51 protein-coding genes, 1 tRNA gene and 1 pseudogene are annotated in these 55,734 nt (G+C 72.2%); 19 read left to right on the top strand and 34 right to left on the bottom strand.

Annotated elements, in window-relative coordinates; genetic code table 11:
- Positions 1-250: 250 nt before the first annotated feature.
- Entirely contained in the window at positions 251-1,243 is a 993-nt protein-coding gene (locus ACZ4E1_RS32970) for an acyl-CoA desaturase (RefSeq protein ID WP_467546440.1), read from the top strand.
- A gap of 23 nt (positions 1,244-1,266) precedes the next feature.
- Positions 1,267-1,947, top strand: a complete 681-nt coding sequence (locus ACZ4E1_RS32965; RefSeq protein ID WP_467546438.1) for a TetR/AcrR family transcriptional regulator — start codon at positions 1,267-1,269, stop codon at positions 1,945-1,947.
- Between the two features lie 250 nt (positions 1,948-2,197).
- On the opposite strand, the gene ACZ4E1_RS32960 is transcribed toward ACZ4E1_RS32965, so the two are convergent.
- Positions 2,198-2,569: a VOC family protein gene (locus ACZ4E1_RS32960; RefSeq protein WP_467546436.1), complete on the bottom strand. Its 372-nt coding sequence runs from the start codon at positions 2,567-2,569 to the stop codon at positions 2,198-2,200.
- Positions 2,566-3,366: a trans-aconitate 2-methyltransferase gene (locus ACZ4E1_RS32955; protein WP_467546434.1), complete on the bottom strand. Its 801-nt coding sequence runs from the start codon at positions 3,364-3,366 to the stop codon at positions 2,566-2,568. Before ACZ4E1_RS32955 ends, ACZ4E1_RS32960 begins: the two co-directional genes overlap by 4 nt.
- Before the next feature lie 87 nt (positions 3,367-3,453).
- Between ACZ4E1_RS32955 and ACZ4E1_RS32950 the strand changes: the two genes are divergently transcribed.
- A complete protein-coding gene (locus ACZ4E1_RS32950; RefSeq protein WP_188338445.1) occupies positions 3,454-3,951 on the top strand; it encodes a MarR family winged helix-turn-helix transcriptional regulator in 498 nt (165 codons plus the stop codon).
- 16 nt (positions 3,952-3,967) lie between these two features.
- Here ACZ4E1_RS32950 and ACZ4E1_RS32945 read toward each other — a convergent pair whose 3' ends face one another.
- Together ACZ4E1_RS32945 and ACZ4E1_RS32940 are read right to left on the bottom strand one after the other, a co-directional pair.
- Positions 3,968-4,432, bottom strand: coding sequence for a hypothetical protein (locus ACZ4E1_RS32945; protein ID WP_467546432.1), 465 nt, complete (start codon positions 4,430-4,432; stop codon positions 3,968-3,970).
- Positions 4,433-4,641: 209 nt separating this feature from the next.
- Positions 4,642-5,391, bottom strand: coding sequence for a LuxR C-terminal-related transcriptional regulator (locus tag ACZ4E1_RS32940; RefSeq protein WP_384618773.1), 750 nt, complete (start codon positions 5,389-5,391; stop codon positions 4,642-4,644).
- Between the two features lie 252 nt (positions 5,392-5,643).
- Between ACZ4E1_RS32940 and ACZ4E1_RS32935 the strand changes: the two genes are divergently transcribed.
- Positions 5,644-6,099: a GNAT family N-acetyltransferase gene (locus ACZ4E1_RS32935; protein WP_467546430.1), complete on the top strand. Its 456-nt coding sequence runs from the start codon at positions 5,644-5,646 to the stop codon at positions 6,097-6,099.
- Here ACZ4E1_RS32935 and galK read toward each other — a convergent pair.
- Genes galK through galT form a run of 3 tightly spaced genes read right to left on the bottom strand, consistent with a single transcriptional unit; the run spans position 6,092 to position 9,323 of the window.
- Positions 6,092-7,261, bottom strand: a complete 1,170-nt coding sequence (gene galK, locus ACZ4E1_RS32930; protein WP_467546428.1) for a galactokinase — start codon at positions 7,259-7,261, stop codon at positions 6,092-6,094. The two genes, ACZ4E1_RS32935 and galK, sit on opposite strands and share 8 nt — an antisense overlap.
- A 5-nt stretch (positions 7,262-7,266) precedes the next feature.
- Positions 7,267-8,259, bottom strand: coding sequence for a UDP-glucose 4-epimerase GalE (gene galE / locus ACZ4E1_RS32925; RefSeq protein ID WP_467546426.1), 993 nt, complete (start codon positions 8,257-8,259; stop codon positions 7,267-7,269).
- The gene (gene galT, locus ACZ4E1_RS32920; protein WP_467546424.1) at positions 8,259-9,323 is read right to left on the bottom strand and encodes a galactose-1-phosphate uridylyltransferase; all 1,065 of its coding nucleotides are present in this window, start codon (positions 9,321-9,323) and stop codon (positions 8,259-8,261) included. Before galT ends, galE begins: the two co-directional genes overlap by 1 nt.
- 209 nt (positions 9,324-9,532) lie before the next feature.
- On the opposite strand from galT, the gene ACZ4E1_RS32915 reads away from it, so the two are divergent.
- Both ACZ4E1_RS32915 and ACZ4E1_RS32910 read left to right on the top strand, forming a co-directional pair.
- A complete protein-coding gene (locus ACZ4E1_RS32915) occupies positions 9,533-11,227 on the top strand; it encodes a sodium:solute symporter family protein (RefSeq protein WP_467546422.1) in 1,695 nt (564 codons plus the stop codon).
- A gap of 17 nt (positions 11,228-11,244) precedes the next feature.
- Positions 11,245-11,523: a hypothetical protein gene (locus ACZ4E1_RS32910; RefSeq protein WP_188338438.1), complete on the top strand. Its 279-nt coding sequence runs from the start codon at positions 11,245-11,247 to the stop codon at positions 11,521-11,523.
- 164 nt (positions 11,524-11,687) lie between these two features.
- On the opposite strand, the gene ACZ4E1_RS32905 is transcribed toward ACZ4E1_RS32910, so the two are convergent.
- The 11 genes from ACZ4E1_RS32905 to rsmI all read right to left on the bottom strand — a co-directional run bounded on the left by ACZ4E1_RS32905 (position 11,688) and on the right by rsmI (position 25,707).
- A complete protein-coding gene (locus ACZ4E1_RS32905) occupies positions 11,688-12,410 on the bottom strand; it encodes a helix-turn-helix transcriptional regulator (RefSeq protein WP_467546420.1) in 723 nt (240 codons plus the stop codon).
- A gap of 267 nt (positions 12,411-12,677) precedes the next feature.
- Positions 12,678-14,588, bottom strand: coding sequence for an outer membrane protein assembly factor BamB family protein (locus tag ACZ4E1_RS32900; protein ID WP_467546418.1), 1,911 nt, complete (start codon positions 14,586-14,588; stop codon positions 12,678-12,680).
- Positions 14,589-14,643: 55 nt separating this feature from the next.
- Positions 14,644-16,434 carry a PQQ-binding-like beta-propeller repeat protein gene (locus ACZ4E1_RS32895; RefSeq protein WP_467546416.1) on the bottom strand — a complete coding sequence of 597 codons (1,791 nt, stop codon included), beginning with the start codon at positions 16,432-16,434 and terminating at the stop codon, positions 14,644-14,646.
- A gap of 235 nt (positions 16,435-16,669) precedes the next feature.
- On the bottom strand, positions 16,670-18,484 hold the full coding sequence (locus tag ACZ4E1_RS32890; RefSeq protein ID WP_467546414.1) for an ABC-F family ATP-binding cassette domain-containing protein: 1,815 nt from the start codon (positions 18,482-18,484) through the stop codon (positions 16,670-16,672).
- A gap of 174 nt (positions 18,485-18,658) precedes the next feature.
- Positions 18,659-18,892 (bottom strand): hypothetical protein, encoded by a 234-nt coding sequence (locus tag ACZ4E1_RS32885; protein ID WP_467546412.1) that lies wholly within the window; start codon positions 18,890-18,892, stop codon positions 18,659-18,661.
- 47 nt (positions 18,893-18,939) lie between these two features.
- Positions 18,940-19,842 carry a 4-(cytidine 5'-diphospho)-2-C-methyl-D-erythritol kinase gene (locus ACZ4E1_RS32880; RefSeq protein WP_467546410.1) on the bottom strand — a complete coding sequence of 301 codons (903 nt, stop codon included), beginning with the start codon at positions 19,840-19,842 and terminating at the stop codon, positions 18,940-18,942.
- On the bottom strand, positions 19,839-20,711 hold the full coding sequence (gene rsmA, locus ACZ4E1_RS32875; protein WP_467546408.1) for a 16S rRNA (adenine(1518)-N(6)/adenine(1519)-N(6))-dimethyltransferase RsmA: 873 nt from the start codon (positions 20,709-20,711) through the stop codon (positions 19,839-19,841). The genes ACZ4E1_RS32880 and rsmA overlap by 4 nt, the downstream gene beginning before the upstream one ends.
- A gap of 931 nt (positions 20,712-21,642) precedes the next feature.
- Positions 21,643-23,034 (bottom strand): ubiquitin-like domain-containing protein, encoded by a 1,392-nt coding sequence (locus ACZ4E1_RS32870; protein WP_467546406.1) that lies wholly within the window; start codon positions 23,032-23,034, stop codon positions 21,643-21,645.
- A gap of 140 nt (positions 23,035-23,174) precedes the next feature.
- Positions 23,175-24,053 (bottom strand): TatD family hydrolase, encoded by an 879-nt coding sequence (locus ACZ4E1_RS32865; protein WP_467546404.1) that lies wholly within the window; start codon positions 24,051-24,053, stop codon positions 23,175-23,177.
- A 92-nt stretch (positions 24,054-24,145) separates the two neighbouring features.
- Positions 24,146-24,634 (bottom strand): hypothetical protein, encoded by a 489-nt coding sequence (locus ACZ4E1_RS32860; protein WP_467546402.1) that lies wholly within the window; start codon positions 24,632-24,634, stop codon positions 24,146-24,148.
- A 197-nt stretch (positions 24,635-24,831) separates the two neighbouring features.
- Positions 24,832-25,707, bottom strand: a complete 876-nt coding sequence (rsmI, locus tag ACZ4E1_RS32855) for a 16S rRNA (cytidine(1402)-2'-O)-methyltransferase (RefSeq protein WP_188338428.1) — start codon at positions 25,705-25,707, stop codon at positions 24,832-24,834.
- A 62-nt stretch (positions 25,708-25,769) separates the two neighbouring features.
- Between rsmI and ACZ4E1_RS32850 the strand changes: the two genes are divergently transcribed.
- The 5 genes from ACZ4E1_RS32850 to ACZ4E1_RS32830 all read left to right on the top strand — a co-directional run bounded on the left by ACZ4E1_RS32850 (position 25,770) and on the right by ACZ4E1_RS32830 (position 32,576).
- Entirely contained in the window at positions 25,770-27,515 is a 1,746-nt protein-coding gene (locus tag ACZ4E1_RS32850; protein ID WP_467546400.1) for a dolichyl-phosphate-mannose--protein mannosyltransferase, read from the top strand.
- A gap of 150 nt (positions 27,516-27,665) precedes the next feature.
- Positions 27,666-29,303, top strand: coding sequence for a penicillin-binding transpeptidase domain-containing protein (locus ACZ4E1_RS32845; protein WP_467546398.1), 1,638 nt, complete (start codon positions 27,666-27,668; stop codon positions 29,301-29,303).
- A 129-nt stretch (positions 29,304-29,432) separates the two neighbouring features.
- Positions 29,433-31,130, top strand: a complete 1,698-nt coding sequence (locus ACZ4E1_RS32840; protein ID WP_467546396.1) for a penicillin-binding transpeptidase domain-containing protein — start codon at positions 29,433-29,435, stop codon at positions 31,128-31,130.
- Between the two features lie 67 nt (positions 31,131-31,197).
- Positions 31,198-31,728 carry a YbaK/EbsC family protein gene (locus tag ACZ4E1_RS32835; RefSeq protein ID WP_467546394.1) on the top strand — a complete coding sequence of 177 codons (531 nt, stop codon included), beginning with the start codon at positions 31,198-31,200 and terminating at the stop codon, positions 31,726-31,728.
- Positions 31,725-32,576 carry an EamA family transporter gene (locus tag ACZ4E1_RS32830; protein WP_467546392.1) on the top strand — a complete coding sequence of 284 codons (852 nt, stop codon included), beginning with the start codon at positions 31,725-31,727 and terminating at the stop codon, positions 32,574-32,576. The genes ACZ4E1_RS32835 and ACZ4E1_RS32830 overlap by 4 nt, the downstream gene beginning before the upstream one ends.
- A 7-nt stretch (positions 32,577-32,583) precedes the next feature.
- On the opposite strand, the gene ACZ4E1_RS32825 is transcribed toward ACZ4E1_RS32830, so the two are convergent.
- Positions 32,584-32,961: a VOC family protein gene (locus ACZ4E1_RS32825; protein WP_467546390.1), complete on the bottom strand. Its 378-nt coding sequence runs from the start codon at positions 32,959-32,961 to the stop codon at positions 32,584-32,586.
- Between the two features lie 363 nt (positions 32,962-33,324).
- Here ACZ4E1_RS32825 and ACZ4E1_RS32820 point away from each other — a divergent pair, with 363 nt between their 5' ends.
- Positions 33,325-33,909 (top strand): hypothetical protein, encoded by a 585-nt coding sequence (locus tag ACZ4E1_RS32820; RefSeq protein WP_467546388.1) that lies wholly within the window; start codon positions 33,325-33,327, stop codon positions 33,907-33,909.
- Here ACZ4E1_RS32820 and ACZ4E1_RS32815 read toward each other — a convergent pair.
- The 4 genes from ACZ4E1_RS32815 to ACZ4E1_RS32800 form a co-directional block, all read right to left on the bottom strand.
- On the bottom strand, positions 33,855-35,015 hold the full coding sequence (locus ACZ4E1_RS32815) for a serine hydrolase domain-containing protein (RefSeq protein WP_467546386.1): 1,161 nt from the start codon (positions 35,013-35,015) through the stop codon (positions 33,855-33,857). The genes ACZ4E1_RS32820 and ACZ4E1_RS32815 overlap by 55 nt on opposite strands.
- 89 nt (positions 35,016-35,104) lie before the next feature.
- Positions 35,105-35,875 carry an energy-coupling factor ABC transporter ATP-binding protein gene (locus ACZ4E1_RS32810; protein ID WP_467546384.1) on the bottom strand — a complete coding sequence of 257 codons (771 nt, stop codon included), beginning with the start codon at positions 35,873-35,875 and terminating at the stop codon, positions 35,105-35,107.
- A complete protein-coding gene (cbiQ, locus tag ACZ4E1_RS32805) occupies positions 35,863-36,624 on the bottom strand; it encodes a cobalt ECF transporter T component CbiQ (protein ID WP_467546382.1) in 762 nt (253 codons plus the stop codon). Before cbiQ ends, ACZ4E1_RS32810 begins: the two co-directional genes overlap by 13 nt.
- Before the next feature lies 1 nt (position 36,625).
- Positions 36,626-37,687: an energy-coupling factor ABC transporter permease gene (locus ACZ4E1_RS32800; RefSeq protein ID WP_467546380.1), complete on the bottom strand. Its 1,062-nt coding sequence runs from the start codon at positions 37,685-37,687 to the stop codon at positions 36,626-36,628.
- 156 nt (positions 37,688-37,843) lie between these two features.
- On the opposite strand from ACZ4E1_RS32800, the gene ACZ4E1_RS32795 reads away from it, so the two are divergent.
- Positions 37,844-38,206, top strand: coding sequence for an SsgA family sporulation/cell division regulator (locus ACZ4E1_RS32795; RefSeq protein ID WP_467546379.1), 363 nt, complete (start codon positions 37,844-37,846; stop codon positions 38,204-38,206).
- Positions 38,207-38,225: 19 nt separating this feature from the next.
- On the opposite strand, the gene ACZ4E1_RS32790 is transcribed toward ACZ4E1_RS32795, so the two are convergent.
- Positions 38,226-40,445 (bottom strand): MMPL family transporter, encoded by a 2,220-nt coding sequence (locus ACZ4E1_RS32790; protein WP_467546377.1) that lies wholly within the window; start codon positions 40,443-40,445, stop codon positions 38,226-38,228.
- Positions 40,446-40,557: 112 nt separating this feature from the next.
- On the bottom strand, positions 40,558-41,142 hold the full coding sequence (locus ACZ4E1_RS32785; protein WP_467546375.1) for a TetR/AcrR family transcriptional regulator: 585 nt from the start codon (positions 41,140-41,142) through the stop codon (positions 40,558-40,560).
- 291 nt (positions 41,143-41,433) lie between these two features.
- Here ACZ4E1_RS32785 and ACZ4E1_RS32780 point away from each other — a divergent pair, with 291 nt between their 5' ends.
- A complete protein-coding gene (locus ACZ4E1_RS32780) occupies positions 41,434-44,706 on the top strand; it encodes a S41 family peptidase (RefSeq protein ID WP_467546373.1) in 3,273 nt (1,090 codons plus the stop codon).
- Between the two features lie 12 nt (positions 44,707-44,718).
- Here the strand turns inward: ACZ4E1_RS32780 and ACZ4E1_RS32775 are convergent, their stop codons facing one another.
- Positions 44,719-45,342: a MerR family transcriptional regulator gene (locus tag ACZ4E1_RS32775; RefSeq protein ID WP_467546586.1), complete on the bottom strand. Its 624-nt coding sequence runs from the start codon at positions 45,340-45,342 to the stop codon at positions 44,719-44,721.
- A 186-nt stretch (positions 45,343-45,528) separates the two neighbouring features.
- On the opposite strand from ACZ4E1_RS32775, the gene ACZ4E1_RS32770 reads away from it, so the two are divergent.
- The 4 genes from ACZ4E1_RS32770 (at position 45,529) to ACZ4E1_RS32755 (ending at position 49,227) form a co-directional block, all read left to right on the top strand.
- Entirely contained in the window at positions 45,529-47,100 is a 1,572-nt protein-coding gene (locus ACZ4E1_RS32770; protein WP_467546371.1) for a flavin-containing monooxygenase, read from the top strand.
- Positions 47,097-48,065 (top strand): alpha/beta fold hydrolase, encoded by a 969-nt coding sequence (locus ACZ4E1_RS32765; RefSeq protein ID WP_467546369.1) that lies wholly within the window; start codon positions 47,097-47,099, stop codon positions 48,063-48,065. Before ACZ4E1_RS32770 ends, ACZ4E1_RS32765 begins: the two co-directional genes overlap by 4 nt.
- The gene (locus ACZ4E1_RS32760) at positions 48,062-48,937 is read left to right on the top strand and encodes an SDR family oxidoreductase (protein WP_467546367.1); all 876 of its coding nucleotides are present in this window, start codon (positions 48,062-48,064) and stop codon (positions 48,935-48,937) included. Before ACZ4E1_RS32765 ends, ACZ4E1_RS32760 begins: the two co-directional genes overlap by 4 nt.
- A 92-nt stretch (positions 48,938-49,029) precedes the next feature.
- Positions 49,030-49,227: a hypothetical protein gene (locus ACZ4E1_RS32755; protein ID WP_467546365.1), complete on the top strand. Its 198-nt coding sequence runs from the start codon at positions 49,030-49,032 to the stop codon at positions 49,225-49,227.
- Positions 49,228-49,315: 88 nt separating this feature from the next.
- On the opposite strand, the gene ACZ4E1_RS32750 is transcribed toward ACZ4E1_RS32755, so the two are convergent.
- The gene (locus ACZ4E1_RS32750) at positions 49,316-50,140 is read right to left on the bottom strand and encodes an exodeoxyribonuclease III (RefSeq protein ID WP_467546363.1); all 825 of its coding nucleotides are present in this window, start codon (positions 50,138-50,140) and stop codon (positions 49,316-49,318) included.
- A gap of 48 nt (positions 50,141-50,188) precedes the next feature.
- Here ACZ4E1_RS32750 and ACZ4E1_RS32745 point away from each other — a divergent pair, with 48 nt between their 5' ends.
- Complete coding sequence (locus ACZ4E1_RS32745) at positions 50,189-50,695, top strand: GNAT family N-acetyltransferase (protein WP_467546361.1); 507 nt, start codon at positions 50,189-50,191, stop codon at positions 50,693-50,695.
- Positions 50,696-50,787: 92 nt separating this feature from the next.
- On the opposite strand, the gene ACZ4E1_RS32740 is transcribed toward ACZ4E1_RS32745, so the two are convergent.
- From ACZ4E1_RS32740 to ACZ4E1_RS32710, 7 genes and pseudogenes are all read right to left on the bottom strand, one after another.
- A tRNA-Ala gene (locus ACZ4E1_RS32740) sits at positions 50,788-50,861 on the bottom strand.
- 91 nt (positions 50,862-50,952) lie between these two features.
- A complete protein-coding gene (gene sepX, locus ACZ4E1_RS32735) occupies positions 50,953-52,116 on the bottom strand; it encodes a divisome protein SepX/GlpR (RefSeq protein WP_467546359.1) in 1,164 nt (387 codons plus the stop codon).
- A gap of 172 nt (positions 52,117-52,288) precedes the next feature.
- The gene (locus ACZ4E1_RS32730; RefSeq protein WP_467546357.1) at positions 52,289-52,936 is read right to left on the bottom strand and encodes a GNAT family N-acetyltransferase; all 648 of its coding nucleotides are present in this window, start codon (positions 52,934-52,936) and stop codon (positions 52,289-52,291) included.
- A gap of 17 nt (positions 52,937-52,953) precedes the next feature.
- Positions 52,954-53,505, bottom strand: coding sequence for a MogA/MoaB family molybdenum cofactor biosynthesis protein (locus ACZ4E1_RS32725; protein ID WP_467546355.1), 552 nt, complete (start codon positions 53,503-53,505; stop codon positions 52,954-52,956).
- Positions 53,502-53,981, bottom strand: coding sequence for a cyclic pyranopterin monophosphate synthase MoaC (gene moaC / locus ACZ4E1_RS32720; RefSeq protein ID WP_467546353.1), 480 nt, complete (start codon positions 53,979-53,981; stop codon positions 53,502-53,504). Before moaC ends, ACZ4E1_RS32725 begins: the two co-directional genes overlap by 4 nt.
- A 99-nt stretch (positions 53,982-54,080) precedes the next feature.
- Positions 54,081-55,430 carry a molybdotransferase-like divisome protein Glp gene (gene glp, locus ACZ4E1_RS32715; protein WP_467546351.1) on the bottom strand — a complete coding sequence of 450 codons (1,350 nt, stop codon included), beginning with the start codon at positions 55,428-55,430 and terminating at the stop codon, positions 54,081-54,083.
- Between the two features lie 4 nt (positions 55,431-55,434).
- Positions 55,435-55,734, bottom strand: a pseudogene (locus tag ACZ4E1_RS32710) (UTP--glucose-1-phosphate uridylyltransferase); the annotation flags it as partial.

The raw sequence follows: 55,734 nt of genomic DNA, 5'->3' as shown, positions 1-55,734 counted from the left end.
CCGGGTGGAGATTCAGAGCGGACCGCGCTGTCCGACCGTTTCCAAGGATATGTGCCTGCCTGGGCGGCACGGCCCGGGGCCTGCGGGTCGTGCCTCGCGACACGGCCTTGCCGCCGGACACCGCGCTGCCATACTTACGACGCCGTAGGTTACGGAACCGTAGGCAAGCATGTCCGCGGATCTCCGTGGATCTCCTGACCCGTCTCAGGCCCGTTCAACCCTCCCTACCCTCGACCCACAGGGGACTCCCATGGCCACACGCTCCGATGTGATGGAAGACGCACCGCGGGGACCGTCCGGCGCGTCGTCCGCCACGACACCCTCGGCGACCCTGGGCGGCGAGCAGAAACGCTCGCTCGAACAGATCACGCTGCTCCTCTTCATCATCGTGCCCTTCCTCGCCGTCCTCGCGGCCGTGCCGCTGGCCTGGGGCTGGGGCGTGAGCTGGCTCGATCTGAGCCTGCTCGTCTTCTTCTACTACCTGGGCTGCCACGGCATCACGATCGGCTTCCACCGCTACTTCACGCACGGCTCCTTCAAGGCGAAGCGCCCGCTGCGCATCGCGCTGGCGGTCGCGGGTTCGATGGCGGTGGAGGGCCCGCTGGTCCGCTGGGTCGCCGATCACCGCAAGCACCACAAGTTCTCCGACGCGGACGGCGACCCGCATTCGCCGTGGCGCTACGGGGACACGGTCCCGGCGCTGATGAAGGGCCTGTGGTGGGCGCACATCGGCTGGATGTTCGACGAGGAGCAGACCTCGCAGGAGAAGTACGCGCCCGATCTGATCAAGGATCCGGCCATCCGGGCGGTCTCCCGGCAGTTCGTGCTGTGGACGCTGCTGTCACTGAGCCTGCCGGCGCTGATCGGCGGTCTGGTGACGATGTCCTGGTGGGGCGCGTTCACCGGGTTCTTCTGGGGCTCGCTGGTCCGGGTGGCGCTGCTGCACCACGTGACCTGGTCGATCAACTCGATCTGCCACGCGGTCGGCAAGCGCCCCTTCAAGTCCCGTGACCGCTCGGGCAACGTGTGGTGGCTGGCCGTCCTGTCCTGCGGCGAGTCCTGGCACAACCTGCACCACGCGGACCCGACCTCGGCCCGGCACGGGGTGATGCGCGGGCAGATCGACTCCTCCGCGCGGCTGATCCGCTGGTTCGAGCAGCTGGGCTGGGCGAGCGACGTGCGCTGGCCGTCGAAGGAGCGCATCGCCGCCCGCCGCAAGCCGCAGGCGGCCGACGCGGCGTGACCGGAGACAGGCATGATGGGGTGGTGGCGACCGACTCCAGCACCCCGAGCAATGCGAGCAGCGACCGGCCCGAGAAGCCGCGGCGGGCGCGCCGGACGCGGATGACGGGGGCCGAGCGGCGTCAGCAACTCCTAGAGATCGGGCGGACGGTGTTCGCGGCCAAGGGGTTCGAGGGCACGTCGGTGGAGGAGATCGCGGCGAAGGCCGGGGTGTCCAAGCCGGTGGTGTACGAGCACTTCGGCGGCAAGGAGGGGCTGTACGCGGTGGTCGTGGACCGCGAGATGCGTCAGCTTCTGGACATGGTGACGAGTTCGCTGACGGCCGGCCACCCGCGCGAGCTGTGCGAGCAGGCCGCCTTCGCCCTCCTCGACTACATCGAGGAGTACACGGACGGTTTCCGCATCCTGGTCCGTGACTCCCCCATCCCGCAGTCCACGGGTTCGTTCGCGTCCCTGATCTCCGACATCGCCACGCAGGTCGAGGACATCCTGGGCCGCGAGTTCAAGACCCGCGGCTTCGACCCGAAGCTCGCGCCGCTGTACGCGCAGGCGCTGGTCGGGATGGTCGCGCTGACGGGGCAGTGGTGGCTGGACGCCCGCAAGCCGGGGAAGGCCGAGGTGGCCGCGCACCTGGTCAATCTGGCCTGGCACGGATTGGACGGCCTGGAGCCGAAGCCGCGCCTGATAGGGCACCGGAAGAGTTGATCTCGGGGTTGTCCAGGTGCGGGTGGGCGCGTTTTCGTGTGCCGGGTGCCCTTGCCGGGCGGGTGCGGGTGGGTGGGGGCTGGTCGCGCAGTTCCCCGCGCCCCTGAAATGCAGACCCTTCGGGTCGCATTTCCCCGATCAAGGTGCGGGGTGCCTTTCATCTGGGGAAGGCGCGGCGAAGCCGCGTGCCTTCCAGGGGCGCGGGGAACTGCGCGAGAAGCCCCACCGGGCCGCACCCGCCGACGCGACCTCAGCTCGGCAGACGCGACGGCTCCAGGAACTCCAGCCGGTTCCCGACAGGGTCAAGGGCATAGAACCGCCGGTGCCCAGGAAGCCCCGCGTCCCACGTGACGTCGACCCCGGCCCCGGCCAGCCGCTCCCCGAACTCCTCGATCCCCCGCACCAGAATCCCCGGATGCGCCTTCCGCGCGGGCCGGAAATCCTCCTCGATCCCGAGATGCAGCTGCACGGCCCCGGCCGAGAACCAGCACCCGCCCCGCGCGGCGAGCGCCCGCGGCTTGGGAATCTCGGTCATCCCGAGGACCTCCCCGTAGAAGCCCCGCAACAACTCCTCGCTCCCCGCGGGCGCGGCGAGCTGTACATGGTCCAGCCCCGCGATCACGCCTTCACCGCCACGACGAAGACCCGCCGGAACGGGAAGACCGTGCCGTGCTCCGACCCCGGGTAGGCCGAACGGAGCAGCCCCGCGTACTCCTCCACGAAGGCGTCCCGCGCCGCGGGATCGTCGGCGAGAGCGGTGAGCACGGGCCGCAGCCCGGTGCCCTTGACCCAGTCGAGCACCGGGTCGCCCCCCTCCAGCAGGTGCAGATACGTGGTCTCCCAGGCGTCGACCGCGCAGCCGAGCCCGGTGAGCCGCTCCAGGTACGCGGCCGGCGTGTGCACCGCGTCCGCGTGCCGCAGGACGTCGCCGAGCCGGTCCTTCCAGCGGGCGGCCCCGGCGAGCTCGCGCATGAGGGCGTGGCTGGGCGCGTCGAAGTTGCCCGGCACCTGGAAGGCGAACGTGCCGCCCGGCGCCAGCGCGTCCACCCAGCGCGGGAAGGACTCGACGTGCCCGGGGACCCATTGCAGGGTCGCGTTCGACAGGATCAGGTCGTACGTCTCCGAGGGCGCCCAGCGTGCGGCGTCCGCGTGGGCGAAGTCGAGCCGGCCGGTCGCACGGTCGCGGGCCTGCTCCAGCATCTCGGGCGAGTTGTCGTAGCCGGTGATGTGCGCGGTGGGCCAGCGCTCGGCGAGCAGCGCCGTCATGTTGCCGGGGCCGCAGCCCAGGTCGGCGACGCGGGCGGGGTCGCGCGGCGGCTCGGGGACGCGGGCGAGCAGGTCCATGAAGGGGCGACCGCGGTGGTCGGCGTGCCGGAGGTACTGCTGAGGGTCCCAGGTGGGTGTCTGCGGCGTCGTCATACGTCCAGAGTGACCCCAAAGTATCTCGACGTCAAGATAATTGATATCAAGAGACTTCATGTCGACACACCCTCTACACTGATCGTCATGGAGGACGAGGTCGACCGTCTGGTCGCAGCGTGGCGCCGGGAGCGCCCTGACCTCGACGTGGAGCCCCTGGAGGTGCTCAGTCGGGTCAGCAGACTGGCGCGCCATCTCGACCGCGCCCGTCGCATCGCGTTCTCCGAGCATCAGCTGGAGCCCTGGGAGTTCGACGTCCTGACGTCGCTGCGCCGCGCGGGCTCCCCGTACCAGCTCTCTCCGGGCCAGTTGCTGACCCAGACCCTGGTCACCTCCGGCACGATGACGAACCGCATCGACCGCCTCGCCAAGAAGGGCCTCGTCGAGCGCCTGCCCGATCCGAGCGACCGGCGCGGGGTCCTCGTCCGGCTCACGGAAGAGGGCCGCGACCGGGCGGACCAGGCCCTCGCGGGCCTGCTGGAGCAGGAGCGGGCGATCCTGGTCCAGCTCTCCGGCCGGGAGCGGGGCGAACTGGCGTCCCTGCTCCGCCAGCTGACCGCCCCCTTCGACAACATCCCGGGCTGACGGCGCGCGTCCGCGGTCAGGCGGGCACGGTGGCCGTGCGGGACTCCCCCACGGCCCTGCGCTTGTCCGCGCGCAGCGCGACCGCGGTCGCCAGCGCGCCCGCGCCCTCCCACAGGCCCACCCCGACGAATCCCGTGGGCGCCCGGTCGCCGAGGACCGCGAGCGTGAAGACGGTGCAGGTCAGCAGCCTGAACGGGACCGTCCAGCGAAAGAAGGCCGTCCAGTCGCTCGCCGCCGCGAGAACGTAGTAGACGCCCATGTTGAGCGCCGCCATCGAGGAGGCGGTCAGAAAGGTCAGGGTGTGATCACCCTCGGGCCGCCCTCCGTCGGGCGCCGGCGCGAATCCCATGACCTCGATCAGCGCGTCCGGCGCCGCGAGCCCCACGATGCCCAGGGCGCCGGCCAGCGCCCCGAACACGGACATGGTCCACCCGGCGCGCGACCTGGGCCGGATCCTGAACTCCACGCGTGTTCCTCTCATCCCGTTCGTCCGCGGCTCCGGTGGGGGCTGGTCGCGCAGTTCCCCGCGCCCCTGGAAGGCATGCGGCTTCGCCGCGCCTTCCCCCGATGAAAGGCGCCCCGCACCTTGATCGGGGAAATGCGACCCGAAGGGTCTGCATTTCAGGGGCGCGGGGAACTGCGCGACCAGCCCCCACCGGGCCCACACCCGCCCGACAAGCACCCCACACCTCAGCTGGCCGCCTCCAGATCGGCCGGCCCGACCCCCGCCCGCCGCGCCAGCGCGACCGCTGCCAGCGTCGAGTGCACCCCGAGCTTCCCCAGCACGTTCTGCATATGGGTCCGCACGGTGTGCGGCGAGAGGAACAGCCGCTCGGCGACGGCCTTGCGACCGAGGCCCGCGACCATGCACCGCAGAACCTCCCGCTCCCGCGGCGTCAGCGACTCCACCAACTGCTCCGACTCCGTACGGTGCTTGCGCGCCGCGGTCAGCTCGCGCAGCACCCCCGTGAGCAGGGCCGGCGGCAGATGCGTCTCGTCCCGCAGCACGCCCCGGATGACGGTGAGCAGCCGCGACAGGGAGCAGTCCTTGGCGACCCAGCCGGACGCCCCGGCCTGGAGCGCGAGCGCGGCCCGCCGCGGATCGTCCCGCTCGGCGAGCACCACCGTACGGACGGCCGGCTGGCCCGAACGGACCCCGGCCACCAGCGAGATGCCGTCGACGAGCCCGTCCTGCGCGGCCCCGTCCGGCACGGCGGCGGGCGGGCGCAGCCCCTCGGCGGCTGCCGCGCCCAGGTCCGCGTCGACGAGCATCACGTCGAATCTGCGCCCTTCACCGGCCGCCCGCTCCAGGCAGCGCAGCGCGGCGGGCCCGCTGCCCGCGGCCGCGACCTCGACGTCGGGCTCGGCGGCGAGGGCCGCGGCGAGCGACTCGGCGAAGATGCGGTGGTCGTCGACGACCAGAACCCGTATGCGAACCACTGAATTACCCCCACTGGTCGGGGGACGGACCAACGCAGGTACGGCGCCCGGAGTACGGGTCACCGCAGCCGCACGGCCGCCGCCGTGCCGAACTGCCACCCCCACTCCAGGCGTCGTACCTGGCTGTCTCGCCCCCTGATCAGCACCGGCCCCCACCGGTACTGCCCTTCAGAGTAGGGCCGACGGCCCACAGGGGAAGGCGATTCACAGAACTGAGGCGGCTCGACCGGCGGGCGACCGTCTCGCGCGTTTATGGTGAGACGCATGTTTCGCTTTGAGACAGAAGTCGACAAAGAGCGCCGCCTTCTGCTCCACGCGGCGCTCCGTGACACCAACACGGCGTCGTCCCCTGCGCTGCGCGACCTGCGCGGCACCCCGGCCGAGCGCGAGACCCCGTTGCAGGTCTGGGCGTTCGACGCGGCGGGCGAGCTGGCGGGCGGCCTGGACGCCCACACCTGGGCGACCTGGCTCCACGTGAACCTGCTCTGGGTCGCCGACCACCACCGCGGCGCGGGCCTCGGCTCCCGCCTCCTGGCCCGGGCCGAACAGATCGCCCGCGACCAGCACGCCTGCGCCAACTCCCGCGTGGAGACGTGGGACTTCCAGGCACCGGGGTTCTACCGTCAGCACGGGTACGAGGTCGTCGCGGTCGTCCCCGACTATCCGCCCGGCGTCAAGGAATTCACCCTCACCAAGCGGCTCACCTGACGGACAGTCGGCGGGCTCCCGCCGAGGGGACCGCCGGGAAGACGCGGGGCGGGGTGAAGGCCGCGGTCTCGAAGGCCGTGAGGATCGACTTCGTGACCGCGTCCGCGTCCGCCGCCTCGACGAGCACGAGCGCCGAGCCGCCGAAGCCGCCGCCCGTCATCCGCGCCCCGACCGCCCCGGCGGAGCGGGCCGTGTCGACGACGAGGTCCAGTTCGGGGCAGGAGATGCGCAGGTCGTCGCGGAGCGAGCGGTGGCCGTCGTAGAGGACGGGGCCGATCGCGCGGGGGTCGCCCGCGTCGAGGAGGCCGATGACCCGTTCGACGCGGTGGTCGTCGGAGACGATGTGGCGGACGTAGCGGACGACCTTCTCGTCCGCACCGGAGCGTTCGATGCGGGCCAGCGCGTCGTCGAGGTCCGCGTACGGCACGTCGCGCAGGTGGGTGACGCCGAGGAGGCGGGCGCCCTCCTCGCAGTCGGCCCGCCGCTCCGCGTACGCCCCGTCGCCCAGTTCGTGCTGGACGCGGGTGTCGACGACGAGGAGCTGGAGGCCCTGCGCGGCCAGGTCGAAGGGGACCTGACGGACGGACAGGTCGCGGCAGTCGAGGTGCAGGGCGTGGCCCTCGACGGCGCAGGCCGAGGCCATCTGGTCCATGACGCCGCACGGGACGCCCACGAACACGTTCTCGGCGCGCTGGGCGAGCACGGCCAGCTCGGGTCCGGTCAGTCCGAGTCCGAAGAGGTCGTTCAGCGCGTACGCGGTGACGACCTCCAGGGCCGCCGAGGAGGAAAGGCCCGCGCCGGTGGGGACCGTGGACGCCAGATGGACGTCCGCGCCGGTGATGGCGTGGCCGGCGTCGCGCAGCGCCCAGACGACGCCCGCCGGGTACGCGGCCCAGCCGCCCTGCCCGTATTTGGACAGGGGTTCCAGTGCGTCGACGCGCAGTTCGGCGACCGGGGCGTCGAGGTCGGCGGAGTGCAGGCGCAGCACGCCGTCCTCGCGCCGGGCCACCGCGGCGACCGCGGTGTGCGGCAGCGCGAGCGGCATGACGAAGCCCTCGTTGAAGTCGGTGTACTCGCCGATGAGGTTGACGCGGCCGGGCGCCGCCCACACCCCGTCCGGCGCGTACCCGTACAGATCGCTGAACTGCGCGGCGACGGTCATGCTGCCTAGCCTTCCTGGCGGGCCTGGGCGAACTTCCAGGCGTCGGCGACGATTCCCGCGAGGTCCGCGCGGGTCGGGTTCCAGCCGAGGCGTTCGCGCGCGGTGCGCGCGGAGGCGACGAGGACGGCGGGGTCGCCGCCGCGGCGCGGGGCGACGACCTCGGGGATCGGGTGCCCGGTGACCTGGCGGACGGTCTCGACGACCTCGCGGACGGAGAAGCCGTTGCCGTTGCCGAGGTTGCAGATGAGGTGTTCGCCGGGGCGGGCGGCGCCGACGGCGAGGAGGTGGGCCTCGGCGAGGTCGGCGACGTGGATGTAGTCGCGGACGCAGGTGCCGTCGGGGGTCGGGTAGTCGTCGCCGTAGATCGAGATGGCCTCGCGGCGGCCCTGGGCGACCTGGAGGACGAGCGGGATGAGGTGCGACTCGGGGTCGTGCCGCTCTCCGCAGTCGCCGTAGGCGCCCGCGACGTTGAAGTAGCGCAGCGAGACGGCGGCGAGCCCGTGGGCGTGCGCCTCGCCGCTGATCATGTGGTCGACGGCGAGCTTGGAGGCGCCGTAGGGGGAGGTCGGGGCGGTGGGGTCGGTCTCGGTGATGGGGGTGTTCACCGGTTCGCCGTAGGTCGCGGCGGTGGAGGAGAAGACGAGGGTGCGCACGCCGGCGCCGCGCATCGCGGCGAGCAGCTCCATGGTGCCGCCGACGTTGTTCGCCCAGTACTTCTCGGGCTTCGCGACGGACTCGCCGACCTGGGAGAACGCGGCGAAGTGCAGGACCGCGTCGTAGGAGGCGTCCAGCCACTTGGCGGCGTCGCGGATGTCACCCTCGACGAACGTGGCTCCGGCGGGGACGCCCTCGCGGAAGCCGGTGGAGAGGTTGTCGAGGACGGTGACCTCGTGGCCGGCTTCCAGCAGGTGCTGGGCGACGACGCTGCCGACGTAGCCGGCTCCGCCGGTGACCAGGTACTTCTTGGGAGCGGACTTCTGGGGTTCGGTCTTGCCCATCACTTGCTCGCTACCTCTCGCAGTCGCTCTGCCGCGGCCTCCGGCGGCACGTCGTTGATGAACACACTCATGCCGGATTCGGAACCCGCGAGGAATTTCAGCTTGCCGGAAGTGCGGCGGACGGTGAAAAGCTCGAGGTGCAGCGCGAAGTCGTCGCGCGTGACGCCGTCGAACTCCGCCAGCGTGCCGAACGGGGCCTGGTGCCAGGCCGCGATGTACGGCGTCGGCGGTTCACCCTCACCGAAGATCCGGTCGAAGCGCTTCAACAGTTCCAGATAGACCTGGGGGAACTCTGTGCGCGCCGCGTCGTCGAGTGCGAGCAGGTCGGGGACCCGGCGCTTGGGGTAGAGGTGCACCTCGTAGGGCCAGTGCGCGGCGTAGGGCACGAAGGCCACCCAGTGCGCGCCCTCCAGGACGACGCGGGTGCCCTCGGCGAGATCCTGGTCGACGACGTCGGCGAAGAGGTTGCGGCCGCCGGTCTGCTCCTTGTGCTCGGCGAGCGAGCGGAGCATGAGCGCGGTGCGCGGGGTGGTGAAGGGGTAGGCGTAGATCTGGCCGTGGGGGTGGCCGAGGGTGACGCCGATCTCGGCGCCGCGGTTCTCGAAGCAGAAGACCTGTTCGACGGAGTCGAGGTGGGAGAGCTCGGCGGTGCGGTCGGTCCAGGCGTCGAGGACGAGCCCGGCCTGTTCCTCGGTGAGGTCGGCGAAGGACGTGTCGTGGTCCGAGGTGAAGCAGACGACCTCGCAGCGGCCGGAGTCGCCGGCGAGGGAGGGGAAGCGGTTCTCGAAGACGACGACGTCGTAGGCGGAGTCGGGGATCTCGGAGAGCCGCTCGCCCTCGGAGGGGCACAGGGGGCATTCGTCGGCCGGCGGGTGGTAGGTGCGGCCCTGGCGGTGCGAGGCGATGGCGACGCGGTCGCCGAGCAGCGGGTCGCGGCGGATCTCGGAGGTCGTGACGGTGCGCTCCAGGGGGCGCCGGTCGACCGCGTCCCGTACGGCGTCGTCGCGGACGTCGTAGTAGATGAGCTCGCGCCCGTCGGCGAGCCGGGTCGACGTCTTCTTCACGGCCGATACTCCTCACCAGACCAACCCAACAGAATCCAACATAACAAACCATGAGCCGGAGAGTGCGTCAAGAGTGACCGTTGGTAGCGACTGGTCACGGGCCAGCCGGGGCCAGCGAAGCGCGCACAGTAAGCGCTATCAATCACAATCCAACAAAGAACATCACCAGAACTGTTCACTTCTTCAAAGTGGGGACGTACGTTCCGCTCATGCATGCCCCCACACCAACAGCCACCACGACCCTGGCCGCAGGGCTCCGGCTGCCCACCAACGGCCTCGACTACGCGATCCTCGCGATCTACTTCGTCGTCGTCCTGGGCATCGGCTTCGCCGCCCGCCGCTCCGTGAAGACGAGCCTCGACTTCTTCCTCTCGGGGCGCTCCCTGCCCGCCTGGGTCACCGGCCTCGCCTTCGTCGCCGCCAACCTGGGCGCGACCGAGATCCTCGGCATGGCCGCGACCGGCGCGCAGTACGGCGTCGCCGTCGTCCACTGGTACTGGATCGGCGCGATCCCGGCCATGGTCTTCCTGGGCCTCGTGATGATGCCCTTCTACTACCGCTCGAAGGTCCGCTCGGTCCCGGAGTTCCTCCTCCAGCGCTTCGACAAGTCGGCCCACCTGCTCAGCTCGGTCCTGTTCGCCTTCGCGGCGATACTCATCGCGGGCGTGAACCTCTACGCCCTGTCGATCGTCGTCGAGGCGCTCCTCGGCTGGCCGCAGTGGGTGGCCATCGTCGTCGCGGGCCTGTTCGTGCTCGCGTACATCACGATCGGCGGCCTCTCCTCGGCCATCTACAACGAGGTCCTCCAGTTCTTCGTGATCCTGGCGGCGCTCATCCCGATCTGCGTCATCGGCCTCAAGCGCGTCGGCGGCTGGGGCGGCATGACGGACTCGCTGAAGGCTCAGCACGGCGACAACTTCCTGTCCGCCTGGGGCGGCACCGGCATCGGCGACCCGAACCCGCTCGGCGCGAACTGGCTGACGATCATCCTCGGCCTCGGCTTCGTCCTCTCCTTCGGCTACTGGACGACGAACTTCGCCGAGGTGCAGCGCGCCCTGTCCGCGAAGAACCTCTCCGCCGCCCAGCGCACCCCGCTGATCGCCGCGTTCCCGAAGATGTTCATCGTCTTCCTCGTGATGATCCCCGGCCTGATCGCCGCGGTCCTGGTCCCGAAGATCGGCGCGGCCGGCTCGGACCTCACGTACAACGACGCGATCCCGTACCTGATGCAGGAGCTGCTGCCCAACGGCGTCCTCGGCATCGCGGTGACCGGTCTGCTCGCCGCGTTCATGGCCGGCATGGCGGCCAACGTGTCGTCCTTCAACACCGTGTTCACCTACGACATCTGGGCCAAGTACGTGAAGCCCGGCAAGCCCGACGCCCACTACCTGAAGTTCGGCCGGCTCATCACCGCGATCGGTGTCGTCGCCTCGATCGGCACCGCGTTCATCGCCTCGTCGTTCTCGAACATCATGGGCTACCTCCAGACGCTCTTCTCCTTCTTCAACGTGCCGATGTTCGTCGTCTTCATCATCGGCATGTTCTGGAAGCGCGCCTCCATGAAGTCCGGTGTCTGGGGCCTGCTCGCGGGCACCACGGCCGCGATGGTCAACTACTTCTGGATCTACAAGCAGGGCGTCGTCGACATCCCCACCGACCAGGGCGCCAACTTCGTGTCCGCGATCGTCGGCTTCGTCGCCGGCGCGGTCGTCATGGTCCTGGTCACGCTCTTCACCGCGCCCAAGCCCGAGGCGGAGCTCGCGGGTCTCGTCTACGGGACGACCGCGCCCGGCCTAGAGGAGCCGCCCGCCGAGGGCGACGACGCCTGGTACCGCAGGCCGGCCCTGCTCGGCTGGGGCGCCATCGTCCTCGCCGCGCTCTGCTACCTCCCCTACTCCCTCTGATCGGAGGCCCGACCCTCATGTCCGAACTCCAGAACGAAGTCTCCGAGTTGGAGCGCAAGTCGGCGACCGCGGCCCGGCTCTTCGACATCCGCCGCATCATCGGCGGCCTGTTCGCCCTCTACGGCGTGATCGTCACCGTCGCCGGAATCACCGCGTCCGACGCCGACCTCAAGAAGGCCGAGGGCATCAACATCAACCTGTGGACCGGCCTCGGCATGCTCGCGCTCGGCCTGTTCTTCCTGGTCTGGCTGAAGCTGCGCCCGACGGCGCCGCCCACCCCGGACGAGAGCGCCTAGCCGTACGACGAAGCCCCGCCCCGCGTGAGCGGGACGGGGCTTCGTGAAGTGGAGCGCCGGGCAGGCCTTGCACCTGCATTTCCCCACAGGAAGTGGGGCGTCTTTCCTTGGACCACCAACGCACTGCCGGGCTTCGCTAGTTGCGGCGACCGGCGCAAGATCGACTATAGCCCAGGAGCGGGGTCGGAGGGAAGTTCTCCCACCGCCGCACGCGGCGCGGGCACCGGCCCCGCCCGGTCGAGCAGCCCCGTGCGGGCCGCGAGCGCCGCCGCCTCCAGACGCGAGCCGACACCCAGCTTCATCAGCACCCGCTGCACATGGGTGCGCGCGGTGCTCGGCGCGATGCCCATCCCGGCCGCGATCAGCCGCGTGTCCTCACCCTCGGCGACCCGCACCAGGACCTCCACCTCGCGCGGCGTGAGGAGTTGGAGCAGCCGCTGCCCCTCGTCGTCGGGCTGCGCCGCCGGGTTGAGCAGCTCCCCGAACGCGCCCTGCAACAGCGCCGGAGCCACCGCCGCCTCCCCCGACCGCGCCTTCATCAGCGCCCGCTCGACCCCTTCGATCCGCTCGTCGTGGCGTACGTAGCCGGAGGCGCCGGCCGCGAACGCCGCGGCGATGCCGCGCGGCGAGGGCACCGGGCCGAGGACCACCATGGCGACCTGCGGGCGCTCCCGCTTGATCCGCACGATCGGGTCGAAGATGCCGGGCTCGGCCGGGGTCGCGGTGCCGAACAGACAGACCTCGGGCGCGCGGGAGATGACCAGGTCGGCGGCGCCCGCCGCGGGCGCCGCCGCGGCCAGGACCCGGTGCCCCCGCAGCTTCAGGGCCGAGGCCAGCGCCTCGGCGAGCAGACGGTGGTCGTCGACCACCATGAGCCGCACACCCATCGAGCCAACTCCCCAGTTCGCCCCGCGCTCCGCGTCGGTCGCACGGGCCCCCCACGAACGGTCGAGCCCCCCGACTCCCCGCCCGTCTTCATCTCCCGGAAGCTACACGCTTGTTCGACGTCGCGCGCCCCCTACCGGCGAGAAGCGGCCCGGAATGCTGAAATCCCGTTCTTTCAGGGACGATGCGCGCACTCGGGCGGACTCGGGCGCACACGACGGCGGCCCCGCCCCCCGGTGGGGAGCGGGGCCGCCGGCCCTGGAGCGGGATCAGCCGTTGGCGACGAAGCCGATGGCCGTGTACTGCTTCTCGTCCGCGGAGTAGGGCTTGCTGATCAGGCCCTTGCCGAAGTACAGCCGGCCGTTGGAGTAGAGCAGCTCGCTGCTGGTGCTGCCCGGGACCATGGCGCTGATCGCGTTCTTGACCGGCTCCGTGTTCGGGGCGACCAGGAGCGTCGTCTGCTTCATGGCCTTGGGCTCGATCGTGACGACCTCGCTGCCCTTGTCGTACGGGCCGCGCTTGAACGCCAGGATGTTGCCGCCGTCCATGCGCATCGGGAAGATCTCGTACTCGCCGCCGTCGGCCCGGTCGGCGGTCGTCTGGCCGGTCTTCAGGTCGTACGACACGATCTCGTTGGTCTGGCCGATGTCGCCGCCCGCGTCGTGCTGCCGGGTGGAGAGGTAGACGCGGCCGTTGCCGACGACGATCTTCTTGCAGCCGTCGATCTTGCCGACCTCGCAGTCGAAGTCGTACTTCTCGTCGTCGATGGCGATCTTCGTGATGAGCTTGCCGCTCGCGTCCATCGAGAAGATGTCGGAGACGGTGCCCGCTGAGTTGTCACCCGCGCCGACGCCGATGACGACCGGGTCGGTGGAGAGGATCTTGGCGTTGTCGACGCCGGAAGCGAGCTTGTACGACCACTTGGGCTGGCCGGACTTCGGGTCCAGGAGCTGGACCTCGTACTTCTCGTTGTCGAAGTCGCCGCACTTGCGGACCGCGACGAGCTGGGCGCCGCCCGCGTAGCCGACGTCCTCGCAGCTGCCCTGCTGCGGCTTCCACAGCGGCTTGCCGGTCTTGACGTCGAACGCGGCGCCGCCGCGCAGGCCGCCGCCGGCCGCCAGGGTGTCGCCGACGAAGGAGAGCTCCTCGAACGGGACGGCCTGCTCGCCCGAGCCGATGCTCGTCGTCCAGACCTTCTCGCCGGTGTTGACGTTGAACAGCGTCACCTGGGAGCAGGTCTTGTGCATGCCGTCCTTGGGACGCTTGGCGTCCTCGGCGACGACCGCGGCGAGCGCGTCCTTGGTGACGGTCGGGGTGAACCCGCAGGTCTGGCCGGACAGCGGCAGCGTCCACTGCTCCTTGCCGTTCGCCGGGTCGTAGCCGACGATCTCGTTCACGCCCGCCTTGGCGTACGTCTTGTCGGTGAGCCAGGAGCCCATGACGCTGTCGACGTTGTCCTTGGCGACCTTCGGCGCGGGCAGCTGGAAGGCGATCTGGGCCGAGGTGTTGCCCGGGACCTTCTCCTCGCCGGCGCCGCCGAAGCCGCCGCCGCCACCACCCTTGCCGGTCGTACCCTCGCCGCCCTTCTCACCGCCGGCGGTCGTGTCCTTCTTGCCGTCGTCGGACGAACCGGCGTAGATGATGCCGCCGCCGACGATCAGGGCGATGACCACGACGGCCGCCGTGACGATCCACACGACCGGCGAGACGGACTTGCCGCCGCCACCGTTGCCGCCGCCGTTGACGGGCGCCATCGGCGCGGTGGCCGGCTGCGGGTAGCCGTACTGCTGCTGGCCCGGCTGGGGCTGGCCGTACGGCTGCTGCCCGTACTGCTGCTGGCCGTACTGCTCCTGGCCGTACGCCGGGGTCGGCGGCTGCGGCTGCTGCGGCTGAGCCGGGTAGCCGTAGCCCGGGGCACCCTGCGGCGGGGCGGCCGGCGGGGGCGGGGTCTGCGGGGCGCCCTGCGGCGCCTGCGGGTAGCCGTAGCCGGGACCGCCCTGCGGCGGAGGCGGCGTCGGGGCGCCGAAACCGCCGGCCGGGGGCGGCGTGGGCGCGCCGAACCCGCCCGCGGGCGGGTTGGGGGGCGCGGCCGGCGCGTCCTGGGGCTCGGGGTTCTTGCCGAGCGGGACCTGGGGCGGCTGCTGAGGATCGTTCGGAGGCTGGGGCGGCGGCTGCGTCATGGCGTGGGTACCTCGGGATGCCTTACGTGAGGGGACGGTTCAGGAGGGCGCGACGTCAGTCGCCGTAGGCCAGCATGAGCTTCTGCTGGCCCTTGGCGCTGCCGGACAGGTTGGTGGCGGAGAGGAAGAAGCGGCCGTCGGCGTACGCGACGTCCTTCGAGTAGAAGCCGCTCTCGATCGCGGCCGTGCCCGCCGGGTTCTGCAGCAGCGTCTTCGGCGTGTGCGATCCGTTGACCGGGATCGACAGGACGCGGCCCGCGTCACCGCCGTAGGACGCCTCCATGTACGTGACCACGGCGCCGTTCTCCACGGTGACGGGCAGCAGCGACTGGTCCTCGGGGGACTTCACGCGCCAGCGTTCCTTGCCGCTGGTCAGGCTGATCGCCACGACCTCGTTGGCCCCGCCCGCCTTGCCCTGCGTGGGCATGTAGAGGGTGCTCGCGTCGGTGACGGCGCCGGCGCAGCCGTTCAGGTCGCGGTTGAGGAAGGAGAACGAGTTGCCGCACTTGGTGTCGAGGCCGTCGACGCCGACCTCGGCCTGCACGCTCGCGCTGTTCTCCTTGAAGGACGCGATGTTGTACTTCTTGTCGTCGTCATTGGTGCTGTAGACGACGAGCGGGCTGACCGAGTAGACGTTCGCGATCTGCCAGTCCTTGGGGAACTTCTTCGTCCACAGGGCCTTGCCGGTCTGCGGGTTCAGCTGGCGCAGCTCCTCGTGGGCCTTGTCGCCGCCCGCGCCGCAGGAGGCCACCGTGAGCAGCTTCTTGCTGTTGCCGGTGTAGGCCTTGGGGAAGCAGTCGTCGCCGTACTGCTCGACGGCGAACTTCCGCTTGCCGTCCTTGGCGTTCAGGGCGAGGCCGGACATCTGGCGACCGACCATGAGGGTGTCGCCCGCGTAGTTCAGGCCGATCTCGGAGCCGGTGCCGTCGAAGAAGTCGTCGTCGTTCTCCCGCTCGGGGATCTTCGCCGCCCAGCCCTTCGCGCCGGTGGCCAGGTCGATCTCCTGCACCTGGTTGCACTTCGCGCGCGAGGACGTGCCGCTCTTGTACGCGACGACGATCTTGCCCGCGTCGGAGGGCGTCTTGGTGACCGCGCAGATCTTCTGCGGGAACGAGACGGCGGGCCAGCTGATCTTGCCGTCGTCGACGTTGTAGGCCAGGACCTCCTTGTACGCGGCCTTGACCGCGACCTTGTCGGTGATCCACATGCCGGGGGCGTCGGCGCCGTCGCCGGGCACCTTCGGGGCCGTCTTGTACCAGAGGACCTTGGCCTCGCCGTCCTGGCGGCCCTCGTTGAGGTCCTCGTCGCCGGCGTGCCCGTCGCCCTGGCCGTCGCCCGGGTTGACCGGCGCGGAGGCGGAGGCCTTGGGGTCCTTGCCCTTGGCCGAGGGCTCCTTCTTGTTGTCCGTGGTGTCGTCGTCACCGCCGACGACGGCGAACACGACGCCGCCCGCGACGACCACGAGAGCCAGCGCCGCCGCGGCGATCACCCAGGTCTTGCCCTTGATGCCGTTGCCGCCGCCGTTCGGCGGGACCGGGGCGCCGGGCTGCTGCTGGGGCGGGTAGCCGTACTGGGGCTGCTGGCCGTAGGGGCCCGGCTGCTGCGCGTACGGGCCGGGCTGCTGCGGCTGACCGTAGGGGCCGGGCTGCTGCGGCGGCTGACCGTACGGACCCGGCTGCTGCTGCGGCTGGCCGTACGGGCCGGGCTGCTGCTGGGGGTAGCCGTAACCGGGCTGCGCCGGCGGGGGCGTCTGCGGCGGACCCGTGGGCAGGGGCGGTGTCTGCCCCTGCGGATCCTGCGGTGCTCCGAAGCCGCCGGCGGGCGGCTGGTTGGGCGGCTGAGTCATCAGCGCTCCCCCCGTTTCTGCTGATGTACTGGCACGCCTGGCTGGTTTTCCCGGACGTTCTCAGGTCGGTCGCGGGGCGCCCACGGGCCCCCCTCAGCCGCCCTTTCTATCACTCGGGGCGCCCCGCACAGGGGCCGGTCGCTCGCCTGTTCCCAAGGGAGCACCGGCCCGTGATGTGTCCGTTACGAGGCTTCGCCCGTTCTTCCCGGACCTTCAGAGAATCTGCCGATCGTCTTCACGCGTCCTCGGCGAGTTCCAGCCAGCGCATCTCCAACTCGTCCCGCTCGCCGGACAGGGAACGCAGCTCCGCGTCGAGCTCGGCGACCTTCGCGAAGTCCGTCGCGTTCTCGGCGATCTTCGCGTGCAGCTTGGTCTCCTTCTCGGAGATCTTGTCCAGCTGCCGTTCGATCTTCTGGAGCTCCTTCTTCGCGGCGCGAGCGTCGGCCGCGGAGGGGGCCGCCTTGCCGGCCGCCTCCTGCGCCGGGGCGGGCGCGGGCGTCGGGACGGCGGCCTCGATCATCCGCCGGCGGCGCTCCAGGTACTCGTCGATGCCGCGCGGCAGCATCCGCAGGGCGCCGTCGCCGAGCAGCGCGAACGTGTTGTCCGTCGTGCGCTCGATGAAGAACCGGTCGTGGGAGATCACGATCATCGAGCCGGGCCAGCCGTCGAGGAGGTCCTCCAGCTGCGTCAGGGTCTCGATGTCCAGGTCGTTCGTCGGCTCGTCGAGGAACAGGACGTTCGGCTCGTCCATCAGCAGGCGCAGCAGCTGGAGGCGGCGGCGCTCACCACCGGACAGGTCGCCGACGGGCGTCCACTGCTTCTCCTTGCCGAAGCCGAACTGCTCGCACAGCTGGCCGGCCGTCATCTCGCGGCCCTTGCCCAGGTCCACACGGTCGCGGATCTGCTGCACGGCCTCCAGGACGCGGAGCGAGGCGGGCAGCTCCGTCACGTCCTGGGACAGGTAGGCGAGCCGCACGGTCTTGCCGACGACGACCTTTCCGGCGGCCGGCTGGGTCTCGCCGTCCGTCGTGGCGGCGTCCGCGAGGGCGCGCAGCAGGGAGGTCTTGCCCGCGCCGTTCACCCCGACCAGGCCGATGCGGTCGCCGGGGCCCAGCTGCCAGGTCAGGTGCTTGAGCAGGGTCTTCGGGCCGGCCTGCACGGTGACGTCTTCCAGGTCGAAGACGGTCTTGCCGAGCCGGGCGTTCGCGAACTTCATCAGCTCGCTCTTGTCGCGGGGCTCCGGCACGTCGGCGATCAGCTCGTTGGCCGCCTCGACGCGGAAGCGGGGCTTGGACGTGCGGGCGGGGGCGCCGCGGCGCAGCCAGGCCAGCTCCTTGCGGACCAGGTTCTGCCGCTTGGCCTCCTCGGTCGCCGCGATCCGCTCGCGCTCGGCGCGGGCGAACACGTAGTCCGAGTAGCCGCCCTCGTACTCGTAGACGTCGCCGCGCTGCACGTCCCACATGCGGGTGCAGACCTGGTCCAGGAACCAGCGGTCGTGGGTGACGCAGACGAGGGCGGAGCGGCGGGCCCGCAGATGCTCGGCCAGCCAGGAGATGCCCTCGACGTCGAGGTGGTTGGTCGGCTCGTCGAGCACGATCAGGTCCTGCTCGGCGATGAGGAGCTTGGCGAGCGCGATGCGGCGGCGCTCACCACCGGAGAGCGGGCCGATGACCGTGTCCAGGCCCTGCGGGAAGCCGGGCAGGTCCAGGCCGCCGAACAGGCCGGTCAGCACGTCGCGGATCTTGGCGCTGCCCGCCCACTCGTGGTCGGCGAGGTCGCCGATCACCTCGTGGCGGACGGTCGCCTCCGGGTCGAGGGAGTCGTGCTGGGTGAGCACGCCGAGGTGGAGGCCGCCGCTGTGCGTGACGCGGCCGGTGTCGGCCTCCTCCAGCTTGGCGAGCATCCGGATCAGGGTGGTCTTGCCGTCCCCGTTCCGCCCCACGACGCCGATCCGGTCGCCTTCCTGCACGCCGAGGGAGACGCCGTCGAGGAGGGCACGGGTGCCGTAGACCTTCGTGACGTTCTCGACGTTGACCAGATTGACTGCCATTGCGCTCCGCTCCTTGGGCCGACCATCCAGCGTAGTCGGGGTCGGGGGGTGCGGTTCGCCGCGGGCGGGGCGGTCGCATCGCGGCTGCGGGCCGGTGGGGCTTCTCGCGCAGTTCCCCGCGCCCCTGAAATGCAGCCCCTTCGGGTCGCATTTCCCCGATGAGGCGCAGCCTCATCAGGGGCGCGGGGAACTGCGCGACCAGCCACGACGGACCCGCACCCGGCGACGTACCAACGGAGTGACCTCGCGAGGGCGGACCAGGCGGCCCGGGCCGCCGAGGTTCGGCGGCGGGAGCGGGTGGCCGCGCAGGACCATGGCCGTGTGCAGGCCCACCAGGGCCGCCGCTCCCAGAGGGACGGCGGCCCGGCGCAGGCGGCGACGGCTACGGCGGGGACGGGTTCGCGTCATGCCGGTAGCGTCCCGCGCCGGCGATCACCCCGGCAGGGGTGACGTACTCAACTGGAGATGAGTACGGCGCCCTGTGCCGGGGAGCAGGCCGGCCGGGCCGCACGACACGTGCCCGAGGCCATGAGCGCCGCGGCGATCTCCGAAGCCGCCGCCTCGTCGCCCGCGAGGAACGCCGTGGTCGGCCCCGACCCGGACACCAGCGCGGCCAGCGCTCCCGCCCCGCGCCCCGCGTCGAGCGTGGACTTCAGGCTCGGGAAGAGGGACAGCGCGGCGGGCTGGAGGTCGTTGGTGACGGAGGCGGCGAGGGCCGCGACGTCACCGGTGCGCAGCGCGTCGAGCAGCGCGGGCGACGCGACGGGTGCGGGCGCGTCCGGGCTGAGCCGGTCGAACTCCCGGTACACGGCCGGCGTCGACAGCCCGCCGTCCGCGACGGCGAACACCCACCAGAACTCCCCGCCCACGTCGAGCGGTTCGAGGCGCTCACCGCGCCCGGTGCCGAGCGCCGCCCCGCCCACGAGGCTGAACGGCACGTCGCTGCCCAGCTCGGCGCAGAGGTCGAGGAGTTCGGCGCGGGAGGCGTGGGTGCCCCAGAGGGCGTCGCAGGCGAGGAGCGCGCCCGCAGCGTCGGCGGAGCCGCCCGCCATGCCGCCCGCGACGGGGATGTCCTTGGCGATGTGGATGTGGACCGCGGGGTCGGGCAGACCGTGCCGCTCGGCGAGGGCGAACGCGGCGCGGCCGGCGAGGTTCGTATGGTCGAGCGGGACCTGGTCGGAGCCCGGGCCCGTGCAGGTCAGGGAGAAGGCGTCCGCCTCGGTGACCGTGACCTCGTCGTAGAGGCCGACGGCCAGGAACACGTTGGCGAGGTCGTGGAAGCCGTCGGGGCGGGCGGGGCCCACCGCGAGCTGGACATTGACCTTGGCGGGAACCCGGACGGTCACCGAAGAGGTCACTGCTGGGCCCCCTTGGCCTCCGCGATCCGGGCGAACTCCTCCACGGTGAGCGCCTCGCCCCGGGCCTGCGGCGAGACCCCGGCCGCGACGAGCGCGGCCTCGGCGGCGGCCGCGGAACCGGCCCAGCCGGAGAGCGCGGCGCGCAGCGTCTTGCGGCGCTGGGCGAACGCGGCGTCGACGACCGCGAAGACCTCTTCCTTCGTCGCCGTGGTCGCGATCGGCTCGGTACGCCGGACCAGGGAGACGAGGCCGCTGTCCACGTTGGGCGCGGGCCAGAACACGTTGCGGCCGATGGAGCCGGCGCGCTTGACCTCCGCGTACCAGTTGGCCTTCACGGAGGGGACGCCGTAGACGCGGTTGCCGGGCTTGGCAGCGAGGCGGTCGGCGACCTCGGCCTGGACCATGACGAGGGTGCGCTCGATGCTCGGGAACGTGGCGAGCATGTGCAGCAGGACCGGCACCGCGACGTTGTACGGCAGGTTCGCGACCAGCGCGGTCGGGGGCGGGCCGGGGAGCGCGGTGACCTGCATCGCGTCCATGTTGACCAGGTCGAAGACGTCCTTCTTGGCCGGGATGCGGGCCGCGACCGTCGCGGGCAGCGCGGCGGCGAGGACGTCGTCGATCTCGACGGCCGTGACGTGGCGGGCGGTCTCCAGGAGCGCGAGAGTGAGCGAGCCCAGGCCGGGGCCCACCTCGACCACGACGTCGTCCTCGGTGACCTCCGCGGTGCGGACGATGCGGCGGACCGTGTTGGCGTCGATCACGAAGTTCTGACCGCGCTGCTTGGTGGGCCGGACGCCGAGGACCGCCGCCAGCTCGCGGATGTCTGCGGCGCCGAAAAGGGGGCCTTGAGGCTCAGTGCTGCTCACCGTTCAAGGGTAGCCGCGCCCGACCTCCACCCCACCCGCCCTCACCTCCGGCGCCACCCGGCCCCTCCCGGGCCCCCGCCCGCCCGACCCGCCCCGGGGCCACGCCCGGCCCGTCGCGGGATCACGCCTGACCGTGTCCGCGCCCGCACTTCGGCCCTTGGCCCGCCCCCTGCTCCCATCCACCCGCCCCCTCCAGGGGCGTCGGCCCGGCGCCGAGCAGGCTGTCCCTGGGGCGCACGAAGTGTGCCCTTCAGGGGCGCGGGGCTGTACCCCATCAGCGACTCCGTCGCGGGGCGCGAGCAACCACGACGGCGCAGCAGTCGGCGACAAGCGTCAGCCCCTACGGCGGCGCCGCCGCAGCCGAGGCCAACCCGATCACGCACCCCGGCGCCAGGGTGCCGCCCCAGACGGCAGACTGCCCGACCCCAGACGACGTGCCCAAGTCCGGGCGCCGGGCCGACCGCCCCCGGAGGGGGCGGGTGGGTGGAAGCGGGGCCGGGGCCTGGCGGCGGACTGCCCAAGGTCAGGGCGACCGAACGCGCACCCAGCAATGGAGCGCCGGCCCAAGGCGGGGCCGACCGGAACGCACCCCAAAGCTGGGCGTCTGCCGGAGGCGGGGCGACTGGATGCGCATCCAGGGTTGAAGTGCTGCCGAAGGCCGGGCGCCGGGCCGACGCCCCCGGAGGGGGCGGGTGGGTGGGAGCGGGGCCGGGGCCATGGGCGCCCGGTGATGCAGGGGCCATGGGCCCAGGGGCCGGGGTCCCGGGGGGCGGGGCCCCTGGGGGCGAGGGCCTGGGGGGCAGAGGACCAGAGGGCCAGAGGGCTAGAGGGCTAGAGGGCCAGAGGTGAGCATCACCCCTGGCGGGCCCCCGCCCCATAGGCGCCGGCGGTCATGGGCCGCAGGTTCACCCCTGCGGGGCCCGGACCAGGGTCAGAGGCGGGCTCCGCAATGAGGCCACGGAGTGGCTCCGCGGCGGGCATAGAGCTTCTTCGCGCGGTAGGTCTGTTCGGCGGCGGACGCGTCCTGGGGGCGCCCCGAGCCGCCGAGGCTCTGCCAGGTGCGGGTGTCGAACTGGTAGAGCCCGCCATAGGTGCCGCTGGGGTCGGTCGCGCCGGGCCGCCCCCCGGACTCGCACTGGGCCAGCGCCCCCCAGTTGAGCCCGGAACCGGACCCGGACCCGGTCTCCTCCGCGGGCCGCGGCTTCGTGCCGACCCGGACCAGCTGGGCCCGGGGCGCCCGGACCAGCTCGTCGGCGACCCGGCGCGGCTTCTGGCGCACCCCGTTGACGGTGCGCAGCGCGTACGTGACGCGGCGCAGGCCGGTCTCGCCGGCCCGGGTGACGACCTCCGTGCCCTCGAAGAGGCTGTCGTCGCGGCTGCGCTCGGTCGCGTAGGGGATGAGCTCCTCGCGGACCTCCTTGCGGCCGGTCACCCGCATCACGGTGATCGTCTGCCCGTCGCGCGGGAAGCTGTCGCGGGCGACGGACAGGGTGTCCTGGCCGCGCAGGGTGACTCCGGCCTCGTCGACGGCCTCGCCGACGGTCGCCGCGTTGGTGCGCAGGGTGCGGCGCTGCCCGTCGGCCATGATCGTGACACTGCGTTCGGTACGGACGGCGAGGTCGAGGCCGTGCCGTCCGATGGTCTGGGAGCGGGACGTGGAGACGTAGGCGCCCTCGGCCCGTACCCCGAGCTGGTCGAGCGCCCCGGCGACGGTGCGGGCGGTCGTCCACACCTCGCGGCGCTGTCCGTCGAGGGTGAGCCGGACGGGCCGCCCGTAGCGGACGGCGACCTCGTCACCGTCGGCGAGCGCGGCGCCCGGGGCGGGTGCGACGAGGTCGTGGTCGCCGACGTCGACGCCCTCGTCGGCGAGCAGCTCGGTGACGTCGTCGGCGAAGGTGTGCAGGGTGCGTTCCTGGCCGTCGATGCTGAGGTGGACGGCCTTGTCGTTGGCGACGAACGCGGAGGTGCCGCCGGCGAGGAACGCGACGACCAGGGCCTGGGGGACCAGTCGGCGCAGGGTGTCGGGGCGCGGCTCCCGCTTCTTGCGGCGGGCGGCGCGGCGGGTGCCCCGGCTCGCCTGGCGGGGCAGGGCCGTCTCGGTGCGGGCGGTGGCGGTCGCGTACGCCTGGGCCTCGACGGCGTCGGACCACGGGGCGTCGAGCGCGACGACGGTCGGCTCGTACCCCCCGAAGCCGTGCGCGTCCCCGGACCCGACAGAACCGACGGACCCCGCCGAACCGACGGACCCGACCGAACCGACCGAACCGACCGAACCGTACGGATCCTCGTACGTCTCGTACGGCTCGTACGGCGCTTTGCTCACGACGACGCTCCAGGCGCTCCAGGGGTCCGCCCCCGGGCCGGGGCGGGTCGGGCGAGCAGAACCTAGCGGAGCGGTCGTCACTCTCCAAAGCGACGCGACTACGTGGTGTCGCGATCACCGGCGCGGGGTCGGTGCCGGTTTCAGTAGGCGAAGGCGCGGGCCGTGTTGGCGGAGACCGAGGTCGCGAGGGCTTCCTCGGTGACGCCCTTGACGGCCGCCATGGCGCGCAGCGTGACCGGAATCAGGTACGGGGCGTTAGGCCGACCGCGGTACGGCGCCGGGGTCAGGAACGGGGCGTCGGTCTCCACCAGGATCAGCTCCATGGGGGCGACTTCGAGGGCGTCCCGCAGCGGCTGGGCGTTCTTGAAGGTGACGTTGCCCGCGAAGGACATGTAGTAGCCGTGCTGGGCGCAGACGCGGGCCATGCCGGCGTCGCCGGAGTAGCAGTGGAAGACGGTGCGCTCGGGGGCGCCCTCCTCCTTCAGGACCCGCAGCACGTCCTCGTGGGCCTCGCGGTCGTGGATGACGAGGGCCTTGCCGTGCCGCTTGGCGATCTCGATGTGGGCGCGGAAGGACTTCTCCTGGGCCGCCTTGCCCTCGGGGCCCGTGCGGAAGTAGTCGAGGCCGGTCTCGCCGACACCCTTGACCTGCGGCAGCGCGGCGAGCCGGTCGATCTCGGCGAGCGCCGCGTCGAGCCCCGCGTCACCGAGCGGCTCGCGCGCGCCCTGCCGGGACCATCCGTCGGGGTCGCCGTGCACGATGCGCGGCGCCTCGTTCGGGTGCAGGGCTACGGCCGCGTGGACCGCGGTGTGCGCGGCGGCGGTGTCGGCGGCCCACTGCGAGCCCTTGAGGTCGCAGCCCACCTGCACGACGGTCGTCACGCCCACCGCCGCCGCCTTGGCGAGGGCCTCCTCGACCGTGCCCGCCTGCATGTCCAGGTGGGTGTGCGAGTCGGCGACCGGCACGTCCAGCGGCGCGGGCGGCGGGGGCGGGGTGGCGTCCTTGGCGTTGGGGCTCATGCCCCGATCCTACGAACCGGCCCTCCGGTCCCACGAACCGATTCCTGTCTCGCGTCCCGCGAAGACGCACCGGTTCCGGACCGGCCCCGGTCCTACGAACCGGGCTCGTCCGTCGTCTCGGCCGCGTCCTTCTTGTGGTGGTGGCTGAAGGGGTGGAGCAGGTCCGACAGGTGCCAGTGGTGCTCGTGCGGCTTCCGGGCCTCCGCGGCCGCCGGCTCGGGCGCCTCGACGGGCCCTGCGGGCGGCGTGCGGTGCTGCGGGTTCTTCGGGTTCTGCATGATGTCGAGGACGGAGGAGACCCGGCCGGCCCGCATGATCCGTACGACGTGCCCGCCGCAGTTCAGGCAGGTGGGCCGGGTGAGCGGCGAGGGAACCCGCTCGCCGTCCGCCACGTACATCACGAACTCCGCCCCGTCCCCGTCGACGTGGTGCTCGATCTCGTAGGACTGCTCCCATCCGTGCCCGCAGCGCATGCAGGCGAAGGAGTACGACTCGTGGGCGATCGAGGTCGCCGCGCCGCGGTTGGGGATCGGGGGCGTCTCGGCACCGGTGGTCGTCCTGGAGACTGCGAACTCGCTCATGCCAGCTCCTCTTGTCCGCTGGACAAGCGCTGCCCTCGGGCAGCGTGGGGACGGGTGCGTCCCCTTCGACCAGTGGACGCCTCCGGCGGGCCGGGCGCAAAGGACCTGTCGACTGTTGGAGCCGATTTGGCGCTTCCCTGCCGAAAGGGCGCCGCACCCGGTCTTCGCTTTGCTTTTCAGGTTAGTCCTTTACGCGCTTATGGGGCGGTTCGATCCGCATTCTTTGCTGCGACGACCGCATCGAAGACCTCGCGCTTGGGCAGCCCCGCCTCGGCGGCGACGGCGGCGATGGCCTCCTTGCGCCGCTCCCCCGCCTCCTCCCGCACCCGGACCCTGCGCACCAGCTCAGCGGGGGTGACGTCGTCCGCGGACTTCTCCGGGGCGCCCTCCACGACGACGGTGATCTCGCCGCGGACGCCCTCGGCGGCCCACGCGGCGAGCTCCTTGAGGGGGCCCCGCTTGATCTCCTCGTAGGTCTTGGTCAGCTCACGGCACACGGCGGCCCGGCGGTCGGCGCCGAACGCCTCGGCCATCGCCGCGAGGGTGTCGTCGAGACGGTGCGGGGCCTCGAAGTAGACGAGGGTGCGGCGCTCGTCGGCGACCTCCTTGAGCCGGCCCATCCGCTCGCCCGCCTTGCGCGGCAGGAACCCCTCGAAGCAGAACCGGTCGACGGGCAGCCCGGACAGCGCGAGCGCGGTGAGCACGGCGGAGGGGCCCGGTACGGCGGTGACGCGGATGTCACGCTCGACGGCGGCGGCCACCAGGCGGTACCCGGGGTCCGACACGGACGGCATCCCGGCGTCGGTGACGAGCAGCACCCGCGCCCCGCCCGCCAGCGCCTCCACCAGTTCGGGGGTGCGGGCCGACTCGTTGCCCTCGAAGTAGGACACGACGCGCCCGCCGACGGTCACTCCGAGCGCCTGCGCGAGCCGCTTCATGCGCCGCGTGTCCTCGGCCGCGACCACGTCGGCGACGGCCAGCTCCTGCGCGAGCCGCGGCGGCGCGTCCGAAATGGCCCCGATGGGGGTGCCTGCGAGTACCAGCGTTCCGGTCGAATCTGCGGTTCCTGTCACTGTTCCAGTCTCGCAGGGGTCACAGACGGGATTCGCACAGTCGGGTTCCCTACGATGGCGCGGTGACCCATACCGCGTCGTCGTCCCACCCGACCGAGACCCCGTCGCGCGCCGCTGCCCGGCAGGACCCCGCCGAGGCGGAGCGGCCGTCGTCGTGGCTGCGCGGTCTGCGCCGATTCGGGTACGCCGGGCGGGAGAGCGGGGGCGGTGTCCGGGAGCGGCTCGTGCCGTCGTTCCCCCCGCCGACCTCGCGCCTGTGGCCGGCGGGCGGGCTCGGCCGGTTCTCCGGCTGGGTCGGTCCGCTGCTGGTCACGCTGCTCGCGGGCCTGCTGCGCTTCTGGCACCTGGGCAGCCCGAAGGCGGTGATATTCGACGAGACGTACTACGCGAAGGACGCCTGGGCGATCATCCACCGCGGCTACGAGGTCAACTGGGCCAAGAACGCCAACGACCTGATCCTCCAGCGCGACGGCGACATCCCGATCCCGCACGACGCCTCGTACGTCGTGCATCCGCCGGTCGGCAAGTACGTCATCGGGATCGGCGAGTGGCTGTTCGGGTTCAACCCCTTCGGCTGGCGGTTCATGACGGCGGTGCTCGGCACGCTGTGCGTGCTGATGGTGTGCCGGATCGGGCGGCGGATCTTCCGCTCGACGTTCCTGGGCTGTCTCGCCGGTCTGCTGCTCGCGGTGGACGGGCTGGCGTTCGTGATGAGCCGGACCGCGCTGCTCGACTCGGTGCTCGTGTTCTTCGTGCTCGCCGCGTTCGGCTGCCTGGTCGTGGACCGGGACCGCAGCCGGGAGCTGCTGGCGGCGGCGCTGCCCGTGGACGAGCACGGGCTGGTGCGGCCCGACGCGCACATCGCGGAGACGTTCCGGTTCGGGTGGCGGCCGTGGCGGCTGCTCGCGGGCCTGTGCCTGGGCCTGGCGGCGGCGACGAAGTGGAACGGGTTCGTGTATGTCGCCGCGTTCGCCCTGATGACGGTCCTGTGGGACGTGGGCGCGCGCCGGGTGGCCGGGGCGCGGAACCCCTGGATGGCGACGTACCAGTGGGACGTGGGCTGGGCGTTCGTGTCCACGGTGCCGGTGGCGGTCGGCACGTACGTGCTGTCCTGGCTGGGCTGGATCCTGTCGCCGGACGACGGCACGGGCGGCTATCTGCGCAACTGGGCGGTGACCGCGGGCAAGGGCGGCCACTTCACGTGGCTGCCGGACTGGGTGCGCAGTCTGTGGCACTACGAGCACGAGGTCTGGGAGTTCAACACCCATCTGACCTCGGCGCACACGTACCAGTCGAACCCGTGGAGCTGGATCGTCGACGGCCGTCCCGTCTCCTACTTCTACGAGTCGCCCACGCCCGGCACGGACGGCTGCCCGGCGGACGCGGCCGACAAGTGCGCCCGCGAGGTCCTGGCGCTCGGCACCCCGCTGCTGTGGTGGGCGGCGGCCGTCGCGCTGCTGTTCGTGCTGTGGCGCTGGTTCTTCCGGCGTGACTGGCGCGCGGGCGCGATCGTGTGCGGGATCGCGGCCGGCTATCTGCCCTGGTTCCAGTACCAGGAGCGGACGATCTTCTACTTCTACGCGGTCGTCTTCGCGCCCTTCCTGTGTCTGGCGGTGGCGATGATGCTGGGCGCGATCATCGGGAAACCGGGTTCGTCGGAGCGGCGCCGGATGGCCGGGGCGGCGGGCGCGGGCGTCCTGGTCCTGCTGATCGTGTGGAACTTCATCTACTTCTGGCCGATCTATACGGGCACGGCGATCCCGATCGACTCGTGGCGCTCTCGGATGTGGCTCGACACCTGGGTCTGATCGCGCGTACCCGATACCTGGGTCTGATCCCGTTTCGGCCGTTTTCTCGATCTCTCTTCGGATACTTTCGGACACCATCCACCTAACTCCCCGTCGCCGGGGCCTCACGCGTGCCTACAGTCCCAGCGTCAACCTGGGGAGGGGACGCGCATGCGCAAGGGGGCCAAGGTCGCGATCGTCGGCGGGGTGTTCACCGTCATGGTGGGCGGAGCCGGGTACGGGGCCTTCAACATCGTCACGGCCGTCACGGGGAACGGCGGCTCGCCCGCGGCGGGCCCGGCGGCCCACCGCACGGGCCCGCCGACGGCCGACGAGGTCGACGAGACGTCGCGGAAGTTCCTCGCGGCGTGGGGGAAGAACGACGCGGACGGGGCCGCCGGGTTCACCAACTTCGCGGAGAACGCGCGCGAGGCGTTGCGCGGCTGGCACGAGGACGCGCACATCACGCACACCGTGCTGAAGGCCGGGAAGCCGTCCGGGGCGACGGTCCCGTTCTCGGTGCGGGCCACCGTGGAGTTCGACGGGAAGAAGAAGACCCTGTCCTACGACTCCTCGCTCACCGTCGTGCGCGGCGAGACCACCGGGCGGCCCCTGGTGAAGTGGCGCCCGTCCGTGCTCCATCCGGACCTGCGGGAGGGCGACACCCTGCTCACCGGCGAGTCCGCGGCGCCGCCCATCGAGGCCGTGGACCGCGACGGCGTCGTCCTGACCGCGAAGAAGTACCCCTCGCTCGGCCCGGTCCTGGACCAGCTGCGCTCCCGGTACGGGGACAAGGCGGGCGGCACCCCGGGCGTCGAGACGTACGTCCAGCACGCGAACGCCGACGGCACCGAGACCGCCAAGACACTGCTCACCCTCACCAAGGGCAGGCCGGGCACGCTGCACACGACCCTCAGCGCGAACGCGCAGGCGGCAGCCGAGGGCGCCGTCGCGCGGTACGCGCAGTCGTCGGTGGTCGCCGTGAAGGCGTCGACCGGTGAGGTGCTGGCGGTGGCGAACGCCTCGGAGCGCGAGTTCAACGCGGCGTTCAACGGCCATGTGGCGCCCGGTTCGACGCTGAAGATCCTCACAGCGGCGGCGCTCATCGACCACGGCGTCACGACCGAGACCGGCCCGGCGCCGTGCCCCGACTCGGCGGTCGCGATGAGCCAGACCTTCCACAACCTCAAGGGCATGGCGTCGAACGAGGGCGCGACCCTGGCCAACAGCTTCGCCCGCTCCTGCAACACGGCCTTCATCAAGTACTCGGACGACCTCGGCGCGCAGAACTTCGCCGACGAGGCGACGCAGCGGTTCGGGCTCGGCAAGGACTGGAAAACGGGCATCGTCTCGTTCGACGGCTCGGTGCCGGCGGCGGGCGGGTCGGACGCGGCGGCCGGGATGATCGGCCAGGGGAAGGTGCAGATGAACCCGCTGAACCTGGCCTCGGTGACGGCGACCGCGATCACCGGCACCTTCCACCAGCCGGTCCTCGTCGCCCCGGGCCTCGACGACCGCACCCTGGCCACGGCGCAGGGACTGCCGTCCGCGACGGTGTCCCAGCTGCGCCGCATGATGAACCTCACGGCGACCGCCCCCTACGGCACGGCTACGCAGGTCATGGCGGGTCTGGGCCCGCACATCGGGGCGAAGACGGGCTCGGCGGAGGTCGACGGCCAGGGCAAGTCCAACTCCTGGTTCACCGGGTACCGCGGCGACGTGACAGCCTCGGCGATGGTCCTGAGCGGCGGCCACGGAGGCGACGCGGCGGGCCCGATCGTGGCGACGGTCCTGAGAAGCGCCTCGTAAGAAGCGCCCCGGCACGCAACCGATGCCGCGCCGCCACCGTTCAGTCCTACGGCGAAGAAGCGCACCCGGCTCCCCGCGCCGACACCAGCCCCCTAATCTGAACATCAGCCAAACCACCGGAGGGAACACGTGGGCACCAGAGGCAAGCGGCGCGAGCCCTCGCGCCGGAACACCAACGCCCTGGTGATCGGCGCCGCCGCGACCGTCGTGGCCGTGGGCGCGGGCATCGGCGTCTACGCCTTCGCGGACGGCGACAGCGAGGCCGCCGCCGACAGCAAGCCCCTGATCAAGACGGGTCCGCCCACCGCCGCGGAGACCCGGGTCGCGGCCGGGCGTTTCCTGTCCGCGTGGCAGAAGGGCGACACCGCCGGCGCCGCCGCGGCCACGGACGACGCCCCCGCCGCGCGGACGGCCCTGTCCGCGCTGGCGAAGGAAGCCCACCTCGGCGAGTTGAAGCTGACCCCGGGCACCCGCAAGGGCGCCACCGTTCCCTTCCACGTCACGTCGAAGGTCACGTACGAGAAGACGAGCAAGCCGTTCGCGTACGACTCGAAGCTGTCCGTCGTGCGGGACAAGAAGACCGGCAAGGTGTCCGTCGACTGGGCGCCGGACGTCGTGCACCCGGATCTCCGGGACGGGGACCGGCTGGTGACGGGCGAGGCGGGCGATCCGCCGGTCAAGGCGCTGGACCGGGACGGCGGCGAGCTCAGCGTGAAGAAGTACGCCTCGCTCGGCACGGTCGTCGACGGGCTGCGCGAGAAGTACGGGAAGAAGGCCGGCGGCACCGCGGGCGTCGAACTGCGCGTCGTGCGCAAGGACTCCGAAGAGGCGTCCGGGAAGAAGTCCGCGACGACGAAGGCGCAGGACAAGAACGCGCTGCCCGACAAGACGCTGCTCACCCTCTCCGAGGGCACCCCGGGCACCGTGAAGACGACGCTGAGCCCGTCGTTGCAGGCCGAGGCGGAGAAGCAGGTCGCCTCCCGCAAGAAGGCCTCGGTCGTGGTCGTGCGGCCCTCGACCGGCGAGATCCTGGCGGTGGCAAACTCCAGCCCCGGGTTCAACACGGCGTTCCAGGGTTCGCTCGCGCCCGGTTCCACGATGAAGGTCATCACCTCGTCGATGCTGCTGGAGAAGCATCTGGCGGGCGTCGACAAGAAGCACCCGTGCCCGAAGTACTTCACGTACGGGCACTGGAAGTTCCAGAACGACGACAAGTTCCAGATCAAGAACGGGACGTTCAAGGCGAGCTTCGCCGCGTCCTGCAACACCGCGTTCATCAGCCAGGCCCCGAAGCTGGAGGACAACTCGCTGACGCTGCAGGCCCAGCAGGTGTTCGGGCTGGGGATGAACAACTGGGCGATCGGGGTGTCCAGCTTCGACGGCGCGGTGCCGGTGCAGTCGCAGGCGCAGATGGGCGCCTCGCTGATCGGGCAGGGCGGGGTGCGGATGAACCCGCTGAACATGGCCTCGGTCGCGGCGACCGTGAAGTCCGGCACCTTCCACCAGCCGTACCTCGTCTCACCGGACTTCGACCACCGCACGCTGGCGAAGGCCTCGCGCACGATGTCCGCGAAGACGGTCGCGGACCTGCGCGAGCTGATGCACTACACGGCGGTCGCGGGCACGGCGGTCAAGCCGATGGCGGGGCTCGGCGCCGACATGGGCGCCAAGACGGGTTCGGCGGAGGTCGACGGGCAGAAGGAGCCCAACGGCTGGTTCACGGCCTGGCGCGGGGACCTCGCGGCGGCCGCGGTCGTGCAGCAGGGCGGCCACGGCGGCGACTCGGCCGGTCCGGTCGTACGGCAGATGCTGCTGTCCGGCGGCTGAGCCGGGCCGGGCGCCGGGCCCGATACCCGGTCGCATGGGCGGTACACGGACCGTTAGCGTGCCGTCCATGACGTCTACAGACAGCAGCCCCTCCGTGTCGGAAGCCGCGTCGGACGCCGGGGCGGGCGCCGCGCACCCCCGCTTCGCCGAGGCCGTGACCGGCATGGGACTCGCCGGACTCCTGCCGCGCGTACGGCGGTTCCCGGACGCGACCCGCACCGCGCAGGAGGCTGCCGCCGCGATCGGCTGCGAGCTCAGCCAGATCTGCAAGTCGCTGATCTTCGCCGCCGACGGCGTGCCGGTGCTCGTCCTGATGGACGGCTCCTCACGAGTCGACCTGGAGCGGGTGCGGCAGGCGCTCGGCGCCGGGAAGGTCACGCGGGCGAAGGCGGACGTGGTGCGCGAGACGACCGGTTACGCGATCGGCGGCGTCCCGCCCTTCGGGCACCGCACGCGCACCCGGGTGCTCGCCGACCGCTCGCTGCTCGCGCACGACGAGGTGTGGGCCGCGGCCGGCACCCCGTACGCGGTGTTCCCGATGGGGCCGGAGGAACTGGTCGAGCACGCGGGGGCGACGCTCGTGGACGTGCGGGAGTGACGCCGCTCGTCACCGCCGCGGTCCTGCTCGCCGCGGTCACCCACGCGTCGTGGAACGCGCTGGCCCACCACATCACCGACAAGCTGGTCGGCTTCACGCTGATCGCCGGCGGCGGAGTCCTGATCGGGCTCGTGCTCGCGCTGTTCGCGCCGGTCCCGGCCGCGGGCGCCTGGCCGTACCTGATCGCCTCCGCGATCCTCCACGTCGGCTACATGTGCCTGCTCATGACCTCGTTCCGGCTCGGCGACTTCGGCCAGGCCTATCCGATCGCGCGCGGTACGGCGCCCCTGCTGGTGACGGTCCTCGCGGCCGTGTTCGCCGGTGAGGTGCCGGGCGGCTGGCAGGCGGCCGGGGTCGCGGTGTCCTGCGCGGGTCTGACGGGCCTCGCGCTGTGGGGACTGCGCGGGACGGGGCGCAGGCCGGACTGGACGGCGCTCGGCGCGGCCCTCGCGACCGGTGCCTCGATCGCCGCGTACACGGTGGTGGACGGGCTCGGGGTGCGCGCCTCGGGGTCCTCCCTCGGCTACATCGCGTGGCTGATGATCCTGGAGGGCCTCGCGATCCCGCTCTGGGCCGCGTCCCGGTGGCGGGGCGAATTCGTGGCCACGCTGCGGCCGTTCGCGCTGCGCGGGCTGTTCGGGGCGGCGCTGTCCGTGGCCGCGTACGGGCTCGTGCTGTGGGCGCAGACGCGGGCGGACCTGGCCCCGATCTCCGCGCTGCGCGAGTCGTCCATCATCGTGGGCGCGGCGATCGGGGCGGTGTTCTTCAAGGAACGGTTCGGGATGCCGCGCATCATGGCGGCGGGCGTGATGGTGGCGGGCATCGGGCTGATGCTGCACGCCGGGTGACGGTGCGTCAGCCCGCGGCGATCTCGCCGGCGGAGCGCTCCACGCACAGCTCGTTGCCCTCGGGGTCGTGCAGGGTCACCCAGCCCCGGCCGTCGGGGCGGCGGTGGTCGCCCGCGATCTTCGCACCGAGCCCGAGCAGCCGCTCGACCTCCTCGTCACGGGTGCGGTCCTGGGGCTGGAGGTCGAGGTGCACCCGGTTCTTGACCGTCTTGGCGTCCTCGACGCGGATGAAGAGCAGCGCCGCGTTCGCGCTGGTCACCAGGGCCTCGGGGTCGCCGGGGACGTCCTCGTCGGAGACCTTGCCGTCGAGGACGGCGGCCCAGAACCCGGCCAGGGTGTAGGGATCGGCGCAGTCGAAGGTGATGTGGCGCACGAGAGAAGACATGCCGGCCACCCGACCATGCGGGGCGGTGGGCGTCCAGCGCTTTTCGGGGTCGGCCGCCGTAACTCCGCGCGTCCGTAGCCGGGTGCGGGCCGGTGGGGCTTCTCGCGCAGTTCCCCGCGCCCCTGAAATGCATGCCCTTCGGGCGCATTTCCCCGATCAAGGTGCGGGGCGCCCCTCATCGGGGGAAGGCGCGGCGAAGCCGCAGCCTTTCAGGGGCGCGGGGAACTGCGCGACCAGCCCCCACCGGCCCGCACCCGGCGAACAACCAGGGCCATCCCCCACCCGCCCCTCAGGGCGACCCCAGGGGACAACCAGGGTTTCTCCGGAGGGAGTTGAGGACAGGCCCCGGCCAGCATGAGGGGCATGACATCACCCCGTACCGCATTCATCCTGGGCCCCACCCTCTTCGCCGCCTACGGAGTGCTCCGCGCCCTCGACGGCCTGGACGGAGAGCGCGGCCCCGGACTCGCCTGGACCGCCGGGCACCTGTGCTTCGTCGTCGCCCTCGCCTTCTTCGTCAGAGGATTCGCGGAACTGCGGGCGCGAGCGGGGCGCCGGGACCGCGTGGCGACCGTGGGCCTGTGGACCGGGATCGCCGGCGCGGCAGCGCTCACCGTGCAGTTCGGCGTGGACATCGTGACCGGCCTGATGGCCGCCGACCACGCGGAGATGGCGCGGCTCAGCGACCAGTTCGGTTCGCTGCCCGGCGTGGAGGCCGCCTTCTACGCGTTCGGGCCGATGCTCTTCTTCGTCGGCCAGATCGTGCTCACGCTGCGCCTGTTCGCGCTGCGCGGGCTGCCGCTGTGGTCGCCGTGCCTGGTGTTCGCCACGACGCTGATGCCGTTCGCGAGCAAGGACCTGATGCCGGTGGCCGCCGTCCTGCTGCTGGTCGCCTACGCGCCCCTGTGGCGGCCCGCCGCCTCGCGCACCGCCCTGACGAGCGCCTGAGCGCGGGGGTCCGCGGTAACGCCCTTCTGCAGGCCGTTCGTGACGTAGCCGAAGGCGAGGCCCGACTCGGGGTCGGCGAAGCCGAGGGCGCCGCCGCGGCCGGGGTGGCCGAAGGATCCGGGGGCGAGGAGCGGGGAGGAGGCGCCGTGCAGCATGTAGCCGAGGCCGAAGCGGGACGGGGCGATCAGCACCCGGTCCGGTCCCGCGGAGGCCTCCGTGCGGGCGAGCCGCACGGTCTCCGGAGTGAACAGGCGGCTCCCGCCGTCGACTTCGCCGATGAGCGAGGCGTAGAAGCGGGCGAGTCCGTCGGCGGTGCCGATGCCGTTGGAGGCGGGGAGCTGGGCGGCGCGGTAGGCGGGGTCGTTCTCGTCCGGCGCGGGCGTGATGGAGTCGAAGGCGCGGCGGGTCTGCGAGGCCGGGTCCGCGTACGCCTGGACGAGGGCGGGCTTGGGGCGTGAGCGCGGGGCGCCGGGCACGACCGGGGCCTCGACGGGGCCGACCCGGCCCGCCCGGTGGGCCTGCTCGGCGGGCAGTCCGATCCACAGGTCGGCGCCCACGGGCGCGGCTATCTCGTCGGCGACGAACGCGCCGATGGAGCGTCCGGTGACCCGGCGGACCAGCTCGTCGGTGAGCCAACTGTAGGTCTGGGCGTGGTAGCCGTGGTCGGTGCCGGGCCGCCAGGCGGGGGCCTGTGCGGCGACGGCGGCGGCGCCGAGGTCGGGGTCGGCGGCCTCGGCGGGCGTGAGCGGCCGGTCCAGGGACGGAACTCCGGCCCGGTGCGCGAGCACGTCCCGTACCCGGGCGTCCTCCTTGCCCGCGGCCTTGAACTCGGGCCAGTACGCCCCGACGGGCGCGTCGAGGTCCAGCTCCCCGCGCTGGTGGAGCAGCAGCAGCGCGGCGGCGGCGACGCCCTTGGTGGCGGACCGCATGATCTGGGCGGTCCCCGGCTCCCAGTCCGCCCCTCCGTCGACGTCCCGGGTCCCGGCGTACAGGTCGACGACCTTGCGCCCGTCCTCGTAGACGACGACTGCGGCGCCGCGCTCACCGCGACCCGTGAAGTTCTCGGCGAAGGCCTGCTCGACGCCTTCGAAACGGGGGTCTGTCATGCCGTTCACTGCTGTGTCCACAGGCTGTGCAACAGGGGGTGGGGGCGATTGATTCCGGGCGGGTCCCAGGGCCTCAGGGCTTCAGGGCCTCAGCCCGGGAGGCCGGGGGCGCCCGCGACCGACCGGGGGTCGAAGCCGAACGGCAGTTCCAGGCGGTGGCGGTGCATCAGCTCGTCGTCGGCGAGGAGGTCGCCGGTCGCTCCGTCGGCCGCGATGACGCCCTCGCTGAGGATCAGGGAGCGCGGGCAGAGCTCCAGGGCGTAGGGGAGGTCGTGGGTGACCATGAGGACCGTGACGTCCAGGGAGCGCAGGATGTCGGCGAGTTCGCGGCGGGAGGCCGGGTCGAGGTTGGAGGACGGCTCGTCGAGGACGAGGATCTCCGGCTCCATCGCGAGAACGGTGGCGACGGCGACGCGGCGGCGCTGGCCGAAGGAGAGGTGGTGCGGCGGGCGGTCCGCGTACCCCTCCATGCCGACGAGGGAGAGGGCCCGGTGGACGCGGGCCTCCAGCTCCGGTCCCTTCAGTCCGGCGGCGGCCGGGCCGAAGGCGACGTCCTCGCGGACCGTCGGCATGAACAGCTGGTCGTCGGGGTCCTGGAAGACGATGCCGACCTTGCGGCGGATCTCCGCCATGTTTTTCTTCGAGACCGGCAGGCCGGCGACGGTCACGGTGCCCGCGCCGCCGGTCAGGATGCCGTTGAGGTGCAGCACGAGGGTCGTCTTGCCGGCGCCGTTCGGCCCGAGCAGGGCGACGCGCTCGCCGCGCCCGATGGTGAGGTCGACGCCGAAGAGGGCCTGGTGGCCGTCGGGGTAGGCGAAGGCGAGGCCGGAGACCTCGAGAGAAGCGGTCACAGGGTCCATCCCAACAGGCATACGACGAGGGCGGCGAGGGGCAGCGTCAGCGCGGAGGTCCACTGGGCGCGGGAGGCGGTCACGTCGTCGATCACCGGCATGGTGCCCGCGTAGCCGCGGCTGACCATGGCGAGGTGGACGCGCTCGCCGCGCTCGTAGGAGCGGATGAAGAGGGCGCCGGCGGACTTGGCGAGGACGCCCCAGTGGCGGACGCCGGAGGCCTCGAAGCCGCGGGACTCACGGGCGATCTTCATGCGGCGCATCTCGTCGGTGATCACGTCGCCGTAGCGGATCATGAACGAGGCGATCTGGACGAGCAGCGGCGGCAGCTTGAGGCGCTGGAGTCCGAGGAGCAGTTCGCGCAGTTCGGTGGTGGAGGCGAGCAGCACGGACGCGGCGACGCCGAGGGTGCCCTTGGCCAGCACGTTCCACGCGCCCCACAGGCCGGACTCGCTGAGCGACATCCCGAGGAACTGCACCCGCTCGCCCTCGGCGACGAACGGCATGAGCACCGCGAACGCGACGAACGGGATCTCGATGAGGAGCCGCTTGAGCAGGTAGCCGGCCGGGACCCGGGCCGCGTAGGCGACGCAGCCGAGCAGCACCGCGTACAGGCCGAAGGCCCACATGGCCTCGCGCGGCGTGGAGACCACGACGATCACGAAGCCGAAGACGGCGGCGAGCTTGGTGTGCGGGGGCAGGGCGTGCACCGGTGAGTCCCCGGCGCGGTAGAGGCGGTGGGCGTGTCCGGCACCCATGTCAGGCCACCGGGTCCTTCGCGCGGACCTCGGTGGAGGCCGCGTCGGCCGTACGGCGCCTGCGCAGCGCCCAGAAGACGGCGGATCCGGCGACGACGGTCACGCCGACGCCGATGACGCCGGCGAGGCCGCCGGAGAGCCGGGAGTTCGTCACGTCGCGGACGCCGTAGTCGGCGAGCGGCGAGTCGGCGGCGGCGTGCTCCTCGGTCTTGCGGTCGAGACCCTTGTCGTGGGCGACCTTCTCCAGGCCGTCCGGGTTCGCGGAGGCGTAGAAGGAGACGAAGCCGGCGAGGACGAGGGAGGTGACGAGGCCGGTGATCCAGATCTTGCGGTGCGAGCCGCCGGACGCGGCCGGGGCGGGCGCGGCGGCGGGGGCGTCGACGAGCTCGCCGCCGACGCGCAGCTTGAGCGGCGCGGTCAGTCCGCGGGCCCCGTACACGAGGTCGGGGCGGACGGCGACGACGGCGCCGACGGTGAGCGCGGTGATGACGGCCTCGCCGATGCCGATGAGGACGTGGACGCCGACCATCGCGGTGGCGACCTTGCCGAGGGAGACGTCGGTGGTCCCTCCGACGGCGTAGAGGAGGGTGAAGACGAGGGCGGCGGCCGGGACCGAGAGGAGCGCGGCCACGAAGGACGCGACCGTGATCGAGCGGCGCCCGCGCGGCAGCAGCTTCACGAGGCCGCGGAAGACGAGGTAGGCGACGACGGTGGTGGTGATCGCCATGTCGGTGACGTTCACGCCGAGGGCGGTCAGGCCGCCGTCGGCGAAGAGGACGCCCTGCATGAGGAGCACCACGGACACGCACAGGACGCCTGTGTAGGGGCCCACGAGGATCGCGGCGAGTGCTCCGCCCAGGAGATGACCGCTGGTGCCCGCGGCGACGGGGAAGTTCAGCATCTGCACGGCGAAGATGAACGCCGCGACCAGGCCGGCCAGGGGTGCGGTGCGCTCGTCCAGCTCGCGGCGCGCTCCGCGCAGGCTCACGGCGACGGCACCCGCGGCGACGACACCGGCGGCCGCGGAGACGGGCGCGTTGATGAATCCGTCGGGGACATGCATGGGCGGGAACTCCGGCGCTCGGGCGGCTGGTCGACCGGCTGGTCGGCCGTTCGATGATAGGGCCTTGTTGCGAACTGCTCGCAAGAGCGCCTCGGCCTCAGCTGGTCGCGGCTCGCACCTCGCGGAGTAACCCGGACATATGGGACATTGGATGGCATGGATGCCGCCGAGCAGTTGACGGAGCAGTTCGTCGAGCAGTACGTCCGCGCCCGCGTCGTCACCGACTCCCCCGACGCCGCCCGCTCGGTCGCCGTCGTGCTCCGCTGGACCGGCGGCCTGGTCCACGTCACCCTGCCCGACGCCGGCGAGTGGACCTTCGCGCGCGAGCTGCTCGAACGCGGACTGCGCGCCCCGGCCACCGTCGGCGACATCCGGATCTGGCCCTGCGGCCGGGTCCAGGCGGTCATGGAGTTCCACGCACACCACGGGGCGACGGTCGTGCAGTTCGACGTGAAGGCGCTGATCCGCTTCCTGCGTCGTACGTACACGGCCGTCGCCCCGGTGCCCGCCGCTCACTGAGCGGCCATGTCCCGAACCGTCAGGCGCTGACCAGCTCCCGGTCCGCGTCGCCGTCCTTGCCGGCGTCGCCTTCGTCGGCCTTCCGCAGAGCCTCGCCCTCCACGTCGACGTTCGGCAGCAGCCGGTCCAGCCACTTCGGCAGCCACCAGGCACGCTTGCCGAGCAGCGCGAGCACCGCCGGCACGATCGTCATGCGGACGATGAACGCGTCGAAGAAGACGGCGATCGCGAGACCGAAGCCGATCATCTTGATCATCTGCTCCGAGGAGCCGATGAAGCCCGCGAACACCGCGATCATGATGATCGCCGCGGCCGTGACCACCCGGGCCCCGTGCTTGAACCCGGTCACGACGGCCTGCGCCGGCCGCTCCCCGTGGACGTACGCCTCCCGCATGCGGGTCACGAGGAACACCTCGTAGTCCATCGCGAGGCCGAAGACCACGCCCACCATGAAGATCGGCATCATCGACATGATCGGGGTCGTCTGCTCGACGCCGAACAGCGAGCCGAGCCAGCCCCACTGGAAGACGGCCACGACGGCGCCGAGCGCGGCGAGCACCGAGAGCAGGAAGCCGAGCGCGGCCTTGAGCGGGACCAGGACCGAGCGGAAGACGACCATCAGCAGCAGGAAGGCGAGACCGACGACGAGTGCCAGGTAGGGCACGAGGGCGTCGTTGAGCTTCTGCGAGACGTCGATGTTCATCGCGGTCGAGCCGGTGACGCTCAGCTCGGCGCCGGTGTCCTTCGTGATCTCCTTGCCCTCCGCGCGGATCGCGTGGACGACGTCCTCGGTCTCCGTCGAGGACGGCTGGTACTTCGAGATGACGGTGACGATGGCGGTGTCACCGGCCTTGTTGAACGTGGCCGGGGTGACCGCGGCCACGCCGTCCGTCCCCTTGATCGAGGAGACGACGCGGTCGACGGCGGCCTTCGGGTCGTCCGCGCCCTGTGCGTCGACGACGGTGAGCAGCGGCCCGTTGAAGCCCGGCCCGAAGCCCTCGGACAGCAGGTCGTAGGCCTTGCGCTGGGTGGTGTCGGTGGGCTGGACGCCGTCGTCGGGCAGACCCAGCTGCAGCGAGGCGACCGGGGCGGCCAGGGCGCCGAGCCCGAGGACGCCGACGATCAGCACGGCGACCGGACGGCGCAGCACGAAGCGGGCCCAGCGGGTCCCCATGTTCGTCTTCTCCGGCGCCTGTCCGTCCGTGGCGGCCAGGTTCTTACGGGCCTTGCGGCCGTGCACCCGCTTGCCGACGTAGCCGAGCAGCGCCGGGATGAGGGTGAGCGCGATGAGCACGGCGATGGCGACGGTGCCGGCGGCGGCCACGCCCATCTTGGTGAGCATCGGGATGTTGACGACGGCGAGGCCGACCAGCGCGATGACGACGGTGAGCCCGGCGAAGACGACCGCGGAGCCCGCGGTGCCGACGGCCCGCCCGGCCGCCTCCTCGCGCTCGCGCCCCTCGGCCAGCTCGGCGCGGTAGCGGGAGACGATGAACAGGGCGTAGTCGATGCCGACCGCGAGGCCGATCATCATCGCGAGCGTCGAGGTGGTGGAGCCCAGGTCCAGGACGTTGGCCAGGGCCGTGATCGTGGAGACGCCGATGCCGACGCCGATGAGCGCGGTGAGCAGCGGAAGTCCGGCGGCGATCAGCGAGCCGAACGTGATCACGAGGACGACCGCGGCGATCGCGATACCGATGATCTCCGTGGCGCCCGTCTCCGGGACGGCCTGCAGCGCGTCACCGCCGACCTCGACGGTGAGCCCCGTCTTCTGCGCCTCGTCGATGACCTCCTGGAGCGCGTCCCGGTCCTCGTCGGTCAGCTCCATGCCGGAGACCTTGTACGAGGCCGAGGCGTAGGCGATCGTGCCGTCCCGGCTCACCGTCTTGGCGGCGAACGGGTCGGCGACCGAGGCCACCTGGTCCGAGCTCGCCTTGATCTGCGCGACGGTGTCCTGGATGTCGGCCTTGTTGCCGGCGTCGGTGAGCTTCTCGCCGGCCGGCGCCTTGAAGACGACGCGGGCGGTGGCCCCGTCGGCGGCGGAGCCGGGGAAGCGCTGGTCGAGCAGGTCGAAGGCCTTCTGCGCCTCGGTCCCCGGGATCGAGAAGGAACTGGAGGCGGCGGTCGGCGCGGTGGCGGCGCCCACGCCCGCGAGCGTGAGCAGGGCCACCCAGATCAGGGCGACAAAGTGGCGTCGCCGGAAGGCGAACTTGCCGAGTTTGTAGAGGAACGTGGCCACGGGGGCGTACTCCCGGTCAGGTCGTGGGACTGAGTCTGGGCAGGGGGCATCGGCCCGACGACGTGAGCGGTCGCGTCAGGTGCTGCGGGTGCTGCGGGGTTGTTCGGTGGGGTCAGGCGCCGAGGGCGGGGAGGACCACGGCGTCGATGTAGGAGGCCAGATAGGCCTGGGTGGGCGGCAGCTCGTCGATGAACGTCCGGGTGGTGAAGGCGCCGACCAGCATGTGGACCACGTAGCCGAGCGCCGGGTTGTCGGGGCGGATCTCACCCCGCTCCACCGCCCGCCGCAGCACCCGGTCGAGGCCGGACACCTCCGGCTCGATGATCCACTCGCGGAACGCCTCCAGGAGATCCGGATCGGCGTGCACGGCGACCATCAGACCGCGCATCAGCGCGCTGTTCTGCTCCATGTGACAGTCGTCCTCGCGGAGCGTCATCGCATGCAGGTCACCGCGCAGGGTGCCGGTGTCGATCTCGTCGAAGTGCGGCTTCTGCTGGCGCAGGGCCTTCACGACCAGCTCGGCCTTGCCGCCCCACTGGCGGTAGAGCGTGGCCTTGCTGGACCGGGTGCGGGCCGCCACGGCGTCCATCGTCAGGGCGTCGTAACCGACCTCGCGGAGCAGATCGAGCACGGCGCCGTACAACTCGGCCTCACGCTCAGGCGTGATCCGACTCCGCCGCACCTGCTCCGCAGTCATGCCGCAACCCATCTACTCGGCGTCTTACCTCCCCGAATCTACCCGCCCCCTTAACGAAACGAAACCGTTTCGTACGTGTCTCCCGCCACAGTGCGGCCCCGGTGGGGGCCGGCCGCGCAGTTCCCCGCGCCCCTGAGGAGGCTGCGCCTCATCGGGGAAATGCGACCCGAAGGGTCTGCATTTCAGGGGCGCGGGGAACTGCGCGAGAAGCCCCACCGGCCCGCACCCGGCACCGAAACGGAACCCCCCTCCCCGGTTGCCGGACCCCCCACAACGGAAAAGCATGAACACGTGACGGACGACACGACGGCCGAGACGACGACAACCCCGGGCTACCTGAGATTCCCGCACCTGAGCGGCGAGCACCTGTGCTTCGTGGCCGAGGACGACCTATGGCTGGCCCCCCTGAGCGGAGCGACCCGCGCCTGGAGACTGACAGCGGACCGCACCAAACTCGGCCACCCCCGCTTCAGCCCCGACGGCCGTCACATCGCGTACACGACCTGGCGCAGCCTCGACCCCGAGATCCACCTGGCCCCGGTCGACGGCGGAGCCGCACGCCGGCTCACCTACTGGGGCAGCCCCGACACGGAGGTCCGCGGCTGGACCCCCGACGGCGACATCCTGGCCGTCGCCTCGCACGGCGAACCGTTCTCCTACTTCACGTTCGCCTACAGCGTCCCCACCGACGGCTCCCCCGGCGGCAAACTCCCCTGGGGCCCGGTCTCCGACATCCAGGTCGCCGACTTCCCGACCGCCGAGGGGGACGCGCGCCGCACCCTCCTGCTCACCGGCACCCCGCCCCACGAACCCGCCGCCTGGAAGCGCTACCGCGGCGGCGCCCAGGGCCGCCTGTGGGTGCACGGGCAGCGCATCCTCGCCGATCTCGACGGGCACCTGGACGCCCCGATGTTCGTCGGCGACCGCATCGCGTTCCTCTCCGACCACGAGGGCGTCGGCAACGTCTACTCCTGCCTCCCCGACGGCTCCGACCTCGTCCGCCACACGGACCACGACGCCTTCTACGCCCGGCACGCCTCCACCGACGGCACCCGCGTCGTCTACCAGTGCGCCGGCGAACTGTGGATCCTCGACGCCCTCACCCCCGACTCACGGCCGCGCCGCCTCACCGTCCGGCTCGGCGGCCCGCGCCCTGGCCGCCGCAGCTACCAGGTCCCGGCCGCCCACCACGTCGACGCGCTGTCCGTCGACGAGACCGGCCGGGCCAGCGCCGTCGTCGTGCGCGGCTCCCTGTACTGGCTGACCCACCGCGACGGTCCCGCCCGCACCATCGCCGACACCCCGGGCGTCCGCGTCCGGCTCCCCGAGATGCTCGGCTCCGGCGGCCAGGTCGCCTACGTCACCGACGCCGACGGCGACGACGCCGTCGAGATCGCCTACCTGCCCCGCGCCAGCGGCGACCGCGCCCCGCGCCGCCTCGCCTCCGGCGCCCTGGGCCGCGTACAGGAACTGGTCTCCGACCCGGACGGCGAGCTGCTCGCCATCGCCTCGAACGACGGCCGGGTCCTGCTGCTCGACGCGTCCGAGGAGTCCGGCGGCGAGGTCACCGAACTGATCCGGTCCACGAACGGCCCGGTACGCGACCTCGCGTTCTCCCCCGACGGCGCCTGGCTGACCTGGTCGCACCCGGGCATCGGCCGCTCCCTGCGGCTGATCAAGATGGCCCGGATCAAGGACCGCACGATCGTCGACGTCACCAACGGCCGCTTCGAGGACGAGAACCCCGTCTTCACCCGCGACGGCCGCTACCTCGCCTTCCTGTCCTGGCGCGGCTTCGACCCCGTCTACGACGTGCACACCGGCGACCTGTCCTTCCCGCTCGGCTGCCGCCCCTACCTCGTCCCGCTGTCCTCGGCGACCGAGTCGCCCTTCGCGCTCTCCCCCGACGGCCGCACCGCCGCCGGCGGCCTGGACCCGGTCGAGGACACCGGGGACGGCTCCCCCACCGTGGAGATCGAGGGCCTCGCCAACCGGGTCGTGCCGTTCCCCGTCGCCGCCTCCAAGTACTCGGCGCTGCATCCCGTCGCGGGCGGCGGCCTCGTCTGGCTGCGCTGGCCGATCTCGGGCGCGCTCGGCGAGACCTTCGCCAACCCCGCCGACACCTCCTCGCAGCCCACCCTCGAACACTTCAACCTGGCCAAGGGCAAGAAGACCCAACTCGTCGACCACATGGACTGGTTCGCGGTCAGCGGCGACGGCACGCGGCTCGTCGTCGGCGACGAGGGCGAGCTGAGCGCCGTGCCCGCCACCGAGGCCGGCGACAACGACACCACCATCTGGATCGACCTGCGCCGCATCCTGCACGAGGCCGACCCGCCCGCCGAGTGGCGCGGCGCCTTCGACGAGGCGGGCCGCATCATCCGCGCCTACTTCTGGGCCCCCGACATGTGCGGCATCGACTGGCCCGGCGTCCTCGACCAGTACCGCCCGCTGCTCGAACGCGTCGCGTCCCCCGACGAGTTCGCCGACCTGCTGCGCGAGGTCCTCGGCGAACTCGGCACCTCGCACGCGTACGTCACCGCGGCCCGGCGCAACGAGGGCCCGCCGCACTACCAGCGCGCCCAGGGCCTGCTCGGCGCCAACTTCGCATGCAGGGACGGCCGTTGGACGCTGACCCGGATCCTGCCCGGCGACTCCTCCGACTCCAAGGCCCGCTCCCCGCTGGCCGGCACCGGCATCCGCGAGGGCGCCGTCCTCACCCACGTCGACGGCCGCCCCGTCGACCCCGTCGCGGGCCCCTTCCCGCTGCTCGCCGGCTCCGGCGGCACCACCGTCGAACTCACCTTCACACCCCCCGAGTCCGACGGCCGCGCCCGCCGCGTCGCCGTCGTCCCGCTCGTCGACGAGCGCCCCCTGCGCTACCAGGACTGGGTCGCCAAACGCCGCGAGGTCGTACGGGAACTGAGCGGCGGCAAGTGCGGCTACCTGCACATCCCCGACATGGGCGGCTCCGGCTGGGCCCAGTTCAACCGCGACCTGCGCATGGAGGTCTCCCGCCCCGCCCTCATCGTCGACGTACGGGGCAACGCGGGCGGCCACATCAGCGAGCTCGTCGTCGAGAAACTGACCCGCAAGATCATCGGCTGGGACCTCACCCGCAACGCCCAGGCCGTCTCCTACGCCTCGAACGCCCCGCGCGGCCCGGTCGTCGCCCTCGCCGACGAGGCCACGTCCTCCGACGGCGACATGATCACCGCCGCGTTCAAACTGCTCGGCCTCGGCCCCGTCGTCGGCCAGCGCACCTGGGGCGGCGTCGTCGGCATGACCGGCCGCTACAAACTGGGCGACGGCACGGTGATCACGGTGCCGATGAACGCGGCCTGGTTCCCCGAGTACGGCTGGTCCGTCGAGAACCGCGGCGTCGACCCGGACATCGAGGCCCTGCGCACGCCTCTGGACTGGGCCGAGGGCCGCCACGCCCAGCTCGACGACGCCGTCCACCTGGCCCTGGACCTCCTGGAGGAACAGGGCGCCCTCGACCCGCCCGACTACTCCGACATCCCCGACCGCCGCCGGCCCCCGCTGCCGCCGCGCGGGACCTAGGGTGCGTCCGCTCTAGGACCGGCCCTCGCCGATCTTGCGGTCCATGGCCAGCGACAGCTCCGCCTCGACGACCGACTTGGCCAGCGGGCGCAGGCGTTCGACATCCTTCTCCGTGCCGTGCGCGAGGACGAGGTCGGCGAAGAGGTCGGCCAGGGCGTTCGCGTGCTCGCGGACGGTGGCGGCCGCGGCCAGGACCTCGGCGAGGGGGATGCCCTCGCGGACCAGGGCCGAGGAGACGTCGAGGAGGCGGCGGGAGATGTGGACGATCTCCTCGCCGTCGGTGCCGAGGTAGCCGAGGTCGAGCGCGGCCTGAAGGTTCTCCGGGGTGTCCTGGCCGGCGAAGTGGTCGGCGAGTTCGGCGGCGGAGAGACGGACCGGGGTCTCCTCGGTGGGTTCGCCGAGACCGAGGAGCTCGCCGACGTCCCGGCCGCGGTCGAAGGCGTCGGAGAGTTCGGCGATGCCGTTGAGGGTGTGGCCGCGCTCCAGGAGGGCGGCGACCGTGCGCAGGCGGGCGAGGTGGGTCTCGTCGTACCAGGCGATGCGGCCCTCGCGACGGGGCGGCTTGATGAGGCCGCGCTCGCGGTAGAAGCGCACGGTGCGGACCGTGATGCCGGCCGCCTCGGCCAGTTCCTCCATGCGGTACTCGCGGTGGTCCACGCGCTCGCCGTCGCCCCTCGTCGTTTCGTCGCCCACGGCCGGAACCCTATGTCGTACTGGCGGTAACTTTCCTCGCCCCGACCCCTACCCATGAGTACGGAGCTGCTCTAGTCTCCCATTGCGCCAGTGTTCACTGGCAGAGTCGCGCGGCACGGGAGGCGCCGGATGGCCGAGCAGAAAGCCGGGCAGGAACACGAACATGTACGGGTGGCGGTGATCGGGTCCGGGTTCGGCGGCCTCGGCGCGGCGGTCCGGCTGCGGCGCGAGGGCATCACCGACTTCGTCGTCCTGGAGCGCGCGAGCACCGTCGGCGGCACCTGGCGCGACAACAGCTACCCGGGCTGCGCCTGCGACGTGCCCTCGCACCTCTACTCCTTCTCCTTCGCGCCGAACCCGGACTGGCCGCGCACCTTCTCCGGCCAGGAGAAGATCCACGACTACCTGGAGCACGTCGCCGACGTCTTCCGCATCCGGCCGCACATCCGCTTCGACAGCGAGGTGAAGCAGGCCCGCTGGGACGCGGAGAAACTGTGGTGGGTCGTCGAGACCACCCGCGGCACCCTCACCGCCGACGTCGTCGTCTCCGCCACCGGACCGCTCTCCGACCCGAAGACGCCGGACATCCCGGGGCTCGACACCTTCGAGGGCAAGGTCTTCCACTCGGCCCGCTGGGACCACGACTACGACCTGCGCGGCAAGCGCGTCGCCGTGATCGGCACCGGCGCCTCCGCCATCCAGATCGTGCCCGCCGTCCAGAAGCAGGTCGGCAAGCTCACCCTCTTCCAGCGCACGCCCCCGTGGGTGATGCCGCGCGCCGACCGGAACATCACCAAGGCCGAGCGCTGGCTGCACCGCCAGCTCCCCTTCACCACACAGGCCCGGCGCGGCATCCTGTGGGGCATCCGCGAGCTCCAGGTCCAGGCGTTCACCAAGCGGCCCGAAGAACTGGGGCTCGTCGAGCGGATCGCCAGGGCGAACATGCACCGGGCGGTCAAGGACCCGGCGCTGCGCGCCAAGCTGACCCCCGACTACCGCATCGGCTGCAAGCGGATCCTGCTCTCGAACACCTACTATCCGGCCCTCGCGCAGCCGAACGTCGACGTCGTCGCCTCCGGCTTGAAGGAGGTCCGCGGGAACACGCTCGTGGCCGCCGACGGCAGCGAGGCCGAGGTCGACGCGATCGTCTTCGGCACCGGCTTCCACGTCACCGACATGCCGATCGCGGACCGCATCGTCGGCGCCGACGGCGACACCCTCATGCAGTCGTGGAAGAGCGGCATGAAGGCGCTGCGCGGCGCGACCGCCGCCGGCTTCCCCAACTTCATGACGATCATCGGCCCGAACACCGGCCTCGGGAACTCCTCGATGATCCTCATGATCGAGTCCCAGCTGAACTACCTCGCCGACTACATGCGGCAGTTGCACGTCCTCGGCGGCCGGGTCGCCCTCACCCCGCGCGAGAGCGCCGTGACCGGCTGGAACAACCGCGTGCAGGACCGCATGAAGCGCACCGTGTGGAACACGGGCGGCTGCGACAGCTGGTACCTGGACGCGAACGGCGTCAACACCACGGTGTGGCCCGGCACCACGACCGAGTTCCGGCAGGCCACCCGGCATGTGGACGTCGGGGAGTACGAGGTCGTGCGCCCCGCACCCGCCGCGCCCGCCGCGAGCGCCGCCAAGAAGTCCGCACCCGCCAAGACCGCCCGTACGAAGAAGAAGGTGGAGGCCGCATGAGCCGGCTCACGCACGTCACGTCCGGGCCCTACGCACCACCGCCCGCCGCCCGCGAACTGACCGTCGTCTCGGCGGACGGCGCGCGGCTGCACGCGGAGGTGCACGGGCCCGAGTCAGCACCCGCGGTGGTCCTGGCCCACGGCTGGACCTGCTCGACGGCCTTCTGGGCCGCGCAGATCCGGGCGCTCGCCACCGATCACCGCGTGATCGCCTACGACCAGCGCGGGCACGGCCGCAGCCCGGCCGCGGCGCAGCTCCCGTACACGGTGGACATGCTGGCCGACGACCTGGAGGCCGTGCTCGCGGCGACGCTCGCACCGGGCGAGAAGGCCGTCCTCGCCGGACACTCCATGGGCGGCATGACGATCATGGCGGCGGCCACCCGGCCCGGCGTCCGGGAGCACGCGGCGGCGGTGCTGCTGTGCAGCACGGGCAGTTCGCGCCTGGTGGCCGAGTCGACGGTGCTGCCGATCCCGCCGAGCGGGCTGCGCACCCGCCTGACCAAGGCCGTCCTGGGATCGAAGGCACCGCTCGGGCCGGTCACCCCGGTCGGCAAGAAGGTCCTCAAGTACGCCACCATGGGCCCCGGTTCGGCGCCCGACAAGGTCGAGGCGTGCGCCCGGATCGTGCACGCCTGCCCGCGCGGGGTCCGCTCCGGCTGGTCCCACGTCCTGGCGACACTTCAGGTCGACGCGGGCGTGGAGGCGCTGACCGTGCCGACGGCCGTACTCGTGGGCACCCACGACCGGATGACACCGGCCGTGCACGCACGGCGCATCGCCGCCGCGCTGCCGCAGAGCGAGGGCCTGACCGAGCTGGCCGGGCTCGGCCACATGACGCCGGTCGAGGCGCCCGAGGCGGTCACCGCGAAGATCCGGGAACTCAGCGAGAAGCACCTGAAGCCCGAGCAGAACGTGCAGTCCGAGCAGAACGTGCAGTCCGAGGAAGGGGCGCAAGCCGCATGAGCAAGGTCAGTCTCGAAGGACAGGTCGCGGTCGTCACGGGGGCGGCGCGCGGGGTGGGCGAGCTCCTCGCCCGCAAGCTCTCGGCGCGCGGCGCCAAGATCGCACTGGTCGGCCTGGAGCCGGACGAGCTCAAGCAGGTCGCGGGCCGGCTGCACTCGGACGCCGACTGGTGGCACGCGGACGTCACGGACCACGTGCAGATGGCCCGGGTCGCCGAGGAGGTCAAGGAGCGCTTCGGCAAGGTCGACATCGTCGTCGCCAACGCCGGCGTCGCGACCGGCGGCCCGTTCGTCGACTCCGACCCGGCCGCCTGGCGCCGGGTGATCGAGGTCAACCTGATCGGCTCGGCGGTCACCGCCCGCGCCTTCCTGCCCGTCCTCATGGAGTCGCGTGGCTACCTGCTCCAGATCGCCTCCCTCGCCGCGATCACACCGGCGCCGATGATGACCGCGTACTGCGCGTCGAAGTCGGGCGTCGAGGCGTACGCGCACAGCCTGCGGGCCGAGGTCGGCTACAAGGGCGTCAAGGTGGGCGTCGGCTACCTGTCCTGGACCGACACGGACATGGTGCGCGGCGCGGACCAGGACGACGTGATGCGCGAGCTGCGCGGGCGGCTGCCCTGGCCGGCGAACAAGACGTACCCGCTGAGCCCGGCCGTGGACCGCATCGTGGCGGGCATCGAGCGCCGCTCCTCGCACGTGTACGCGCAGTGGTGGCTGCGCGGCATGCAGGGGATCCGGGGCTATCTGCCCGGGATCATCGGGGCGGTCGGCCAGCGCGAGGTGCGGCGCTTCGACGGGCGCTTCGACGGGATGTCGAAGGGGCTCGTGGGCGCCGGCGGCGCGGCCGACGAGACGACCCGCAGCTCCTGAACCGGGGCGAGGTGATCAAAATGCGGCATATATCCCGCCATGCAAGGCTGGTCGCAGCCCGATCCCCTCACCCACCACAGGAGTGAACAAGCATGGGCATCAAGGACCAGTTCCAGGACAAGGCCGAAGACCTCGCCAACAAGGCCAAGGACGCCATGGGCGGCCGCAAGGACGAGGCGAGCGAGCGCGCGCAGCAGGCCCAGGACGAGGCGAGCGAGCGCGGCTCGCAGGGCATGGACGAGGCCCGCGACAAGGCCCAGGAAGCCCGGGACCGGATGGACCGCGGCTGACGCGCACCGCCTGTCCTTGAGGACCTGACGATCCCCCGACCGGGGCCCCGGTCGGGGGATCGTCGCATCCGCGGGGGCGCGACGCCTCCTACAGGTCGAACACCGTCGTCACGGGCGCGTGGTCGCTCCACCGCTCCGCGTGGGTCGCCGCCCGCTCGACGAACGCCTTCACGGCCTTGCCGGCGAGCCCCGGCGTCGCGACGGCGAGGTCGATGCGCCAACCCGAGTCGTTGTCGAAGGCCCGCCCCCGGTACGACCACCAGGAGTACGGCCCCTCGACCTCGGGGTGCAGGGCGCGGACCACGTCGACGTAGCCGCCGTCCGCCTCGTCCAGGACACGGCCGAGCCACTCCCGCTCCTCGGGGAGGAAGCCGGAGTTCTTCTTGTTGCTCTTCCAGTTCTTGAGGTCGGCCTCGCGGTGGGCGATGTTCCAGTCGCCGCAGACCACGACCTCGCGACCGTCCGCGGCGGCGCGGACGCGCAGCTTCTTCAGGTAGGTCAGGAACTCGTCCATGAAGCGGATCTTCTCGTCCTGGCGGTCCGTGCCGACCTCGCCCGAGGGCAGGTAGAGGCTGGCCACGACGACGCCGGGCAGGTCCACCTCGACGTAGCGGCCGCTGGTGTCGAACTCGGCGGAGCCGAAGCCCACCTGCACGCGCTCGGGCGCGCGCCGCGTGTAGAGGGAGACGCCGGCCCGGCCCTTGGCGGCGGCCGGGGCGTGCACGACGTGCCAGCCCTCGGGCTCCCGCACCTCCTCGGGGAGCTGCTGCGCCTCGGCGCGCACCTCCTGGAGGCACAGGACGTCGGCGGAGGTCTCGGCCAGCCACTCCACGAAGCCCTTCTTGGAGGCGGCCCGCAGCCCGTTCACATTCACAGTGGTCACAGTCAGCACCCGGCCACGGTACCGGCACACTGGAAACGTCCTCCCCGAATCGACACGCATAGAGTTACGATCGCCTGTATGAGTATCCAGCCCGCGCCGACCCTGGCGCCCACCCTGCGCCCCGTCTCCTTCGGCCACCCCGACGCGATCGCGCTGAACGACCGGGTGCAGCTCGAGTACGCGGAGCGCTACGGCGACGAGGGGGATGTCACACCCCTGGACCCGACGATGTTCGACGCCCCGCGCGGGCTGTACCTGATCGCCTACGACGCGCAGGGCACCCCGCTGGCCACGGGCGGCTGGCGCACCCAGGACGCGAACGAGGAGGCGTACGCGGACGGCGACGCCGAGCTGAAGCGCATGTACGTGACGCCGGAGGCGCGCGGCCTGGGTCTGGCCCGCCGGATCCTCGCGGCGCTGGAGGCGGACGCGCGCGCGGCGGGGCGGACCCGGATGGTGCTGGAGACGGGCACCAAGCAGCCGGAGGCGATAGCGCTCTACACGTCGAGCGGGTACGCGCCGTGCGCCAAGTTCGGCCACTACCGCTTCGACGAACTGAGCCGCTGCTTCGCGAAGCCCCTCTAGCCGGGACCGCTCCGGGCCGGGCCGCCCACGGCGGTTCCGGCCCGGAACAGCGAAGAACCCCGCCGGTTACCCGGCGGGGTTCTCAATTGCGGTGGACCTGTGGGGATTTGAACCCCAGACCCCCTCGATGCGAACGAGGTGCGCTACCAGACTGCGCCACAGGCCCTTGCAACGAGTGAAACTCTAGCATCCCGATCGGGGTGCTCGGAAATCCGCTCCCGGACTGGTCAGCCGGGTGGGTGCCGCGGGCTTCCCGATCACTCGTTGGCGGCGCGCGGCCGGCCGTCCGCGCCCGTGCCGTTGTCGTACTGGTCGAAGAGCGGAGTACGGCCGCGTTCGCGGGAGCGGCGGGCCGAGGCGGCGCGGCGGGCGTCGCTGCGCCCGTCGTCCGCGGTCTGCTCGCGCTCGTACTCCTGCTCCTCGGGGGCCGACTGCTCGGCGGCGGAGGAGCGGGCCGCGCTCCAGGTCTCCGGGGCGCCGTAGTCGATGCCGCCGCCGGCGCGCGGGGCGACCGGCGCGGTGACGTACGTGGGCAGCGGCACCGGGACGGGGTCCCAGCTGTCGCCCGCGCCGGGCCGTGCCTGCCGCTCGCGCTGCTGGTCGACCCATTCGGCGTGGTCGGTCTGCTCGACGAGGGCGCGCCGGTCGGCGGCGAGCGCCTCCAGCCCGGGGTCGGTGGCCGGCTCGGTGACCTCTGGGCCGTCCTCCAGGTCCTCGGCCGCGGCACGCTGCGCGGCCGGCTGACGGCGGCGCGGCTGGCGCTCGCGCAGCCGCTGGGCGGCGATCTCGGCCTGGCGACGGTCCATCACGTAGGCGAAGCGGCGGCGCTCCTGGGCGCGCAGATAGACGATGTACGCGCTGAGGAGCAGGGCGGGCGCGGCGGGCACCCACAGGAACGCGACGCCGCCGACCGCGGCGACGACCGCGCCGAGGGAGAACGCGGCGAACAGGAGCACGGTGGTGCGGCGGCGGCGCGCGAGGACCTTGGTGCGGCGGGCGCGGGCCTGCGCGGCCGCCGCGGCGTCGCGCGCGGGGCGCGCCGGGTGCGCGGCCTCCGGTTCCGGCTCGGCGGCCGGTTCCGGCTCGGGCGCCGGTTCCGGTTCGGGGGCGCGGCGCCGCGCGGGGGGCTTGCGCTCCCCTGCCGCGGGCGCGACAAAGGCCCGGACGTCCACCGCATCGGTGGTCGCGTCCGGGTCGGCCGGGTCGCCGGGCCGCTCGTCCGCCTCGGGCGGGCGCGCCTGCAGGTCCTTGGCGTATCGGCGCTCCATGCCCGCCCGGCCGGAGAGAAGCCGGATGGCGGTGCTGAAGCGTTCCGTCGGACGGGCTTCGTTCAGCTCGTCCTGCCTACGGAGCCACATCGGCACCAAGTAGGCGGCCCAGGCCCCGACGATGACTGCGTAGATGAGGCCGCTGCTGCTCACGCCTCACACCGTAGAGGGGTTTGCGTGGGGCCATCCGCCAATTGAGCCGGTGTGTCGCACGATCTGGCTGATATTTCGAGCATTTTTTGCGACTGATGCGATCAACCGGCCGCCCGGGACGGGAATTTAATGCCTCCGGCGGTCGATCCGCGATCAAATTCGAACACTTATTTCATTTCGAAGGGGCGCCGGGGTCGAGCGTGTTCGAGCCGCTCGGACCTGCGGTCTTGCTGCGCCGCTCGCGCCGCCACCGCTTCAGGAGCCCTTCGGGGATCTCCTCGGCGGTGAGCGCGAAGACGAGATGGTCCCGCCAGGCCCCGTCGATGTGGAGATAGCGCGGGCGCAGGCCCTCCTCGCGGAATCCGAGTTTCTCCACGACCCTGCGGCTCGGCCCGTTCTCCGGGCGAATGCAGACCTCGATGCGGTGCAGGCCCACCGTGCGGAAGCAGTGGTCGACGGCGAGCGCGACGGCCGTGGGCATCACCCCGCGCCCGGCCACGGACTCGTCGACCCAGTACCCGACATGGCCCGCGCACATCGAGCCCCAGGTGATCCCGGCGACGGTCAACTGCCCCACCAGACGGCCCTGGTACTCGATGACGAAGGGCAGCATCCGGCCCGCGTTCGCCTCCGCGCGCAGGTGGCGGACCATCTGACGGTACGTCGGGCGGTGGGTGATCGGGCCGCTGGGCGTGGGCGGCGGGATGGTCGCCTCCCAGGGGCGCAGCCAGTCGCGGTTGCGCCGGTTCACCTCACGCCAGGCGCGCTGGTCGCGCAGCCTTATGGGGCGCAGGACGACATCGCCCTCCGCCAGGACCACGGGCCAGGACGGGCTGTTCAGTGCGCACCCCCGGGGGCGTGGGCAGCGGGCCCGGCGCCGGGTCCGGCATCGGGTCCGGCGTCCGGTCTGGGGTGGTCGCCGCCGCGGATCTGGTCGACGGCGTGCGTGAGCAGCGGCTCGAGGACGGCGAGTCCGTCCTTCACGCCTCCGCTCGAACCGGGCAGGTTCACGATCAGTGTGCGCCCGGCCAGGCCCGCGAGGCCACGGGAGAGCGCGGCCGTGGGCACCTTCTCCCGGCCGTACGCGCGGATCGCCTCCGGGATGCCCGGGATCTCCCGGTCCAGAACGCGGGCGGTGGCCTCGGGGGTGCGGTCGGTGGGCGAGATGCCGGTGCCGCCGGTGGTGACCACGACGTCGTACCCGGCCTCGACGGCGGCACGCAGCGCGGCCTCCACCGGGTCGCCGTCCGGGACGACCTGGGGGCCCTCGACGGTCAAGCCCAGGGCGCGCAGTCCGGCGGCGATCAGGGGGCCGCCCTTGTCCTCGTAGACGCCGGCGGCCGCGCGGTTGGACGCGGTGACGACCAGGGCGCGGTACGCGTCGCTCATAGGTGCCAGTCCCCGGACTTGCCGCCCGTCTTCTCCTCGACGCGCACGTCGGAGATGACGGCGCCCTTGTCGACCGCCTTGATCATGTCGACGACGGTGAGCGCGGCGACGGAGACCGCCGTGAGGGCCTCCATCTCGACGCCCGTACGGTCCGTGGTCTTCACGGTGGCGAGGATCTCCACGGCGTCGTCGGCCACGGACAGGTCGAGCTTCACCCCGGAGACGGCCAGCGGGTGGCACAGCGGGATGAGGTCGGGGGTGCGCTTGGCGCCCATGATCCCGGCGATGCGGGCGGTCGCGAGGGCGTCTCCCTTGGGGACGCCCTCGCCGCGCAGCAGCTCGATCACGCGCGGCGAGACGAGGACCCGCCCGCTGGCGCGGGCCGTGCGCGCGGTGACGGCCTTCTCCGACACGTCGACCATGCGGGCGGCGCCCGCCTCGTCGATGTGTGTCAGTCGGTCCTGCGAAGTGCTCATGGTGCTGGGGCGCTCCCGATCCGAGCCGTGCGCGGTGCGGCGCGCCGGACAGTTTGTGCGCGACACGCTACCGCGAGCCTCCGGCGGCCGGGCAGGTGCTCAGCCCAGGAGGACCACGTCCACCTGGGTGCCGGGCTCCACGGAGGTGGTGTCCTCGGGGACCACGATCAGGGCGTCCGCGTGGGCGAGGGCGGCGACGAGGTGGGAGCCGGCGCCGCCGACCGGGGTGACGGTGCCGGTCGCGGGGTCGTGGGCGCCGCGCAGGAACTGGCGACGGCCGTCCGGCGAGGTCAGCGCCTTGTCGGCGGTGAGCTTCGCGCGGACCTGCGGCCGGTGCACGTTCCCCGCGGGCAGCCCCATGAGGGTGCGGATCGCGGGGCGGACGAACAGTTCGAAGGAGACGTACGAGGACACCGGGTTGCCCGGGAGAGCGAGCAGCGGGGTGTGGTCGGGGCCGATGGAGCCGAAGCCCTGCGGCTTGCCGGGCTGCATGGCGAGCTTGCGGAACTCGACGCCGCCGCCCGCGCCGATGCCCTCCTCCTCGTCGGGATCGCCGATCGCGGAGAGCGCCTCCTTGACGACGTCGTACGCGCCGACGCTGACGCCGCCCGTGGTGACGACGAGGTCGGCGCGGATCAGCTGGTCCTCGATCGTGGAGCGGAGCGTCTCGGCGTCGTCGGCGACCGCGCCGACCCGGTAGGCGATGGCTCCGGCGTCCCGCGCGGCGGCGGTCAGCGCGAAGCTGTTGGAGTCGTAGATCTGGCCCTGGGCGAGCGGCTCGCCGGGCTGGACGAGCTCACTGCCGGTGGAGACGACGACCACGCGCGGGCGGGGGCGTACGCGGACGGTGCCGCGGCCGATCGCGGCGAGCAGGGAGATCTGGGGCGGGCCGAGCACGGTGCCGGCGGCGAGGGCGCGGTCGCCCGCCTTCACGTCGCTGCCCCGCGCGCGGACGTGCGCGCGCTCCTGGGCGGCGCGGTGGACGCGGACCTCGCCGGATGCGCCCTCGGGGGCGGCGCTGTGGGCGGTCATGGTGCTGACGGGGCCCGCGCCGAGCCCTCCGTCGGTCCACTCGACGGGGACGACGGCCTCGGCGCCGGGCGGCAGCGGGGCGCCGGTCATGATGCGGACGGCCTGGCCCGGGCGGACCGTGGGCTGCTCGGACTGGCCTGCCGCGACGTCGCCGATCACCGTGAGCACGGCGGGGAACTCCTCGCTCGCGCCCGCGACATCGGCGACGCGCACCGCATAGCCGTCCATCGAGCTGTTGTCGAACGGGGGCAGCGAGACCGGCACCGTCACGTCCTCGACGAGCACGCAGCCCTGGGCGTCGAGGAGTTGCAGCTCGATGGGGTCGAGCGGGTGGACGGTGCTGAGGATGTCCTCCAGGTGCTCGTCCACCGACCAGAGGTGGCCGTGACTGCTGGAGGGCGTGGTCGCGCTGCTCAAGGTCCTACATCTCCTCGGTGACGTAACTGCGAAGCCAGGTCCGGAAGTCGGGGCCCAGGTCCTCACGTTCGCACGCGAGTCTGACAATGGCCCGCAGATAGTCTCCACGGTCGCCGGTGTCATAGCGGCGGCCCTTGAAGACGACGCCGTGGACGGGGCCGCCGACCTTCCCCGCGGCAGTAGTCGCTGATTGATACGTCGCCGCGAGTTGCTGGAGGGCGTCGGTGAGCTGGATCTCGCCGCCGCGGCCGGGTTCGGTCTTGCGCAGTATGTCGAAGACGTGGGGGTCCAGGACGTAGCGGCC

This window comes from Streptomyces sp. NPDC025806 (assembly GCF_055558275.1).
The sequence above is the reverse complement of the archived record's forward strand: the minus strand, read 5'-3'. Positions and strand labels throughout refer to the sequence as shown.

What these genes read in the sequence shown, in the direction of transcription:
- ACZ4E1_RS32970 (WP_467546440.1), top strand. Translation starts at nt 251, where the DNA reads ATGGCCACACGCTCCGATGTGATGGAAGACGCACCGCGGGGACCGTCC.
- ACZ4E1_RS32955 (WP_467546434.1), bottom strand. Translation starts at nt 3,366, where the DNA reads ATGACGACGCCGCAGACACCCACCTGGGACCCTCAGCAGTACCTCCGG.
- ACZ4E1_RS32950 (WP_188338445.1), top strand. Translation starts at nt 3,454, where the DNA reads ATGGAGGACGAGGTCGACCGTCTGGTCGCAGCGTGGCGCCGGGAGCGC.
- ACZ4E1_RS32945 (WP_467546432.1), bottom strand. Translation starts at nt 4,432, where the DNA reads ATGAGAGGAACACGCGTGGAGTTCAGGATCCGGCCCAGGTCGCGCGCC.
- ACZ4E1_RS32935 (WP_467546430.1), top strand. Translation starts at nt 5,644, where the DNA reads ATGGTGAGACGCATGTTTCGCTTTGAGACAGAAGTCGACAAAGAGCGC.
- galK (WP_467546428.1), bottom strand. Translation starts at nt 7,261, where the DNA reads ATGACCGTCGCCGCGCAGTTCAGCGATCTGTACGGGTACGCGCCGGAC.
- galE (WP_467546426.1), bottom strand. Translation starts at nt 8,259, where the DNA reads ATGGGCAAGACCGAACCCCAGAAGTCCGCTCCCAAGAAGTACCTGGTC.
- ACZ4E1_RS32915 (WP_467546422.1), top strand. Translation starts at nt 9,533, where the DNA reads ATGCATGCCCCCACACCAACAGCCACCACGACCCTGGCCGCAGGGCTC.
- ACZ4E1_RS32910 (WP_188338438.1), top strand. Translation starts at nt 11,245, where the DNA reads ATGTCCGAACTCCAGAACGAAGTCTCCGAGTTGGAGCGCAAGTCGGCG.
- ACZ4E1_RS32905 (WP_467546420.1), bottom strand. Translation starts at nt 12,410, where the DNA reads ATGGGTGTGCGGCTCATGGTGGTCGACGACCACCGTCTGCTCGCCGAG.
- ACZ4E1_RS32900 (WP_467546418.1), bottom strand. Translation starts at nt 14,588, where the DNA reads ATGACGCAGCCGCCGCCCCAGCCTCCGAACGATCCTCAGCAGCCGCCC.
- ACZ4E1_RS32895 (WP_467546416.1), bottom strand. Translation starts at nt 16,434, where the DNA reads ATGACTCAGCCGCCCAACCAGCCGCCCGCCGGCGGCTTCGGAGCACCG.
- ACZ4E1_RS32890 (WP_467546414.1), bottom strand. Translation starts at nt 18,484, where the DNA reads ATGGCAGTCAATCTGGTCAACGTCGAGAACGTCACGAAGGTCTACGGC.
- ACZ4E1_RS32885 (WP_467546412.1), bottom strand. Translation starts at nt 18,892, where the DNA reads ATGACGCGAACCCGTCCCCGCCGTAGCCGTCGCCGCCTGCGCCGGGCC.
- ACZ4E1_RS32865 (WP_467546404.1), bottom strand. Translation starts at nt 24,053, where the DNA reads ATGAGCCCCAACGCCAAGGACGCCACCCCGCCCCCGCCGCCCGCGCCG.
- ACZ4E1_RS32860 (WP_467546402.1), bottom strand. Translation starts at nt 24,634, where the DNA reads ATGAGCGAGTTCGCAGTCTCCAGGACGACCACCGGTGCCGAGACGCCC.
- ACZ4E1_RS32845 (WP_467546398.1), top strand. Translation starts at nt 27,666, where the DNA reads ATGCGCAAGGGGGCCAAGGTCGCGATCGTCGGCGGGGTGTTCACCGTC.
- ACZ4E1_RS32835 (WP_467546394.1), top strand. Translation starts at nt 31,198, where the DNA reads ATGACGTCTACAGACAGCAGCCCCTCCGTGTCGGAAGCCGCGTCGGAC.
- ACZ4E1_RS32825 (WP_467546390.1), bottom strand. Translation starts at nt 32,961, where the DNA reads ATGTCTTCTCTCGTGCGCCACATCACCTTCGACTGCGCCGATCCCTAC.
- ACZ4E1_RS32820 (WP_467546388.1), top strand. Translation starts at nt 33,325, where the DNA reads ATGACATCACCCCGTACCGCATTCATCCTGGGCCCCACCCTCTTCGCC.
- ACZ4E1_RS32815 (WP_467546386.1), bottom strand. Translation starts at nt 35,015, where the DNA reads ATGACAGACCCCCGTTTCGAAGGCGTCGAGCAGGCCTTCGCCGAGAAC.
- ACZ4E1_RS32810 (WP_467546384.1), bottom strand. Translation starts at nt 35,875, where the DNA reads ATGGACCCTGTGACCGCTTCTCTCGAGGTCTCCGGCCTCGCCTTCGCC.
- cbiQ (WP_467546382.1), bottom strand. Translation starts at nt 36,624, where the DNA reads ATGGGTGCCGGACACGCCCACCGCCTCTACCGCGCCGGGGACTCACCG.
- ACZ4E1_RS32800 (WP_467546380.1), bottom strand. Translation starts at nt 37,687, where the DNA reads ATGCATGTCCCCGACGGATTCATCAACGCGCCCGTCTCCGCGGCCGCC.
- ACZ4E1_RS32795 (WP_467546379.1), top strand. Translation starts at nt 37,844, where the DNA reads ATGGATGCCGCCGAGCAGTTGACGGAGCAGTTCGTCGAGCAGTACGTC.
- ACZ4E1_RS32785 (WP_467546375.1), bottom strand. Translation starts at nt 41,142, where the DNA reads ATGACTGCGGAGCAGGTGCGGCGGAGTCGGATCACGCCTGAGCGTGAG.
- ACZ4E1_RS32775 (WP_467546586.1), bottom strand. Translation starts at nt 45,342, where the DNA reads ATGGAGGAACTGGCCGAGGCGGCCGGCATCACGGTCCGCACCGTGCGC.
- ACZ4E1_RS32770 (WP_467546371.1), top strand. Translation starts at nt 45,529, where the DNA reads ATGGCCGAGCAGAAAGCCGGGCAGGAACACGAACATGTACGGGTGGCG.
- ACZ4E1_RS32765 (WP_467546369.1), top strand. Translation starts at nt 47,097, where the DNA reads ATGAGCCGGCTCACGCACGTCACGTCCGGGCCCTACGCACCACCGCCC.
- ACZ4E1_RS32760 (WP_467546367.1), top strand. Translation starts at nt 48,062, where the DNA reads ATGAGCAAGGTCAGTCTCGAAGGACAGGTCGCGGTCGTCACGGGGGCG.
- ACZ4E1_RS32755 (WP_467546365.1), top strand. Translation starts at nt 49,030, where the DNA reads ATGGGCATCAAGGACCAGTTCCAGGACAAGGCCGAAGACCTCGCCAAC.
- ACZ4E1_RS32745 (WP_467546361.1), top strand. Translation starts at nt 50,189, where the DNA reads ATGAGTATCCAGCCCGCGCCGACCCTGGCGCCCACCCTGCGCCCCGTC.
- ACZ4E1_RS32725 (WP_467546355.1), bottom strand. Translation starts at nt 53,505, where the DNA reads ATGAGCGACGCGTACCGCGCCCTGGTCGTCACCGCGTCCAACCGCGCG.
- moaC (WP_467546353.1), bottom strand. Translation starts at nt 53,981, where the DNA reads ATGAGCACTTCGCAGGACCGACTGACACACATCGACGAGGCGGGCGCC.